The sequence below is a fragment of the Ventrimonas faecis genome (genome assembly GCF_040096075.1).
Classification (GTDB): domain Bacteria; phylum Bacillota; class Clostridia; order Lachnospirales; family Lachnospiraceae; genus Brotaphodocola; species Brotaphodocola faecis.
The window spans coordinates 1-57,671 of sequence record NZ_JBBMFJ010000012.1 but is presented as its reverse complement, the minus strand read 5'-3'; the positions used below and the strand labels follow the sequence as shown (position 1 = coordinate 57,671).

Below are 57,671 nucleotides of genomic sequence, written 5' to 3'. Positions count from 1 at the left end.
CCGTTATCTCTGCGTCCGGATATGGAACATCATCAGAAAGTCCCGCATCTTCAGACAGGGAACTATACCGGTAATTTTCTGAAATCCCTTTTCTACCGCTCTGTCCCTCCGTCAGGTAATAGGTCACTTCGGCAGCAGAACGGTCGTTCTCCGGGTTATAATAGTTTTTCAGTGGCCTCCATGTGCTTTGCGTCAACGCAAAATAGTTTCCGGCCTCTGCACGAACCCCATTTGTGATCTCATTCAAATCAAGGCCATACTTATAAACTTCAAAATCCCCATGATGATTATGAGCCTGGATTTTATGGTCTTCCTCACCAAATCGGATCTGATATTTCTGCTCCAACTGCTGCATGGAATCGGCCCGATCATAATTATAGAAAGAATTGAATGTTTCCGGAGTCTCCTGTGATGCATCATAAGATGCATACACACTCGGCAATGTTACTTCCCTTGGCTGATCAATCTGATAGTGTCGGTTTTTAAAATCATTCAGTTCATCAACATGAGGTTGCTGCTCTGCCACCACATAGGTTCCGTAGGGTAAATATTTCGATAACCCATAGGCATATCCACTGTCCTTTGAAAGATCTGCATCTCCATAAATCGTATTGGCAGACAGTGTTGTTGTATCATGATCGCTGCCTCCATTTGCCTCGCTATCCCAGTGAATTGCATAAAGCTCATCAAGATCATACGCAAAGAACGGCTTCAAATAGTTTTCTGCCTTTATAATCGCCTGACGAAGTGCCAGATCATAGGTTTCTTCACTGTATGCCGTTGCTCCGGCACTGGCCTCCTTCTCTCCAGTACCTTCTCCTACCTCATGCACAAGTTTCTTTACTTCATCATCCAGATACCAGCTGATTGCAAACTGACGCACCCGGTCAGATACCCGGGCATTATCCAACTGCTCTCCAGTACGATTAATGAGATTTCCGATTGGCTTATAACTTGTATAAGTCGGAGCATTATCATCCCATTTATCTCCATTTGCAACACTGATTGCATCAAAAAACTTCGCATAATTATAGCCTGCAACCGTTCTTGTGCTGTCTCCGTCCTCAACCAGATAGTCTGCCGTTTCCAACAGTCTTGTATAACCTGTATTTGCCTCATCATTGATCAGGCCATTATGGTAATCATAAAGAGCCATATTGGCGATCGCTGCATCATTGGAATTTTTAAACAGCGGGTCTGTCTGATGAGGAACCTTGGTATAGATCTTGTTGACCAGCATCGGAAATGCTTTATTTGCGGCAAGCTGCTCAGCCTCCGTCCGGTCAGTTCCCATACGGTCCTGCCATACAATTTCACCATTCTCATTCCGGTACAAAGCTTCCAGATTTGACTTCAAATAGGTTTTGAAACGAAAATTATCGAGCTTTTTCGCCGAATGATCCGATGCTCCATTCCCTGCATGATTACCAAATAAGCGACTCCACCAGTCCTCATGGACCTCACTGTAGGAGTTCGTATTGCGGTAACTCTTCTCATCAATCGTTTTTGTAACCTTGATCTGCTGGCTGATGATCCTCTCTTCTACGCCGATAGGCAGCTTTCTGGTATTGGTTCCAGGCTGTTCTGTACCATCCTGGAAAACATAATCCTGTCCCGGGTAATCAAGCGCCACCGATTGTACATAGGAATTTTCATGGCCTACTAAAAGGCTGCGATAATCCAGATATGCCTTAACACTTGCCCCTTTAGCCAGATAATAGGAAGCGCCGCCGACCTGGGTGCCTGCAAGTTCTCCTGATACCCCGAAATCTGCACAATCCTGCTCAGTCAGTGAAACGAACCGGGCCGGAAGTTTCAGCGTATACTCATAACGTGTTGCTGCCTCGTCATTATGTTCAGTTCCATAGCCATCCGTATAGCTACCATTTTGGTGGGCGATCCAGACATTATCTTCTTTTGTGAAAGAGATCTCCGTCCACTTGCATTCATTTACTTCTACGGAAATTTTCTCTGTCCGCTCCACATAGGTTACTTTCGGAATTTTATTGCCATTTTGATCAAGCGGAGTTTCTCCCGTCTGGTAAAATTCTGTTTCTGTTACGACACCATTCACGATATCCCCATTCTGATCTGCCTGTACGGCCGGGGAAAGGATAGCATTAACAGTACCGTCCTCATTCTCGGAGAAATTTTTCATTTCACCGCGGGGATCATAAAGTGCATCCTCGCTGTATGCAACATAAATGGCCCTTGGCCGCAGGCTGTGGTCTGCAGGCATACTTGCTACCCGGTAAAATATCACATTCCCTGAAGAACTGTCCGCCGGAACATAAAAGAGCATCGGATAATTGGTCCGGTTTGCATATAAACCTACCGTCCAGCTGTCCGCATTTTCTTTGATATAGTCCACTCCTCCGTAATTGTAATAATCATGGGTATTGTAATAATCCAGGATTGAAACAATCAGTGAAGATAATGTAACTGCCTCTCCGTCTGTTCCTTCCTTATTGATCGTCAATGTTACAATAGGAGAACCACATACCGTTTTATCAGCTGCGCTTCCGGCGCTGACGCCGGATATACCATAGGTATCTGTCTCACCTTCCCATACACCGCGGTCAAATACCAGCTCATCCATGCTTGAATAAGCCGTAACTCCTCCCCTTTTATAGTTTGGTGAGCTTTTTCCATTTGCGCGCAGCGCCTGCTCCACCTTGATTTTAAGCAGCGCCAAGTCTTCATCCACATCTGGTACAGATGCGAGTCTTAAAAGAAGATCATCATCGGACATTCCTGGCACAGATGCCAGGATCACATCCGTAACCTTCGCAGGATCCAAACCTTTTCGGGTCACACGGATTACATTTTTCGCAGTAAAATTCACGTTGGTCGTTTTGGTTTTCATGGATCCGTCCGGATTGTATTTCGGATATTGATGATCATTTTCCACTACTACATACTCTGGCTGTCCAAAGATATTTTTAACCGGCACTTCATCATAAATACCGGTACCGGCCTCTACCTCTTTCGTCGTAGAAATACTGTCCTTCCGGTAAAGTTTTGCTCCCTCCGGCAGATTTCGAAATACAAGATCAAATCCAGAATCCCCTGTTTTTTCACTTTCAGCCGTAAAGAACAGCTGATTGTAATCCGGATCGTCTACCTCTCCGGTCGGTTCATCACTGATCTGCTCCTCCGCGGTAAGGATCCCCACAATGCCAGCATAACCGGTCAAATCTCCTGGAACCCCTGCATTTACGTCCTGTCCCAGATTGGTTTGCTGCTGCATTCTGTTTCCGATCGATAATTCGTATCCCTCAGAGCGGGTCAATTCCTTTACATAATAATCCCCCAGAATAAGCGGCCTTCCAATCCAGCAGTTTCCATTTGCCAGCTTATAGTCTGGATAGGTTCTTACCACATCTGCGTCTGCCGTATACTCATCGTATGTTTCCGCATGATCATAGAGATTTTGCGGAGATGCTGCATTCCAGCCCTGGCCGCGATCCACGATCTCACCCTCTTCATAGTCATAGATCATTCCTGGGGCTTCCGTAAAGGCCATAAACGAAGCATCGCCGTTTTTATCCGTTGTCGTGACTGTCACCAGATCATTTGCCATATAAACGGTTCCCGTTTTCCCGTCCGGATGAATGATATCCGCTGCAGCAAACAGGCCGTACACCGCTCCTTCTAAAGTGGCGTCTCCCTGAGCATCTCCATAGGAATCATATGCGTCGTTTGCCCCATTTTCCAGATCCAAATCCCTCTTATTGATATGGATTTCGCCCTCCGTCCGGTGGTCATAGATACGCCACATATTTCCGCAGCCATCTTCATCATTGCAGTGACTGAAATTGTCCGCCGGGCCTGGTGTAATAAGTACGCCCACACTCGGTGAACCTTTTGCCGTGCTGTAGGCACTTTCAAACAATTCTTTACCAGATCCTGAAAGCTGCGCATAAAGGGAAATGTCCGGTTCATCACTTCCGGATACAGTCAAATCACCCTCATTCCTCTGCTTTGTAAATTCCACATACGCCACATAGGTCGCATTGGAATCTGACGCAAGATCTACCTTCCTGCCGCCAAGAGCCTCTATCTCACTGATCCGTTCTTCATCCTCGATAAATTCCTGTTCATCTTCAATATCGTCATCAAGGAATTCTTCTGAATCAATGTCTGCCAATTCTTCTTTTGATGGATTTTCCTCATTTTTTAAATCACGATTATCTTTTACAACATCCTGAATTGGCGTTTCTTCTTTAGACGGTCTGCTTTCCTCTTCATCAGAAATATCCTCAGAATCATCGTCCTTTGTTTCCCTGGCAGAAACCGACTCTTTTTCTATATCACTGCCTGCAGCATTCTCTGTTGTCTCTGCGTAAACAGTCATAATACCGAAAATTTTTTGAATGCCTTTTTCAATCCAGCCGGAAAATACCTTTCCTTCAAAGGTTTCCAATCTCGCAGACACGTCTCCCACCGCGCTGTCCGGCTCTTTAGAAGCTGCATCATCCACACTGTCTGAATTTCCCAGGTCTCCAGAGCTATTACCAGTATCGGTATCTTTCTCTGCTACGTCCTCAGAGCCTGTTTCGAAATCATTTTTCTCGGACTCATCTTTTGAGTCCGTATCTGATATGCCGCCGTCAGGGTTCTCTACTTCACCTTTATCCTCATGATCTTCCTCATCCTTATCCGAAGCTTCCGTGGAATCCAAAATTTCACCATCGGAATCCGATGAATTTTTATTATCAATGTCATCGGAATCTGTTGTTTCATCCGCTCCGTCCACTGTCTCATGCTCCTGAAACTTCTCATCATCTGATTTTTTTGTATCCGCAGCCGAGCCGTCCACACGCTCCGGTGCCTTTGTTTCTTCAAGCTCCACTTCTTTTTCGATCTTAAATATTTTTGTAAAAAATGAAATGGCCTTTGAAAGAATTCCTTCTTTCTTCTCTTCCTCCAGTACCGGAACATCCAAATCTTCTCCCATCAGCTCCGCATACTCGGACTCCGTGATACTATGAACGGCGCCCTGCTCCACTCTGCTCATGGCAGGATCTGCCTCTGGGACGGCATCTTCCGTGATCTGAATCTGATTGCTGTATTCATTTGCGAAAAATGAATTTGCACCATTTTCCGAAGAATCCGTTGTGATCACCTCGATTGGAAGGTCATCATTATGCAGATCATGGAGAATATACCCATTTCGCGCAGTATCCTCCTGATAGGTATAGCTGTATTTCAAAGCAATAAATTTATTGTATGTTGCTTCCGCATCCTGCTTACAGCCAGAATTCACATAGGAATCCTCCCCGGATGCCGAACTGGTCGGTCCTGCATTCGGAGTGCTTCCCTCCTCGCCGCCGCTTGATGCAATGGAAGAGATTTCTCCCTGGCTGACTTCCGACATCAGCCAATGAAAGTGGACTCCCTCATAGGTACCTGCAGATGCAGTTTCGTCACACGCATCAAAACATTCCAGCCAGCCACTTGCAAGTCTTCGGTTTTCTTCCTTTGCTTCATCAATTTCGTCCTGATTTGTAACTTCTCCTTCTTCATCTTCTTCCTCTTCCGGGACCTCGACAAAAGCCGGTGCCGGATGGCCATCACAGAAGGTTTTATCGTAATGATATTTGTGCTCTACAGTATTGGATGCATAACCCTCTTCATTGGTCGTAATGGTCGCAACAAACCGATAATCATCCCATACAACCGGATTATCCAGGTATTTTGACAGATACGTTTCATGATCTGTTCCACCATACAGTTCTACTGCTCCGTCACGTTCCAGATTGACCTGATCCTTATCATCAAAACGCTCATAAAGCCGGAAACTCGATCCCTCCAGAGTTTCCCCTGTTTCGTGATCATACTTAGTCAGCTGTGTATTATATGTAGAAGTCCAGTCCTCCTCATGCCGATAACAGTTAAATTCAAGGCTGCCACTGCTGGATGTTCCAGAAGGATACGATGGCGTATTTCCACCATTCCCACCAAAACCTTGCTGGCCCCAGAAAATTCCCGTACCAAAAACGCCTGATGCTCCCACAGACGCATAATACACACTGCTGGGAAGAGCCATTTCCACGTATGCCAGTCTCTGATGCTGCTGCGCCGGCACTACCCCAATTCGCGGGAATTTCTTATGCTGACCAGCACACTGCTGAAGCACCCACAGCTGCAGACACTGTTCATACAAATCTCTGGCCGAAGCAAATGTTCCCATTGCCGTTTCATACCTTGTTCCTATTGGATCAAACTGCACATATAACGGAGTCGGACTGTTTCCAGGATTGGTAAAGATGATCTCCGTATCCGTTTTTACATACGTCCAACCATTCGGAATTTCAGATACGTAGGAGCCAGCCTCCCCCGTTACAGAAAATTTCAGCGGTACCGACTGGATAAACCCAGCATCTGAGCCGTCCTGCGCAAACTTAATACTTAAGGTTCCATCTGCGGCTACCGCTGTTTCCGGAGTGGTATGGCCTGCCAGAGTTGCTGGCACCAGTCCACCCATTGTAGATCCGGAGGAACTGCTGCTTAGTAACCCAGCTGCCTCCAATAATTTGTCTGCATTATCACTCCAGATCTGTACCCACGGATATTTTGCCCTGGTGGCAGCGCTGTGCAAATATAGCTTTAAATCATCCTTTGACATAGTACGCCCCATAGGCGTCAATCCAATAGATGCTGCAGCCACATTTAGCTGATTTAACGCTTTATTTATATCCTGGCTACCGCCTTGACTCACCTCTAATGATAGCAGTGCAAAAAATATCTGCCCAGCCTCTGCTTCGCTCAGCGATGCATACGGACTTACATACACATATCGGTCTGCCACTCCCAATGCATTATTTGGTGACATTCCATCAATACAATACTGGCGAAATCCAGAGTCCTTAATATAAGCCTGCATCGTATCACCATACGTTGCAGCTTCACTGGAAAGAAAAAATGATGGGATATCATTTAATATTGGCGATGCGCTAAGAACAAACGCTAATATTCCTGCACAAATTCGTTTTTTATTCTTCCGAAATTTTTTCATCTCTTTATACTCCATTTTCTGATTGTTTTATAAAAAGAAAAAAGCAAGCTACCTTGTTTGATAGCTTGCTTTCCTATATCCATTTATAAAGCACTTTCACTACTTGTAAAGTTGCTCATATTCATCATATGTCATTCCGAGCCACGCCTGTCTTTGCTCGTCAGAAACATCTGGCCATATGGTACGATAATATTCGCGCCATGATATTTCCCCATTTTCAGCTTTTTTCTGTAAATCTAACTGTTCCTGCAATTTTTGCGCTTCTTCTGATGCAAAATACTCGTTTTTATACCGATCTCTCTCCGCCGCATAATCAACGGCCTTGCAGTTCTTCACCCCATTATTGGTTGGATCAACCACGTACCAGATTTCTCCAATCTGTACCAAACACCGCTTATGGTAGGCCGAGGACTGATATGCTTCACATCTGACGCCTACCAGCTTACAAAGCTCTGCCAGTTCATTGGAAAACTGTTCACACATCCCATGTCCGGTACGAAGAACTAACCACCGTTCTTTGCTGCGATTGTATCCCGCATCCGCATCATAGACATTTCCATGGTATGCTGCCCCGACTCTTTCAAAAGCTTTCTGGTATCTGGTATATTCATCTGCATGGATCCAGTCAAAACTATGAAGAAATTCCTGCAAAAGTGGATATGCCTCATCCATGTAATTGTTGTATGGTGTCTTATACTCTCCATGCGCATTTAAAATGCTCTGTTCCCTTTCTTCCGGAGAATTGTACCATTCTTTTAAGTAATATTCCGGATCCGTAATTTCCGGATGCTGATCGCTGAAAATAGCACCGCTGCCCATTACATCCGTTAAATCAGCTCCCGGTAAACATACAGTACCGGCACTGACTTCTGTTGCCACTTCTGAAGTCCCAGCGTATGCTGACATATTCATAAACATCGCTGCGGTCAACGCCGCACACAAAATGGTTAGTCTTTTCATAAACCCCTTTCCTCCTTCTCCTCTGTTCTATAATCACTGTATACGATCCATGCTGATATGTAAACTACCAACCTGATCCAAAAGCCCTTTTGAATAAAAATCATAACTATCGAACATCAATCATAGATACTTCTTCCTCTTCCCATGCTGCGGAATATGAATACTTCAAATCTGACTAAAAAAACAGGCCACCGAACGATAGCCTGTTTCTCCTATAGCCTAATTTACATGCACCATGTTTTTTAAATACTCAGCGAGCATATATAATGGAACATTAATAAGCCAGTCTTCTTTTTTATAATTTGCCATGCTGCTTCGAATCGCCATGTCTGGCTGATATTTGTCACAAAAAGCTTTCAGGCTCTTTGCACGAAGATTTTGTTCCGCTTTTACTTCAAGCGGGATGCAATCAAGATCTCCCTGCAGCATGAAATCAATTTCACCTGTTGAACGCTCTGTCGCGAAATAATAAAGCGGATATCCGGCTGCATGCAGTTCCTGCACAACATACTGCTCTGTGAGTGCCCCTTTGAACTCTTCAAAAATCCGGCTGTCCTCAAGCAACAGTCTGGCCGATAATCCGGCCTTCGCGGTTAATAATCCCACATCGAACATGAACATCTTGAAACTGTTCATTTCCATATATGCAATAAGTGGAATGTCCGGCTTTGAGACCCTGTAGCTCCTCAAAATCAATCCTGCATCTTCGAGCCATTGTATCGCAAGTTCAAAATCCTTTGCCCGTGCTCCTTCGCGCAGCGCACCATACATGAATTTCCGGTTTTCTTTAGCCAGTTGGGAAGGAATTGAATTCCAAACCATCATAATACGTGGCACAACTTCTTTGGGAGCATGCTTGCTGAAATCTTCCTCATAGTACCGGAGAAGATTATTCTGGATCTCACGAACTTCATACAGATCATCAGTATCAATATAGGTCTGTACCACCTCTGGCATTCCGCCCACGTAGTAATACTTCTTTAGCAGATCTACGTATTTTCCCGCATACGCATTGATCAGTTCATAGTCCCGATTCTTTAGTGTTTCATACAGCCCATTTTCACCAACCGCCAAAAGAAATTCACTGAAACTCATTGGACATAGTTTCAAAAAATCCACCTTTCCCACTGGAAAAGATGTTCCCTGGTGCAATGCAACACCAAACAATGAACCGGCTGCAATAATAGAATACTGTGGAGCATTTTCATAAAAATACTTTAAAGATGCCAGGGCCTTTGGTGCTTCCTGAATCTCATCAAAAATAATCAGGGTATTCTCTGCCTGAAAACTTTTCCCGTATTCTATTTTAATTGCCGACAGGATCCTCTTTAAATCAAAATCCAGCTCAAATACGTCCTTCATCGCTTTATTATTATCAAAATTGATATAGACGGTATTTTCATAGAATCTGGCACCAAATTCCTTCATAATCCATGTTTTACCGACCTGTCTTGCCCCTTGTATAATCAATGGCTTTCTATTCTTTTTCTTCATCCACCGTTCCAACTTAGTAAACAGTTCTCTTTCCATAAAAGCCTCATACAAAACACATATTTTCCACACCGTCATTCTATTATAACATTTTTTCGGATGTTAAGTTGGAAAACGAAACATTTTTTCGGTGATACCAGCATTTCAATTATAATCAAGAAACGTTATTCATATTCCGCAGCATGGGAATTCTCCATACTGCATATTCTTTTGCTATCATACTATTCAATTTTCAAAGTACACACCGCACCAGCGGAAAATGAACCGTATCCCTTTGACAGCATACGATTCCCTGCATTGTTATTGCTGCTCATCCTTATTCTTTTCTTTCTCTGTCAAGCCAACTTTTCTTACATAATCCCGCATTTTTTCTTCCCTGGCATCAACTCTCTTTTTAAGAATTTCATACAATTCAAAAAGTAATTTCCAATCCTTTCCGGACTCTTTATCTTGCTTGTTTCCCGGCTTTTCCAATGGCAGCTCCCCCTGTGTATGGTCACTTATTTTTTGATGGTAGTGCCCTGTAACAGGGCACTACCAAAATAATAAATACACCTGGTATATTTATTTTTTCTGGATTACTCCATTCACAACCCAAATACCATCTGCATTTAACTGATATCCGTCAATTTCACAATTTCTTTTCATTGCTCCTCGGGTTCCATCAGAGACCGGGTTAAAGTAATAGCACATTCCGTCGATCCAGTACCAGCCGGTTAGCATACGCCCCTGTGTACCATCCGATACCGGGTTCAAATAGTATCTGTTTCCATCGACATCTGTATACCAGCCTGTCACCATATAACCGGATTCGTCAAACCGGAACCAGTCATACTCCTGCTGGCCTTTGGTTTTATCCGCATATGGATTATAAATTGCTGCCCATTCCGATGCATAAGTACGAGTATCATCGCGGAACATCCATTTGTGCTGCTCGTTTTCTGTCCATGTTCCTCTTACAACATATTCCGGCAGACTGCTGACAGCAGGTTTTGTTCCAGAGGTGGCCACTGTCTTTGAGCTGTGGCTTCCGCCACCGCCACCACCTCCACCGCCGCTGGAGGATGATGAATAGGTTGTCTGGTCGGATACTGTAATTTTTAATGTCACAACGGTGCTGTCTGAACCTGTCGCATCCGTTCCGGTAATAACCGCCTGAATTGTTCCCGTATACGGACTTACGCATGCCTTTTTGATCCATTCCAGACCAACATCCTGAACTGGCCGGATCGTTCCATCGGCAGATACCTGCAACACAGACGAATTAGAAGAACTGTAAGTAATCAGTCGTTTTTCCTGATATGTTGTTGCAATCACCTGTTTCTCCGGCATATCACCAAACGTATAGGTTGGAGCGTTTCTTCTTCCAGTCATCGTGAGCACCAGATCCAGAGTTTCTGTTTCCGGCATCTCAATACATCTTGCAGCATAATTTAAAACCACCGTGGTTTCTCCCACCTTCTGACCGTCAACGGTTGTCGCAATCGCTTTGATCGTCTTGGTTCCGGTATACGGCGCTACATGCTCAGCATCCTTAATCCACTGTGCATTTGGATTCGGTGTCAGAAGACCGGTCTGGGAAATACTTGCCACATCCGTATCCGATACGGACCAAATCACCTCACGGTTATATGGCGTATGTAAAGCATCGGAATTGCAATCCGGCAATACAGTACAACTAAGCTGTACCGGCTCAAATCCAGTCCGCGTTTTCACTGCTGAATTAACATCACCCTCTTTGGTTGCCACAAGATCAAATTTCATCTGCTTCTGGCCCATCTGAACACTTTCCGGGTGAATGACGGTCTCATCCACAGTGACAAATTTCAACGTTACCTCGCAGTCTGCTGTCTGGTGTCCGTTCGTCGCATCTTCACTGGTAACGGTCACATGCTCTATCTGCGTTGCTGTTCCGGAGAGCTTCTCATAAGGATCCACATCCCGCTTCTGATTATCTGCATTGATGACGTTCTGGATCCATGCAGGGTTATCAGCACCATTCGGATCATACTTTGCTTCCACCTTCAGCTCATGCTCAAAGCTTCCCTGTGGAGTGATCTTTAAATACTGTTTCGGATTCTCATCTTCCCAACGTACATTCTGGGTAAAACTCTGGGCCGGTCTGAGACTTGCCGCCAAGATCTGCGGTTCATCTGCAAAAATGGTTTCTGTCGGATTTTTCCGGTCTCCAGTGAGTTTTCTGGTAATGGTATAGGTAATATTGTTCTTGTTTAATTCCACTCCCTCAACGCGGAGCGTTGTCTCATCCACAATCTTAAAATCAACCGTAACGGTCACATTTCCGTAAACAGATTTATGATCCGGTGAGGTGTCCGCATTGGTTGAAGCTGTCAAAATTGCATTTTTGCTGGTTACCGTGGCCGGAATTGCACTTAAGTAATTGTTATCCTGCTGCGCTTTTACCGCTTTATTTAACAGGCCATTGATCCAACTGCCGGCCATATTCGGTTTGATCTTTGCAGCCGTCTCCACATAACCTGCATCGGATGCATTTACCACAAGATCAGAATCGTCAATGCTCCAGCTGTGTGTTTTATCCGTACTTGCTCCGGTATCATTATGTACGGCATTTACCGTAACCGGATTAACATTGATCGCGGAAAGATCATTTCCGGTATACGTTGCAAGCTGATTGTTGTTGCCATCCAATACTACTGTCTGCACCGTTGGATTTTTCCGATCCCCGGTCCGTGTCTGTACCACATGGAACGTCACATTGGCCGGATCCATGGAAAGTTTTGAGGTTGTTCTGATGTACTCTACATCCAGCTCTGTGCTATGCTCTGGCATTTCAAACGTATATCCTCCACCGGTCTGATACGTCATATCCTGCGGATTTCCGTCCTCATCCGTATAGGTTGGTGGCTTTACGCCGCCAGGTTCATTTTCATCCGTTACCATCTGATAAATGCTTCCATTTGTATTCTTAGCCGCGGTCGTTACATGAACCGTTTCTCCCGGTCTGACAGCAGCAGAACTATCTTTATCGATGATCCGGTAAAAACTGTTGGCACCTCCCGGATATGCCGTAAAAGTAGCCACATCCTGATCAAACGTGCCATTGGAATTTGCTACATCTACACGGCTAACCGATAATAAATAGCCTTTCACCGGCTGCCCATACGTTCCCGGTGCATAATGATCAATGGAAAATGGCAGGCCATTCTCGTAATCAGCTACCGTAAAATCCCGGTCCAGCCTGATGACTACAATATTGCGGATTCCGTCTTCCAGTTCTTCGTAGAAATATCTGCTGGCATCATAAGTTTCATTAGCACCATTTTTCAAATAGTAGTGAACTTCATTATCATTCCAGTATCCAATATGGGCCGCATCGGTAACCGTTGTATCCGATGATTTTCCACTTCCGACAATCGCCTTGGTCTTATTGGCCGCAGTCGTGAACCAGTACGCCAGGTTCTTCCCGGAGGTTGTGCCATATTTCATATCAACGGAATCTTTGCGGGTACCAATAAAGATGCCTTCTCTTGCTGTCCCTGCATTTGTCTTTCCGATCTCTCCGAACATACGAGCAACAACAATTTCTCCGCCTTCATAATAACCAGTGATACCGCCTACCGCGTAGGCACCGTTTCCGCCAATTGTTCCGTCCACAGACACATTATAAATGGATGTACCGCTGCTCATTGCGCCGACAATACCGCCTACATAATATCTTCCCAGGATATTATTTCCGGTCGCGGATACGCTGGTATCAACAATATAGGTATTGCTCACTTCACCAGCAATACCGCCCGTTTTACTGGTGGCGCCGAGGTTCACTGTATTCACGGTTGCTGTTACATTTTCGATCGTAGCCCTGGAACCAGAATTGCTTCCGGAAATTTTTCCAACCAGACCGCCTACTGCTGCATCAGAAGCATATCCACCAGACGATGTGTTGGCAGCCGCCGTTCCTTCAACTGTCACGTCCGTGATCACAGACTCTCCTTTTATCTGGCCGGCCAGAATACCAACATGGTTATATCCATATACACGGGCATCTTCGATGGCCAGATTTTTTACAACCGCGCCATCCAGGACTCCAAAAAGGCCAACATTCTGAAGATTTTTTGAAATATTTACAATTTTCAGGCCACTGATTGTATGGCCATCTCCGTCAAAAGTACCTTTAAAACTATTGGATACATTACCTGATAACTGTGCTGTATTCTGATACCAACCAATCGGGTTCCAGTTTCCATTATTAATGGTAAAGGAAAGATCAATATCATCCATTAACCGATAATGGGCAGTATCATAATTACCTGTACCGGCTGCAATCGCCTGTGTCATGATCATCAGATCCTCCAGATCTTCAATCTGATACGGATTGCTCTCCGTTCCGTCTCCGGTAAGATCAAAATTTCCATCGATCCAGTTATTCCAAAGATCACCTACGCTGCTCGCCATAAGTGCCGGGGCATTTGTCCCCAACTGCTTTGCAATCTGTTCCTGATTTTTTTCATACCAGGAATACAGTGCGCTGTAATTTTCGTTGGTATCATCCTCCATAACACCGTAAAACCAGTCCCACAGAGTTTCTTCTTCCAAATATGTAAAAAACCACTCTGAAAATGCATCACTGCCAATATCCTTCGGCCGACTCTCTTCAACCAGCTTTGTATTGAAGTCCTGATAATCTTCCGTGAGTTCCTGCAGTGGCATCGCAAGCGCGGTAGAAACATTGCAGGCACTGAACATCGCAGCAGTCAACACCGCAAACAGTCTTCGATATCTACGTTTTTTCATGTCAGTTCCTCCACCTCTTCATCCAGTACGGCCATGTTCTCTTCTGTTTCTGCATCTACCTCGGAAGATATTTTTTCATCTGGCTGCCCGTCTTTCTCCAGGATCTTCTGATAGGATTTAAACGCTTTATAATACAGCTTATCGTGTTCTACCGCCCAGGTAAAAAATGTGTCATCCTCTACATGCTCTGCCAGCATCTCCCATAAAAAATCTTCTTTACAGTTTTTCTTAAACCATGCTGTAAATTCTTCCGTTCCGATTTCCGGCATATCCCCGGATTCCTCTTCTGGCGCTTTTGACGGTTCTTTCTGGAGTTCATCCTCCAGCTCTGTCTCATCCACTATCTTCTCCTCTTCGGTTTCTTCTGTGTCCTCGTCCTCCAACTCATCTTCTTTCGATTCCATTTCCGCTGAGTCAGCATCCTCATTTTCTGATTCACCGCTCTCATCAGATTTTTCCGCTTCCTTTACCTCTTCCTCTGACTCTTCTGGTTCCGATTCTTCTGGATTAGATTCTTCCGTTCCTGCTTCTGCCTCATCCGTGCCCTTCAAATCCGTGTCCTCCGACTTTTCATGGTCTTCATCATCAGCTTCTTCTGTCTGATCCATGTCCACCTGACTGTCTTCATCAGCAACATCTTCCGAAGCAGCCTCCCCATTCAAAGCTATCTGACCGGCAAACTGATCAGCCAGCGCGGTTGCCGGAACAGAAGCGGTAAGTGCAGCTGCCATTAAGATCACAACGCCTCGTTTCCTCATTCAAATTCCTCCTACTAATTTTCTATGATCATCCCTGCGGTACCGCAAAGGCTGGTCTTACGCCAATCGAGGTAGTTACCCTTAACTCCTCGTCCGTACTGCTGCCATCCGGTTTCACTGCCTCCGGCCGGATCATTCCATTGACCAGATCCACAATATAGGCATATCCACTGTCAGCATCTGTATTCCCCATAGGAGAACGCAGCCAATATCCATTGCAGAAATTATCCGTTACAGATTCTGAATTATCCGAATCTGTATCGCCAAATTTCCAAAGATAGTTTTTATACTTTAATGCCTCTTCCACCGACAAGCTAAAAAGTCTGGCTGTCAATCTCTGATATCCAATACTATGTACAGTCAAATCCTGGTCACTTAATTCACCAAACCGCCCCTTGCCGGTACTTCCGGTAAATGCACTGTCTACACCAATCTGGCAGTTAAAGCTCTGAAAAATGCTATTTTGATGCTCACTCAGCCAGTTATGTATCTTTGAATACTTATAATCACTTTCATCACCAAAATTTACTACTGGCCCCGGATGAAATACCTGACTCATAGTGCCCGCTTCATCTGGTAAATAGGAATACTCACTCCCATAATTTGCCGGAATCACATCATCGCAAAGGAATAATGCCAGTTTCTGATGATTTTCAGATTTATCGTAATAATTGGTATCTACACACCAAAATTCGTAGGTCTTCTGATCAATCACTACTTTCTGCACATCTCCCACTGACCAATAGATTGGGTCCGCGGTACCGGCATCCGGAGCACTGAGTACTACAGCCGGGCGAAGCAGCATATCATCCGTAGGTGTCACGAGACTTGTTGATCCATTCTCATGCACAACCACAAGTTGTCCATTTTCTACGGTTCTTGTAATGTAATCACCCTCTATCTGTCCTCGGTATGCAAGCACTTCTTCCTTTGACAGAATAGCTGCATACGCAAGTGCGCCATCCGCATCAATCGGCATCAGTGCCTGCCCTGTAATGCTGAAACAATCCGCAAATGTACCGACAAAAGCCTGGTAGGGATTAGAAAGCATATAATCAAGTGATCCATAACCTCCAAATTCACTTGCCGGTATTCCCGTGTCTGAAATGTAAAGGTAGCCATTCTGGAAGCTTTCACTCACACAGACAAACTGCATCTGATATTCACTCTGGGATGGCCTATACGTTGCCGTGATCCGGTCTCCGCTATTCTGTTCCTCTGTACGCTTACCACACCTGTCACATAATGAGTCACCATTTTCATCCACATGCCCCAGGGCCGGTAACGTTTTTACTTCTGTCTTACTGCAGATACTGCAAACATATTTCTCTGACCCTGATGACAGGCATGTTGCTTCTGTTCGCTTCTCCAGTTTCCAGTTATGGCTGCAAGTTTCCCCAAATTTTTTATTCACAAGAAACACATAAATTCTATATTCCGCTCCATCCAGCTGAATCGTGTCCAGAAGATTTGCGCTGTACTCCACAGAAGTACTATATAATTCCTTCAAAATTATCCCTGTTGCCGCACAGTCTTTTGCAATCACATAAACAGGAGTGGCAGCCGTATTTTTTATCTGTGCAGACAGGCTGCGCAGACGATAAGAACATTTGGCGTTGCTTTCACAAATAATCTGGTCATCCAGAATCTCCCCTGCTTCTTTTCCAGTGATTGCCGCATCCGCTTTTTTAGCCCTTTCAAGATACATTTCAAAGCGTTCCCGTTCCGACGCCTCTGGATCGTCTACATCCACGACAGGTCCTTCATCCGAATAAGTAATATAGATTATTTTTTCACCCGGCCCATATACATTTACCCGATATGGTGAATCTTCATTCGCCAGCCATCGGTGTCCATTAACAATCAGGCTGTTCGCATATGGTATAACCAGTTCCTCACCCTCTAAAATCGTTCCACTGCGCATTGCGGATAACTGGATTTGTCGGCTCTCTTCATCTACAAAATAAACCTTCCAGGATACCATTTCCCGCGGACTAGCTTCCTCTATTGCATTCTGGCCTGTATCCCCTAAAGCATTTCCATATGAAGAAAGCTCTAATTCCATCGGTTGTTTTATCGTATATCCATAAGACAGGACCGGTTCCGACATAATCACAATTCCCAAAAGCAAGAAGGCATAACGGCTCATTGATTTTCTTTTATTCATTGCAAATCTCCACTATTCGATCAATAAATTCGGTTTTTCTGCAGCAATTTCAAAAATGACATATGAATTCTTACCCTTTAGTCTTTTCAGCTTCTCTCACTGGCTAAGATCAGCCACTACGGTCTTTCCCAAAGCCAGCCGCTATAGTCGAAACTGCAGGCTATAGCAGGTGAATTACTCAATCTCATCTCCAATTCCCGTTCCCATCAATGCTGCCTCATCAGCTTCCAGTTCAATGCGATATTTTTTACAAAGGCTGTTTATTTTCTTCTGCAGATCAGCCTGAACAGTTGCAATCATACTAACCAGATAGTTTTCAGGAATTGGAAGGCGCTGCATTCGTCCACTGCCAACGCGATGGGTACAACTCAGTGAAGATTCTGGATTTTTAGTACTGTTATCCAATGTTTTAAGCTGCTGGAGCAGATCGGCCACTTCTAAAAGCGCCTGCTCTTGTGCTGTGTCCTTCATTATTTTTGCCATATGATTTCCTGCCTAAGTCCGCTGCCAGGCAGTCTACTTCCTCCCTTCTTATGCTTCCAGGAAATAAAAACCTGTTGCTCCAACAATCTGCCACCGCGCCTTTTCCGTGTTAAATACCGGCTCTACAAAACATCCTGGCAAAACATCTGCCTTTGAAAGCGCACTCCTTGATATCAATACTGTCCCTGTCGTAAAAACACAATGCTTCATCAAAGGCTCATCAATGCTCTGGATCATCGAAATTACTTTTTGTATGCCTTTAGCATCTTCACATATGATGGCTGCAAACGTAGATCCATTTCCTGTAGTCTCATGGATTACTGCACGCAGAGCTGTACAAAATCCCCTAACCTTTGAGTTTATATAATACGAATGATCTTTTTCGGTTACGATCCTCTCATTCGTATAAAAATTGACCGCGAAGATTACCAGGCGAGTGGGCATAACCCCTTCTTTCTTAAAATCAATAATTGCCGGTAATTCCTCTATCCCTTTCACATTCTTCAGACGATAGGAAAAAATATATTTTGACATGTACTTCTGCTTCAGAAAAACCGCCGCAAGTAACCCAGCATTGGCCCGCTCAATCTTCGTCATTTCATTAAGCCATATTGTTTTTGAATCAAATCTTAATTGCTGATCCGCCTCCAACATGGTCCGAAAAGCGTATGTTGCATGGGCAGTAAGCGAATAAATCTGCCGGGTTTGGTGTGCTTCTGATTTTGCACTCTTCAAATATGCATATACGGTTTCATTGATTTGAAACTTTTCAACAATAACCAAACCACTCATTGCCAACGTATCAAGACGTTCTTTCAAGGAACGGCGATCCAACTTCGGAATACAACGCGCCGGCCGCTTTTCTTCCCTAGCCTTTCGTTCTTCCTTTTCCCGTTCTGCCACCAGTACTGTACAGATTGATAACAGATCCGCATGCCCAAGCATTCGGATCACACGTAAAATATACATATCAGAGACGGTAAATGCTTTCTTTACCAGTAACGCCTGCATTTCCGCTAATGACTGCGGATTTGTAACGCCCGCGACCTCAAATTTCATTTTGCTGGGATCCCATATAGAATACGGAGATGGAAGGATCAATTCCGGCTTCAAATCCTCCAAAATCTGCTTTGCCAGCACCTGTGTATCATGTTCTAATGCCACGTTTCCCCCTGCTTTCTTTTCACATAATCCGATTTATGAAACCACGGAGATACAAAAAATAGCAACAATTTTAATAATTTAATCAACAATATTCAAAAATAAGCTGAATTATTAATAGTCTCACAGTCAAAAACTTGTATCTGCGTTGTTTTTAAGAAAAAATAATTGTAAAATAATGTCATAAATCGGATTATGTCATTATTTTAATGTTTCGACATCAGGTGGCATATTCAGGTTAGGCATTTTATCCAAAAAACAACCATTATAAAATCAAAAAAAAGCAAAACTTCCATTCATTTATTTTCTGAACAAGAAGTTTTGCTTTTGTGTTCTTTGACTCAAACGCACGTTCGCTATATAATCGGATTGTCCAATTTAAACGGAATGCGCATGAATGGAGTAATGTGATGAATACAGCCAGTCCCACTACTGTTGATATTAAAAAAACCTTATTGCACTATATAAAAGCTGAATTTAAAGAAAAAGATCTCGCCATGCTGAAGTCCTTACTTGGCAGCATTTACACAGAATTAACGAATTCAACGGATATTCTGCCCCACTTAGAAAATCCTGATTTTTCACCGGCCCCACTACATTGCAGTGACAGGATAGCTTCAGATGCGATTACCACCTCGCCCGCTTTCTCTCCGGATGTATTGAAACTTTATCAGGACTTTTTAATAGCAAATGAACGCTCCAAAAATACAATCAGCAAATACATTTCTGATGTTGCCGGCTTCATAACATTTCTGTCCGGCGCAGAAATTTCGAAAGAGCAATGCGTGGATTATAAAAAATATCTATTAAGACAAAACTATGCCGTTTCCACGGTAAATTCAAAATTGTGCTCCATTCATTCTTTTCTGACCTTTTTGGATCGCGCTGATTGTTTTGTTCAATTAGAAAAAGTTCAAAAGAAAGAATTAAAAGCTACCTATGCAATTCTTACCCCGGAAGATTACCACAAACTCTTGGAGGAAAGCAGTCGCCCACAAAAAAGAAAAGTTAATCTGATGATCCGCGCCTTCGGACAAACTGGTATTCGTGTTTCAGAATTGCAGTTTATTACTGTTGAATCTATACAGCAACAGGAAATTACAATTAGAAATAAGAATAAAAATAGAAAAGTTCCACTAATCCGGGAACTTCAGGAAATGCTCAATGATTATATCATAGAAAAAGATATCCTATCAGGACCTATTTTCACCGATAAAAATAAAAAACCATTGGAACGGCAAAATATTTATAACATGATTCAGACCATTGCTGCCAATGCCGGCATTGATAAAAGAAAGGCACATCCGCATGCACTTCGCCACTTTTTTGCCAAATCCTTTTATGACAAGACACATGACTTGGTCATGCTCTCGAATATCTTGGGCCATTCCGATATCACCACTACAAAAAATTATGTCACCGGTACATTTGAAGAATTATGCAATGAAATGGAAGAAATAGGTATATTATAATTTCACAATCCACCGTTTGCATTGAGGGCAGCTCTGTGATATAGCTGCCCTCCTCATAATCGATCCCCAATATTTCATATTTATATCCATTCCTTTCGCTTCGCTCAGGCACAAAACGTTATGAAAAGGGTTTCGTTACTGAGCATTTTGTGTTATAGTAAATTGATAATTAGGCATCCCGGTATCAATGGCTGATGCACCCACCCGTTAAGTATTGATATGCAGGTGGCCTCTTTCCAAAGGTGGGAATACTGTAAATCAGGTTCACTATGTGAGCCTTTTTCTTGTGTCTTATTGCCAGTTTTGGCTCATTTTTCTATTTTTCAATCTTTTCTGCACCATATAATGCACTATATAATTTTGGAAAAAATGATTCCTTACTACATAAATCAGGTATCATTTTCCCCATTAAAATCCAGTAATCCTCTTGATTTTACTACACATTTTGAATGATCCAACACCAAATTTTTCACCTGTTTTGGATAGCGGAAAAATTGGGGGTATTTTTCAGGACAGATAAGGTACCATTTTCATATTGCAAGTAAGGTATCATTTCTCCTATATCTATTGTCTTTTCACCGGCTGGAATGGAGCAGTCAATTCGTCTATTATTTCTTTTTCCTGCTTAATCCTATTCCTAATATAGAGTGTGGCTCTTGCGTCTTCCAAGGAATCATGCGCTTTATAGTTATATCCAAAACGTGCAGCGGCGGCTTCTAATGTCTGCCATCGTCGGGTTCCATACCGCTTATCATAATTCCCACAAATTTCAGCAAAATCAAGCATCACATCTTCTAATTCGGTATCCGCATTTGGTTCAATGCCTATATAGTATAAAAATCCGAGATCGAAATCACAATTATATGCGATCCATGTTTTCCCTGATGCAAAAACGCTTTTTATCTTCCCTACCAGTTCTCTGATGGTCCTACAGCTTTTTACCCGTTCTGGTGTAATCCCATTCACCTGTTCTGCTTCTGGCCATGACCTGATCAGTTCTGGTCGGACATACTCATTAAGAAGTAAATCCCCATTCCCATCAACAGCACTGACCTGCAAAATTTCATTATCGTTACTGTTCAGCCCCGTAGTCTCCAGATCAAACACAACAATTCCAGATGGATTATCACATGGTTCTGGATCTACTTTCAGTGCATACTCTCGCAATTCGCAGAAGTATGTATAAATTTTTAAATGATCGGCTTCTCTTTCCCGAATCCATTTTTCTTTGCATGCACTGCAACAAAACTGACCCAGTAAGGATTTGCTTCCCACAAATCGCATGGCCCAATATGGCGACCTGTAATTATATGTTTCTTCCAACTTTTTACAGCCACCGTTCTCTTCAAAAATCTTCTGTTCATCTTTATTAGAAAAATACCTGCACTCTGTATGCTCAGCCAAAAAAGCCTGTAATTCCTGCTGATCATTGCCCTCGTAGCTTAATGCCTCATTTAAAATCAGTATCGGAGCCCCGCACTGATCGCACATTCCATGATTCCAATAATAATAAAGCTGATATTTCGATTTTTCCTCGTTCACCCGTTCTACCTTCTCTCTGTACTTACCGGGCAGTTTTTCATAGCCATTAATACCATTTTTTCCATAGACTGAGAAAATCTTCCATCATCTGCATCGGTGCGCTTTCTCGGCCCCTTTATATGATTTTTCTGGCTGCTCCGCCGCGCTTTTTTGTTCAAGTGCCGCTCCATCAGCATCTGGTCAATATTTTCATCTGTATACCATTTGCCAGACTGATGAATCGCATAAGCCCCTTTTCCGAGAGCCATAGCTGCTACCCCATAATCCTGCGACACCACAATATCTCCCTTACGGCAAATGCTGATCAGCTTATAATCTACAGCATCCGCGCCGGCTCCAACAACCACTATCTCACTATGATCAGAATACAATACATGATTTGTATCGCATAGCAGCGTTACCGCCACCCCATATTTTCTCGCAACTGCTTCCACAATGGAAACCACCGGACAAGCATCTGCATCTACAAAAATCTGCATAGTACCACCATTTATCTTGTTTAGTATATGGATTATACCACAAGTATATCATACACACAAAAAATAGGTATAACCCGGCACTCAATAACAAATAAATGTTGCTGACTTCTCAGCCTGACCAATAACTGATTTCCTTGCGAAAAAACAAGTCGGTGACAGCTCATGAGATCAGCAACAACAACGTCCAAATCGTCTGGCCGTTGACGTGGCAGAATCCATTAAACTACACCATCCTGCTCCCATCTATCTGCGCGATGATTCCGAACAGGAGAAAAATACAATTGCCGCCATTTGATGGCGGCAATGCAGCTTTAAAATTATTTACAAATTATAGATATTTTACAATTTCATCAAGATTTATTATGAAATGGCCATATGGGGTGAAAAATATTTGTGATACTTCCTTAAGTTGCAATTGTACTCCATTTTTCTAAGAAAGATACTGTCCCAGCATCTGGTTCACACAATCCTTGATCTGGTTCATAATTCTCCTGCATTCCGCTCTCGCCATCCCAGCGGCAATGCCAACTGCCAGAATCTCCTTTTCTCCTGGATTGCGCCCATTTCCATCCACTGTGGTTGTATGTTCTCCGTAATAGGTATTGCTGTAAGTGAGATCGTATGCAGGACTCAACCGCCAGCAATCCTCTGCCTCATGGTATAGATACGTAAAATTTTTAGAATGATCATCTCGGTTATGAGCGAACACATTAAAGCACATCCTGCGGAACATATTGTTCACATCTTCTGGATGATCCCTGGTTAAAATTTTCGTCAGCTTCATCAAACTGTGGTAATCCAGACTTGGCTGTTCGAAATCTAATTCCAAAAGAGCAGCGGCGGTTAACATATGGATTCGTTTTTGACTGCCATTATCCATCATTCTGTCAAATCGTTTTGTTCCAAAATACCCTTCGCATTTGTCTGATGGAAATAATCTGGCCTTACTCATGGCAATACCACATTGTCTGGCACAGCAGGAATAATCATATTCCATCTTTCCAGCATTTCTTCCATCTACATGGGCCGGAAATTTAATGATCCACTCTTCCCCCTCAATAGTTGTCATAATTTTGGGTCTGGCTCCACCGCTGGTACCTCCCAGGCGATATAGCTCATCCAGTTTATCAGAATACTCTGTATTCAACAGCTTCTGACATTGCTCCGCAAGTTCATCCAGATTACTATGGCCCTGTTTTTCCTGCATTTCCTTTTCTGGATAATAGGTAAGCGCCCCCATTCCTGATTTTCCAACGATAGCCAGCCGCTCCAAAACTGTAAGTTTATCCGGATTTTGTCCATAGGCGCGCAGTAGTCGGTTCAACAATAATCTTCCCCAGTTGTCTGGTAAACTGTCCGCAAATACTCCAAAAAGTCCATCAAAATAGTCTTTGTTTGGAACAAAAACCTGCCTTTTCAGTGGAAGAGAAAATGGACTGATCGGGAATCCATGTTCAAGCCATTCTTCGCTATATTGAAATGCCGCTTTATGGTCTGCAGTCATCGCCAGCGTTCCAACGAGCCTTTCATCGTAGAGAACCTGCAATGCATTATTTGGTTTCATTAATAACCTCCTGAATATTCTTATATGGCACCTGTGTAAAAATACTCCTAAGCTCATCTGCAATATCCAAGGCCATAGCAATCTTGGTCAGTGAGATCAGGGAGATCTGTCCGGTAGCTTCAAATCTTTTGATAGAGCCATAGCTTACACCACTCATAGAGGATAATTTTTCCTGGGAAATGGAACGCCGTTTTCGGATGTTTCTTACCCTTTGTGCCAGCTTCTGATCCAATTCTTCCGCTGTTTCCCATATCAGTTGTTCCATTCGTTTTCACCGCCTTTATTTACAAATAATATATTATCCAAAATAGCTTAATTTATACTATTTTAGATAATATATTAACTACTTTTATTTTAGCATTTTTATTTTTAAATAACAACAGATTATACAGAATAAAATTGAACGAGCAAAAACTATTGTTCTCTATACTTTCTTTCAATACACAAACTGTAAACCACCATGATTACTATTGTTTCTATCATTACTCCCAATACTGACAGTAAAATAAATGGAGAATTCTGTCCTGAAAGCAGCGGTAATCCCAATGCAATCAATATTGCTCCATAAATAACAAACAGCTTACCAACCGCATGATTGTAGCCCATTATATCATTTACAGATATAGATTTTATGTTTGCCCAAAAGTCAGCCACTTTTCCTGAAAGATATGCTCTTATTCCAAGACTAATGATAATAACGCCAACCATCGCCCATATAACAAACCCTATCATATTCCCAGTCATAATATTTCTCCCAATAACATCCAATTTTTCGAGTTTATGAATCGATAGAGCCTTCATTTTCCCCCTCTGGAAGCACCTGCAGCGCATCCTGCACAGTACTGAACACACGCTCGTCCAGCCAGCCGCCCTGTCTTCTGTTCTGGGCTGCTGAGATGACCGGATACTGCCAGATGGTCTTCTGATGGGTATAATTTAGCCAGGAATCAATCCACCAGTCACTTTCCTTTGCCTTGATTTCATAGGCCACGTATCCGCGACAGTTTTCCCCACTCCGCGGCAAGGAAAATTCCGCGAAAATGCTGGCATTCTGTTGACTTCCGTAAAAGAAAGCATTCATGCCGGTATCGTAATTTTCGTCCTGCAAGATTTTATAATCTGCGGTGTAAGAAGTTCCATCCTTATCGTAAAGGACCTGACCGGTAAGTTTCCCCTGGAAGGTCCAGCCCCCGTTCAGTTCCTGATATGCCGGATTGATCTGTACTGCTTCTGTCCCGCGAAAGCCCGGATTTCCATTCCATAAGAAATGATGGGTCACCTTCCACTGGCCTTCCTGTTCCAATTCTACTGCCAAGCCGTCAAGCTGCAACTGCCCATCCCTGCCCCGCAGCGAATCATCGCTTTGATTCAGCAGAACCTGTCTGGCATTTTTGCACGCCAGAATATCTTCTTTCTTTAAGTCATGCAAGATATCTTCCGGAAAACCAAGGGATAACAGATGTGCTTTGGTTTCTTCACATGCCGGATCCTGGGTTTCATTTGCAGTTGTCCACTCCATATGATAAGCACCAAAACATGTATAGCTGACGAACAGACCTGCCGCAGTCAGAATTGCTGCTCCTGCTGCACATCTACTGTCTGAAATCCGCACCGAATGTTCTTCCAGTACATATCCGGCCTCTTCCAGTTTTTCTGCTATATTCTTTAACTCTACAAGGATTCCAATGTATGCAGCAACGATTACAAAACCAAGGATCCAGCCCTCATATTCCTGAATCGCAAGCACCGTCACCACCGCATACCAGATGATGATATGGAGCAGAACTTCACTTTTTATTTTTTCATCACGCTGTTCCAGCTCCTCACGCATTCCAAGGAAAAGACAAACCATCAGCACGACCGGCAGGATTCCGCCACAGAAATCAATTCCTTTCCATGCGTACAAAGCATAGATTTTCTCCCGTTCGAGCACACTTCCAAGCACAATTGTCACAATGGTAATCACAACTTCGAGCGCGGCGCCTGCATATCCGACTTTCAGCCAGCGGTTTTCTGATCTCAGTTTTCGAAATCCTGTAAACAGCAAAAGGGCGCCAATGAAGGGGAGAATCTGATTGAGAAAGAGAAATTTCAATGTAATCCCAAAGAGACCCATTCCAATCAGAATCTTCTCATACGTCTGTTTCCAGAAACTCTCTTCCATGTAATCGCCCCCTTTTCACACCGTTCCTGCTGCCAATACCATGCGAGCTGCTTTTCTTATGAATTTCCGCCATTTTTCTTCCAATAAACAATTGCTGCTACAGCCAACAATACAATTCCGATCAGAATCAGCATGATAGAGAAATCACCATTCAGTTTTCCGGCAACAAACACAGCGGTAGGACCGTCTGCGCCTCCAATGACAGTAACCGCTGTTTGTCCTTTCAGCTTCATCACAGCACCAGAAATAACCAGTACTATTCCGACCATACAGCTTCCGATTCCGAATACTTTTTTCATGAATATAATCTCCTTTGCACCATTTGCATTTACTCTGTTTGCCCCTGATAAAAAACGTCTACCGCTTCTTTCATGTCGGTAAGATTCATACCACCGCCATAATCCAGCACAACCAGACGATTTCTGTCTTTTAATATCACTTCATCAAGAGTCGGCTCATCCTGATAGAAATTTTCTTCCGAAACAGGCTCAGACCCATCTTTGCGGACCATGTACCGGCACCAGGACACTTCTGTCCCCTCGGGAAGTTCCCCCAGCTCTGCCGGAAGTTCCAGTTCCATCTGATCCCACCACTTTGTCATATCCTTTGGATAGCATTTGCTGGTTTTCGCAATGATCCAGGAAATGGGACTGGTATATACGGTAACGCCTACTGACTTTCCAGAACTGCTCATCTGAACATCATTTGCCTGATAGCTAGCGAATACCGTATGTTTTCTCCCGGTATCCGGTTCATCTGCTCCCAGAAAGTGAGTTGCTGCCGCATTACACAAGGGAATCAGAATCATGCAAAGCACACCAACGCCAACCGCATATGACATCCAGTCATCCCGGGCATTTCCGTTGCCGTTATTTCTGAGCAGGTTCCTTACAAACAGGGAAATCACTACAATGAGAATGGAAGAAAGCATGGTTCCGGCCAGGGCTCTCATGGAAGAAGAAAATGCCAGCGCCAGAACTGCCAGAATCAGGATTTCATCTAATAGAATGATACGCTTTTTAAAGCTTACCTTCCGCTGCAGATTCATTCTCGGAAACGGCCTGCCTTCTTTTATAGCCATTGTATTCCCACAGTTCCATCGAAACAGCCGCGCATAGGTTACCGTCCAGGAAATGCAGATTCCAAGCAGCAGGGGATTTAGCATAAGCGCCACGGGATCCGCAAACATTTTTCCCGGATTCTGCAGATTGCTGTATAACGACCACAAACTTAATACTACCAGTACAGGATAGGAAATTTTCGCAGACCCGTTCCAGGAAAGAGCTTTCTGAATCAGGAACTGCCTCTCTTCCGTCATATCTCCGTTCAGCTTCACGCTTTCATCGGTGCTATAAAATATCTGCCAGTAAGTTCCGCTGCATTGAAAATCCCATCCTGCTTTCTGGCACTCCTTGCGAAACTGTTCTGCCTTCCAGCTGTCCGCGCCGGTAAGGGAAGAGCTTCCCGGAACCAGAAGCGCCGCGTATCTTCTTTTTTCCGGCTGTGCCCTGTAAAATTTCATGACAGAACCGCCGACGTTTTCCAGGAACCAGCCCTGCAGCGCCATTTCTTCCAGATATTGCTGAAATGCATCTGCTTCCCATAAATTGAACGTCCACCAGATCCGTTTTTTCTGCTTCATATGGTCATCTCTTTTCCGGGACAGCAATGCCGAAATACTCCATGCAGGAATTTATCTATGTACTTCATCCGCATCAGAATGCGAACGGAAATTCCAGTTCTTTCCCAACGGTGAAAGCAGAGTTACCAGTCACTTCCGTAACATGAAAACTTGCCCCCTTCCACCCGTCAATATGAATGATTCCCCGTACATTTCCATCATCCGATGCGAAGGCCAGTTCTCCATTTCCATGATCCGTAAAGGTTCCTCTTGTTTCTCCTGTCCGGTATACCGAAATGACCGCTTCATTCTCTCCGTTCAATCCCTCCCTGGTTACCAATGCGCTATATACATTTCCTGTCCCCTGATTATCAACAAACAGGCCGTATTTGTTTGATCTGTCCGGCAGCATGAAATCTTCTCCTTTTATCCCAGCCAGCTTACTGGCAAGAACACAGGCTCTGTTTTTCGTAATTTCTTCCAGAAAAGAATTCTGAAGGAGAGGATAAATGCTGCCATTTTCTTCGCTGCTTCCGATACTCAGCAATGTTGCTTCTTCCTTCATGGCTACCCAGTTTCTCTGTTCTGCAAGAACGCTCTCCTTTGTCTTTTGGTCAGCCAAATTCATAAATCTGCTCCAGAGATTATTGAGCTCCGTATCCCAGATCACATAAAACCATCTGGAAGATGCATTCATTTCTCCCTGCGTTTCTGCTTTCTCTGCCAATGGAGTAAACTTCTGAATGATCGTATCGATCTGTTCCAGCTCTTTCTGCAGAGATTCCGACTTCGATACCACATCTTCAATATCCGCTTTGATCTCTTCCGAATAATCATGCGTGAAATCCACATCTCCTGATGCATCTGCTTTCTCTGCCAGAATTTCGGTTTCAAGTACCTGCCACACTGCCGATTCCTGCGTTCCCACATTTCTGCTGCAGCCACTCATAAGGCCAGCTGCAATTCCTGCTGCCAACAAGATGCAAATCCATTTTCTCATAAATTTCCCCACTTCTCTTTCCATGAACAATTACAGATATAGCCAGCAATACTCTTTCTGCCATTATTATAGATAGGATTATCCTGTCTGACAAGAACTATGGGCTTACCATTTTCTTACATATTTTGATTGAATAATATAAGATTGATGAAAGCAGATTGACAATGCATAAAGGATTCTATATCATTAAAGATACATTAGATATTCTCTTTTTTACCAAACAGGGAAGGACGGTGCAAACGAAAAATGGCATTTGGTTTTATATCAACTTATCTCGGTGGTATTCTCATTCAGGCTATTGTAAATATTTTTGTCTATGCTCCGGCAATCATTGTGGCGCTGTACTTGTATGATCGATTTATAAAAAAATAGCATTAATAAAAGAGCTGTTTTCTCGACAGCTCTCAGACTGTAGACAAAGTGGTGTTTGACTATTAGGTCAAGCACCACTTTGTCTACAGTCTGAGCCACCGACAATTGTCAGTGGTCATATTTATGGATATGCTTAAGACGTATAAGGTAAGTACAAACATATCCCAGGACTATAAATAAAATGCTCACAAACAGATAATCTATAAGTGACCACACTACCAGTTGCGAAAAATCAACGAATACAAATTGTGTCTTCAAAAATAGATATAATCCGATTTTGTTTTTTATAAAAGTATAAAGACCGCAGATTGCTAACAACACTATTATCATTCGCAAACTCCAAGTCCTGATTTTAGAGGTTTGCTGTGTAGTAGTGATTTTTCGGAATACTTCCATTATCCTATTGCCGTGCATACCGGCGTGGAAGCTCATTAGCACCAATCCCCAATAGGAAGCCAGTAGATGCACTGTCCTTGCTGTGGCTGCTCCACCAAGATGCAGAAAACGAAATACATAACGGGATAGAATCATGCCGCTGATTGGCAAAGCCAGCATAATAACCACCAGTGCCAAGTCTATCGCTGTTCCTAAAATACGGAGTGGTGTGTACTTTCCACGCAGCAGATGTTTCCACCATGCAACATTCAAAATATGATGGGCAACGAAAAGTAGAGACATTCCAATGCCGAGATATTCATGGGCGGTTTCTCCCACCAGAGAATATGCCATCAGCAAAGGCAAAAGCAGAACCATTCCACTGTCTACGGCAATTCTCAACTTTTTATTCAATAAATCCATCCTCTCTGAGCCAGTCCGTCACATTGTTTCTGGCTGTATCACGGTCATTCTGGGCAGTCGTGCCGGGAATTGCGAAACCGTCTTTCATTTTGCCTTCTGTAATATCGGCAATCGTAGATTCCGTATTGGAAAGCCCACTGCCGCCGTGGGTGCAAAACGGAACAATGGTCTTGCCCGACAGATTATATCTCTCCAAAAAATTGTAAATGATCATTGGCATATCGCCCCACCAGTTGGGATAGCCGATAAAAAGCGTGTCATAATTATCCATATTGTCCACCGTGTCAGCAATTTTCGGGCGGGAATTGTCTGCCATTTCCTGTCTGGATACATCCAGAAGCCCCTGATAGGTGGTCGGATATGGTGTTTCCGGTTTGATTTCAAATAAATCGGCTCCTGTTTACTCCGCAATCATGCGAGCGATAATGCTGGTGTTTCCTTCCTCTACTACACCAACACCGTACTGCTCACCGTCAAGAGAAAAATAAAGCTACTAACATATTGCTGCCTCCTTCTATTTTTTCAGATTGTGCGGTGTCATCCGCTTGTAAAGTGTTCTGCTGCGTACTGTTTGCCGGAACTGCTGGTTCCGTTTGTATATCCTTATTATTAGATGTCCTTGTTTCACCTTCTGAAACAATTTCTGCCGAAGAACTATTTCCGCAAGCTGTGAGTGCCAATACCATAATACTCGATAGAATAAATATCAAAAATCGTTTCATAGTGTCTCCTTTACCAATCGCCCAGGCGCTCATTTTTATCCAAAGAAGCAATTTGTTCCATTTCATCCGGTGTAAGTTCAAAATCAAAAATATCAAAATTTTCCTGAATATGCTTTTCGTTATGAGAGCCGGGAATTGCAATGTGTCCATCCTGCAAATGCCATCTCAAAATCACTCACGGCTCTGCGGGAATTTGTTTACAACAGCACTGAGGACGCTTCTCCTACTGTAAATATTCCGATTTCAGAAATGAAAAAAGCAATTGCAACGAAACGGATCACGATTGTTGGCGGCAACGAAAACTGGGTTAAAAAGATTCGACAGGAGTTCCCAAACTGGAAATTTGTCAGCGCATCTGTATCAAGCACCGTGGATAATATGTCCATTTTAAAGGCAGAACGGGTTATCCTCTTTACAGATACACTTGGTCACAGCAATTATTACAAATTCATGCAAACAATCCAATCCCACCATATTCCTTTCAGATTTTTGCATGGCGTTAATATTGAGCGGAATATCGTTCAAATTTATGACGATATATTTGAAAAAAGATAGGAATAATTGCAAAAACGCTTTCTCAGCACTGTGTCTAAATTTTGACCTAAAAAAGCTCCTCCTGTAAAGGAAGAGCTTTCTTAGGTTAATGAGTACACACTTATGCGTATTTTATGATGTCAGAATTGTGTACTTGTTAATTATTATACAATACTTTGCCCGATATGACCAGCGCAAAACCTACATTTTACATTATCAATTCTTATAGCCGATAACCCATTTATTAGATTATTTCTTCACGATATACCAAAGGCTCTTTCCCTTTAATATAGTACTGAGAAAGAGCCTTCTAAATGATTGCATACACATAATTTTTTGTGCCTTTCGACGGGGAGCAAAATGCCTATACAAGATTATTATAGAATACTTTCTGGCAAAGAACCACTATAAATTTTCCATGTACTCCCTTTTACTGTTCCTATCTATACACATCAATCTGGCAGCTCTTCATCGTTTCCAGCGCAGCAGCTTGCTTTTCTGGTGTAACTCCGGCGCAGCAGCTTACATCCACTGAAATTATCACCTCCGGATACTTAGCTTTCAGGATCAACGCATTGGAGACCACGCATATATCCGTGCAAACTCCAACCAGTTCAATCTCATCGTTTGATCCAAAGCCCTCCCAGTTAAGCCAGCCAAAGGTCGGTTTGTCTATATATTCGCAGTTTTCCACTTCCAGCTCCGGCACGATCTGCCAGCCTTCCGTTCCATTGATGCAGTGCTTCACTGGTAACTTTTTCCCCTCCGGCGTGTCCAGATAATTCTCCTCATGGGTATCCCTGGTAAGAATTATCCAATCCCCGCGGTCCGCATACTCTTTTACTTTTGCCTGCACATTTGGAACAATTGCCTGCGCTTCCTGATTGCCAAGAGTTCCTGTCACAAAATCGTTCTGCATGTCGATCACGATCAAAACCTTACCTATTCCTCTTTCCTCCCGTTTTCCTAAATTATGCATTACCCTGCTATAATCAGAACATTTCGACTTCTGATGAAAATCTGCAACACCCCGAATACGGTTTCCCCCATTATACTACCAATTTCCAATTAGCAAAAGAAAAAAGAGGATGCCCCTAAAGCATCCCTCTCAAGTTTCAAGCAATTTCTACTTTTCAATCCACCCTATAAAAGTATTAATCTTTTCAATATCCGATTCATTCATAGTCCGTAATTTTTCACACACTTTTCTGTATGTGGTATCTTCATCATCCAGTGGTGCGAAAAACTCTGCCGGCGTCATATCTAAATAGGCAATTATTTTAAACAGTTCTTTCAGAGACGGTAAGGCCGCTCCGCTAGTTATGCCACGTATATATGATCCACTTTTATCCAAATCCAGACTCATTTTGTGCTCAGAAATGTTTTTGCTTAGTCTCAATTCCGTAATCCGTCTACGAACAAAATCCTCTTGCTGCGCATTGGCCATTTTCCCACCTCCCGTTTCAATTATTTTAGTATGAATTTGAAGATGGCGTTGGTTATAAAATTATCAATTTACATTTAATATGTTGCAATTCTAATGATTTTATTATCAATATATTATTTTAATTCATATTATCAATAGCAATGCACAGCATTTTTCAAATGGAGCTATATCTATTGGGGATGTACGGGCAATCAGACTCTTAGAAACACTAATCGAGTAGGAGGCGGTGACTAACCGCCGTCCTCTCACAGCTCTCACAGCACCGTACGTCAGATTGTCTAACGATTGGTATTCATGATATAATTAGGTTACAAGATATAGAGATTGGGGGCTTAATTATGGCATATATTGTTGGAGCAGACAGAAATCAATCCAGAATGATTACTGCATCGTTAGATGATCTAATTGATAAAGATAATTCGGTTCGCGCAATTGATGCCTATGTTAATTCATTAAATTTAACCACTGTCAAAAGCAGTGCTGAACAGACAGAAGTCAGCAGAGGTCATAGTAGCCGAGAGGTGAAGGACTGAATCAATAGGAGTTTCGAGTATGACCTGGAAAGGAGGAATGGGCAGATGGATGCAGAAAACAGAGAAAGCTGCTTGCAGAGAGATAGCGCGGAACGTAAAGGGTATGTAAGAGCGCACCGCTCATTCAACCGGATATGGAAAGAAAGAGACAGTGCAGAGCCGGATATTTTAGGTAAGATACTGGATAAGGACAACCTTGACAGAGCTTACAAGAGAGTGAAGGCGAACAAGGGAGCGCCGGGAGTAGATGGAATGACCATTGAAGAGGCGTTTGAGTGGTTGAAGGAACACAATCATGAACTGACAGAAAGGATACGGAAGGGACACTATACCCCGTCCCCTGTCAGAAGAGTGGAGATTCCGAAGCCAGACGGCGGAATGCGTAAGCTTGGCATTCCCACCGTCATAGACCGCATCATCCAACAGGCAATGTCACAACAGCTAATACCGATCTATGAGACAAAGTTTTCGGACGGGAGTTTCGGATACCGCCCGGAACGGTGTGCGAAAGACGCAGTTCAGAAGATAAATGAGTACGCAGAGCAGGGATATACAAGAGCGGTAGTTCTTGACCTGTCGAAGTATTTCGATACACTGAACCATGAGTTACTCGTAAAGATCCTGCGCAGAAACGTAAAGGATGAGCGGGTGATTCAGATGATAAAGAGGTATCTGAGAAGTGGAGTGATGGAAAACGGTGTAGTCGTTAAGACAGAAGAAGGTTCACCACAAGGAAATCTATCCCCATTGTTAGCGAATGTCTACCTTAACGAGTTTGACCAGGAATTCAACAAAAGAGGAGTACCGTGCATCCGCTATGCAGACGATATCGTATTGTTAGCGAGAAGTGAACGGGTGAGTTCAAGGTTTCGTTTACACTCTATTTCCAGAGCTCTGCTCGATCTGATTTTATTTAAATATCCGTAAATGTGCAGTTTCAACAAATCGGAACGACGATATGAAGATTGTCCTCTATTAGTTCCATTGTATTCTGTAAAACCCAGTTCGAATAAATTTAATGGATTAACATAGGCATCAATTGCGTGAACCGAATTATCTTATCAATTAGATCATCTAACGATGCAGTAATCATTCTGGATTGATTTCTGTCTGTTCCAACAATATATGCCATAATTCACCCCCCCCCAACACAATCTCTATATCTTGTAACCTAATTATATCATGAATACCAATCGTCAGACAGTCTGACGCACGGTGGTGTGAGAGGACGGCGGTTAGTCACCGCCTCCTACTCGATTGCACCCTTCTCATCTGATGAAAAGAATTTATTTTATCTTCACAAATGCCTTTCGCTCTTTCTAAAACATATCTTACTGCAATAGAAAAGCGTCCTCTGCTTTTATACAGGGACGCTTTTCTATTACCAGCCATCTATTTTTCTAGCAAGTCCTGTTGGTATAAACCACCACATAACTAATAAAATTATAAGTATTACATCCGCTACCTTCCCTAAAAATTGCAAAGGAATCATAGCAAATCCTATAATAGGTAACGTTAATACTTGGATTATATATTGTACTAATTCCCCCAATGAGAAAGAACCAAAAAACTTCGGCGGCGGATCGTCATAAGGAAATTTTTCACGAAAATCATAAGGATAGAGTAAATGTTTAATATACAATACGACTGCAGTAATTATAACACATTCCGGGTAAAACTGTATATATTTCATATTCGTTATATCCCCGCATAGTCAGAAAAGCGCAGTGCGTACCTGCCACTATAGCCGTACTGTAACGATAACCACGCCACATAATTAAAAAAATCTGTATATGTTTCGATAGTAAAACTAATCATTGTAGATGTTAAAGTTCCCAAAACAGATCCCGCTACTCCCGCACATCCACCAAGGATATAGCTGCAAACAACCACAGCCGAATTTTGAATCAATTTTTCCTTATCAACTTCTCCATAATTTAAGAGAATAGTATCATCTTCCATATACTGTTGAACTAAAGCATTCAAGCGAACATTTGGATCTTCCGAACACTTGGATATCATCTGATTTACCATCCACTTTGAATCCTCACAAAGATCTTCTTTATTTAAGCTCGCGTCAAATCCATTGAGCAATTCAGCCAATGCTGTAGAAAAAACATTTCTTGTAAGAACAAAATGTTCATATCCTTCTGTTAACGTCTCATAATTACCTTTTAATGAAGAAATCCCAGAAGCCAGTGACCCAACTTTTTGTATCGAACTTGAAACCTTTGTTGAACTCATATAAGTATCATATGCCTGTCGATCAGAAGCCGTCAGCCACCTTGCCAAAGCTCCATCAGGACCTGAACGTTGTTCTCCATCTAAAAGTAAAGCAGCCTTTCCCTGATTCCAAAAATAATCTTTTCGATCTACATAATGAGATATAAACATATACTTTGCTTCTTTGGCTATATCTTTTGCACGGTTCTGCTCGATGCTCCATTCAGCACAATCTATCGAATACGCAATAGATGTCGCTTTTGCCTCTTGTAACTCCTCGTCCTGAGCTAACGTTTCTATTCTATATATACTTCTTGAAGCGAGGTAATCATTGAGGAAAGCTTCCGCATCCGTCTCCCAATCATCAGTGATATTAAGATTTGAAAAATCTTCAACACTAAATTTAGTTTTGGTTGTATCTTCGAATTCTGACACAGCTTCCGCAGCTGCTAAGCCACTTACAAGGAAGTCATGCACTTCCGTACTATTGGAAGCTCGTCCTTGAGTTGATTCACTTGCAAAAGTCGATGCAGCAGTTGAGCACATTATGATACTCAATGTTAAGCCAAATGCAACAAAACGCTTGAAAGTTTTCATTCAATTTCCTCCCATTAATCTCAGTTTATTTGTATTAATGATATTACATTTTTTATATTCTGTCAAGTATCTTATTGCATTATCAAAATTCTGAAACATTTTATAATAAACCTATTTTCTCTATTTTTTGTGGTGGGCCACGTCCCTTGTTTACTATATTTTGGGAGATGATCTGAATCACCATTATGGTGGAGTTGCCAGATACCAAGATAGTACCGGAAAATATGGCCATCTATCAAGCGAGGGGCACATACTTACAGAAGCAATCTATACAGAGGTAACTATCTTTGACTCTAATAAAGCACATGTAAAAACCGAAGACGGCTCTGAATATGATATCGATAGCTATGGTCGGCAAATCGACTATTAATTTTGATTCTGAAGTAAATGCGTCACTTGCTGAGGTAGTGCTGCTGTTCAGCTATACATTTCCCACTACCTGGGCATGTTCAGGACTTTCACCTGCGAGAGCGCGCCCATGGCGCGCAAACGAAACGTGCGCCGCCGGGCGCACATAAAAAACCCAGGCACGATCATCACTGATCTCTGTCTGGGTTTCTTCCTATTATAATATAATCAATTTTGCCATAGTCTGGATAAATAGATTTCTCTCGTTTCCAAAAGAAATTTTCGTTCTGTTCATTGCCTCTATCAATATCGACATTACCGTATCCAATCGCTCTTCCGGTAATTTCCGATAGGCCCGTATTCCCCGCATCTGCTTTTCCGTAAGGCCTAAAAGCTTTAAAATTTCATTTTCCTTCATATCTGACAACAATAACGCTTTTTTCGCAACCCGGTAATTCCGAAGAAGCAGCCCATAAAGCTTAAGGCTATTATTCCCATGATCGAACAACTCCACCGCAAGCTTCATACCTTCCATAGGATCCAGTAAAAGCTTTGATGCCAATTCCCAGCTTTTCCCCACTGCTGCAGGAACAACCTGGTCAATCGTCTCTTTGCTCACTCCAGTATCCATGGACGCAAATGCAATCTGTTTAATGAAAATAGCTATCTGGTAAAGATCTGTCGTCTCATCTTTCCCGTCTCTGCGTTCCTGGTATGCATAAGCGCTCCTGTCAATAAAATATTGTAGCATCGGCTCCGGTATTGGACAATCTAAGGACTGAAAAGCTTTTTGGATCCAACATTGATAAGACTTTCCATTCAGCTTATCACAACATATGCCATGCTTACTTTTCCATGCATTCCAGTCCTTGCTGTTGTCAGGCTTTTCCGTCCGAATGATCAAACAGGAACTTTCCGGACACTCTTCCATAAGATACAAGAGTTCCTTCCTCTCTTTTTTCACATCCTCCACCTTATAAATGGCACATGGTACACCAAAGAATGAAATGCTCTGCAGAAATTCTTTCACTCCATCCATGTCATCAAATACCTGCACATAATATGCCGTATTTTCTGCTAATTTCCGTACTTCATGGTCAATACGGTATGGTTCCGTTCCATATACAATTTTCACCATTTTCTCCACTCACTTTCTCAGTAATTCGTACTCAATGAAGCGAAGCCGTGCCCTCATTGGTTACACTATAATGGCTGCGCTTCCTGTTCCATGACAGAATGTTTAAAAAATTCTTCGACATTTCCATTTAACTTGCCATACAGCATCTGTAATAATGGGATAAGATTCCATGACAAGAAGCCAATCCCATATGTGATTTCCACGTATCCATCGCAAAATCCAGTTTCGGAAGGATATATCATAATGAAAAAATCTTCAAATGAAATCACAAAATAATCCAGTTCCATGAAAATATCCGTTTCAGAAAGAAGCGGTGCATTTTCTCCTTTTATGAGTACAATGACAAACTCTCGCTCTTCTCCATAAAAATCGCATCGGAATTCATCAAATGCTCTGTAAAATGCCGCCTTCTGATCCCTGGACAATATATGATCCAGATCCTCCAATTCAGCAACTTCCAATAATTCAAACCCTAATGCCTTCATAATGGCATCAATCGTTCTTTTCCTCTGTCCATCTGCCACTTTCAATCCCTCAGAGCATTCATCACTGACAATACATAGAAGATTTTCAACCGGTACATCCTCCATTCTTAGTTCTGCCGTCTCATACTCACAGGTTATAATACCTGCTTTGATCAGCCGGTTTACTAAATGGCTGACCCACATCTGATAATGTGGATAATACCTGGCAGATCTGCCCATGTTGGAATTTGCATACGCATATGCCTCTTCTTCGTTGCAACCCCCCTGTTGAAAATAGTCCATCTGATCCAGATAACTCCACGGACAGAAAGCACCTTCTATCCTTTTCATGAGCCGGATCACCTGTTTTAATACTTCCACAAGCGCTCCTCCTTTAGCCGATAACACATTTCCAATTTCGCAGCAAGCAGACATGTTTTCCAGGCCGGCACATTATCTTTGTATGTACCATAGGAAATATAAAGACCGCCTCCATTAAACACATTGCCAAATACATTTAAGCCTCTTTGATCGGTCTGCTGGTTATCTTGAAGCACCAGCATAAGGTATGGTTCATCCTGATCATAAAGTTTCAGTAAATTATGATACTGTTCATAATTCATTCTGCATTTTGCAAGAATAGGTTCCAGGATCTGTTCTGCAGATGTTGTCACTCCACAGAAAACAACCTGATATCCTATTTTTTCAATCAGATATCGATAAGCTTTTGCAAAACTGTCATAATATTCGTATAGATTTTCCGGAAACGCTTCTTCCGCAAATTCATTCTCCCATGCGTACCGGAACAATATGTATTCACAAAAGTGTTCCTTATAATTGCTCAGATTTAGCATACTCCTCCTGCCTTTCCTAACACATAAAGAACAATCCCGCATAGGTCACATACCGGGGATACTGGAAACATGTCCTCCCAGCCGGTGTTCTCTTCTGGATTATATAACCAGTAGGAATGATCAGCAATCTGAATAAAGTCTGTCCCAGCCGAATACGAAACACTTAAAGACCGGCAAAACAGATCATATGCTTCAAATGCAATTTCACAAAGTCTCCGATCCTTACTTTTTTCGTACCAGCTTATTACCTGCTCCACAACGTCCAAAGTAAGTACCATCGTTCCACATTCCCCCAGATATTCCTTCAGCTCTGCTCTTACTTCTTCTGGAAAAAGTTCCAAGGTTTCTGTATCATCCTCACTGGCAGAAACTACATCAGTGAATCCAATAATTCCAGGATATGGAGTTTCTACACAAAAGAGTACTTCTTCATTTTCACTGATGAAGTCATCTTCATCGTCTGACTCAATCCATTCGATCGATAAATCATAAACTTCCCCCACTTCAATCCCATATTCCTGAAGGATGCGTTGTACCGCTACCTGCAAAAGTTCCATCTTCATGCAGTTATCCCGAAAAGAATAATCAAAGCATTTTTCATACTGCATCAGACGCTTTGCATAGGCAATGATCTTACGCAGTTCTTCCGGATGATCGAAGAGCTTCTGATAACGCTCCTTATTCACTATCTTCAAAAAATATTCCCCTTTCTGCCCCCGCATTTACCGTAATAGCATTTCCCTTAAACACATCAAAATAAACTATTTTATATGGAAGGAACCCGTTTCTTAAAATTCCGAGAGTAGCTGATAAAGCCAGCATCGCCGCAGCCATATTGGTAATCCGATGCTGCGGTGAAGACTGGTTGATCACCCCACAGCTTAATTCACTTGCCCGTTTTTCCCGGCTACGCATGATTTCCGGGAAATAATACGGCCTGGAAGGCGACAGCATCTTTCCATTCTTTTTGACTGCAGCTACAACCTCGCCAGTGTGAAATTCATTTGCCGTATCGATCCAGATACCAGTAGGCGTCTGACGGAACCATTTTTCCATTTCCTGTCTGGCCCGGTGATTATCAACTGACCCAATCAGTATCGGGACCGTGCGTCTATAATACGCTCCTGACATCTGTTTAAAGACCACTTTTAACTGCTCTGCGGAGTCAATGTACATTGGATATGCTCTTACTTCGATCCCATAATGGTCTCTAAGAGCTTGTGCCAGTACCATTGCCTTATGCTGGCCAACATCATCTTTCAGGAAATTCTGCCGGTCAAGGTTCTTCTGCTCCACCCGGTCTCCATCGATTATGGACAATGCATAGGAGTTGCGTTCCTCCTTCGTTAAGGATGAAAGGATCGCCCCTAATTCCTTCAGATAATAAGAACCGGTCCCACCAGTGCCTACCACAACCAGTTGATAATGATAAACTTCGGTTGATTTCCGGCCCAGAGAAAGATCCAGCTTCTGGTCGTTATGAAGCTGTGGTCCTATTTGGGCCATTTTTTCATTCACACAAAATGTCCCGCATTCAACCTGTCCTTCTTCATAGACAGCCACAATCTTTGACATGGCAAGGTTCACCAAAAACATTCTTTCCAAATGCTTCCAGACAAAATCTTTGCTTTTCTCTTCCGTGTTTAAAAAAAATGGTTCCTCTCCACTTCCGTCATCCACATACAGCTTTGCATCTCCAAATTTCAGATACAGTTTTCTTTTCGCGGACAGTTTTTTCCATTCCGTTCGGTAGTCTCCAGGAATACTCCCATCGCTGCAATCAATCATAAAAACATAATCCCGTTTGGAAATCTGTAGTACCTGACTGTCTATAGAAAAATCTCCCGGAACAGCTGTCACCTCATAGTCATACTGTTCTTTCAAAAGTTCTGATAATAAAAGTGCCCTGTTCTGACCAAGATCTTCCCGGATATATACCGCGCCAAGGTCCTCTTTACTGATTGAACCAGGATCGAAAACCGTAATATCCGTCCGGATCAAATTTTCCTGTTTCATATGAAGATACGCAATCATTTCCTTTAAAAAGAAGGAGCCGGTCAAGCCAGCCCCTATCACAATTACATGCAGATTAATACGCATGTTTGTTTCTCCTTTCCCTGTTTACCATAAATTCTGGCAGTTTTAACACATCCGGCATCTCTTTTGTCCTTTCTTCAGATTCCAGAACGTATTGTAAAAGAAGCGCTTCCTGGCGCTTTTGGATCCTCCTGGCCGCTGCACGCTGCCGGGATCTCTTTTTCCTTGTGAGACAGCTATACCCCTTCGCCAAACATAGTCTGATCAGCTTCATCACACCATGCAGCAATAAGGATATAATAACCACAACGAAAAAGGCTTCCATAAGCACCAGAATACCAATTCCAATGATAAAAAGACTGCTATCCTCTAACAATGCAATTTCCGTTCCTGTAAGATAGGCTCTCTCTGACTTTGCATTCAGGGATTCCTGCATTGTTATCTCACTCTGCATCGCCCGGAATGCCCAACCGAACAGAAACCGGCCATACTCCTCCAATTTTTCAATCATAAACCTACCCCCTCCGATTATAATAATGCGACCAGCTGATCAGCATAACCACATCCACACAGCAAAGGATCTCCTTTTCTCCAGGTAAGCTCCTCTGCTGAAATCAGAAAATGATGATCCTGCGGACAGTAATCTTTCCGCAGGCCGCGGTCAATGGAATACACATGGAAAATACCTTCAAAAAATCGTGCCATTTCATACGATGGAACATAAATGGCTTTTGTCTTTTCCTGCCCCACCAGCACAATATAGTGGCTTCCATTTCCGTTGCTCTTGTTGTAGACCTGATGAAACCAGCCCAAAACCCAGGACTGCCGATCCTCGCCGGAATCATAAACAACCGCTTTCATCTGTTCTTCTGTGAGAAAAATCTGTTTATCTGCCCCTAGTACAGCTCGATAAACTTTCCTGTCATCGCCGCAGGATACCACGCCGTAAAGTCCAGGAAATGTTTCATCCTCATCATCTGTGGCAGAGAAAAAGGCCGGGATCCTGCCATGGGAATGAAATTCTCCAACTTTTACCAATCCTGAAACTTCATAACACTCTAAATAAGGCTCCCGTTCTGCTTCAACGGATGCATGATATACCTGTTGGAAGGGCACAAACCACTTAAAGTTGTTTCTTGTTGGATCATAAAAAAGATGCACAGCTACTTCGCTGTCACAGTTTTCGCAAAAAAACTGTGATATAGCTAACCAATAAGAAATATCCACTTTTTCAAGTTTCCAGATAAAGAGTTTCTGGTCACTTTCCAATGAACTTCCGCAGTAAAAGCATGGATGGTTCAGAATTTCATAGATTTCTCCCTGATACATCACCCGCTGTCTTCCGATGGAAAGCTGCATTTTATCCAGTGTTTCCTTATCATCCGCACCTTTTTTGCTGCCCTTTGTTCCCACATACAGAATGTTCTTGTCTTTTCCGAGCCAGGTAAACACCGCACCGGCCAGCCGGTATTCCAGATGTCCTTTTGCATCCAGGAAATTCAGCAGATCCTCTTCCGTGACGGACTTTTTACCGCCAAAATCCTCTGAAGATAAGTCATATGAGGTAAACATCAGAGATAACTTAACTCCGTCAATGGCATACTTGGTCACTTTAACCGTACTGGCACTGGATGCACCAGCATACTTCGGGCCAAGATAGTATTTTTCGCCACACGGGTACAGATCATATAAGGATCCATAACCATCAAGTTCCTTGAGCTGTTCTTCAAGTGTCTCTGCTTCTTCGCTGATTCCAATGGTAAGCTCTTCTCCTGCTTTCAGTACCATGATCTCTTCTGTATCTTCAAACGGTACGGTGATTGCAGAAGATTCTGCCGGAAGGAGCACAACATTGTTTTCGTTTTTAAACAAAGTAAGCTTTAATCCGCTAAGCCCCTTGCTCTTTAACACATACTCAAACAGATTTGTAAGGTCCACTTCACCTGTTAATGCCGTAACATCCACTGCTTCTGCTCCAAAGAACACCTGCATTCCGTCAACCGAGATGGTTCCTTTTTCCACTCCTTCATGATTCTTCGGGCGGCACAAATATGCATCCTCTTTCTTTGAAACATCACAGATTGCAAAGAATGGGCCCTGCTCTGCCAGAAACTGCTTCACTTCTTCCTCTGTTCCTGTTCCCTCCGTCATCATCAGATCACCAGCAACACTCTTTAACGTAAGGGGCAACTTGTAAACCGTTTTCGGCGCAGCTTTTTTCTTCTGCTTTTCTTCCTTCTTCTTTCTCGGTGCCTCTTTCTTCTTTGCCTCAGCCTTCAGCTCATTAAATTCCTCAAAATCAAAAAAACTCATCTGCATAACCTATTTTCCTCCTCTTATCGCAACACATAAGTTGCTTAATTGATTTCCGTTTTCTTGCAGCCATTTCTGTGGGAACACTTCCATTTCCTTAAGTGTTTCCAGAAGACCGGACTGTTCTTTAAATTCCGGATGCTCCACGATCCGGTTCTGGTACAGATCATTATTGGTTTCTGCATCAAAAAATGACTGGATCAGCTTCTCCGCATCTTTGATCGAAGTCATTTTCGGAAATACCGTATTTCCCCAACATATTTTTCCATTATCATATACATTTCCAAATGGGTAATAACATAACCTGCTGGCCGGCCCGATCATCCCGGATGCATCCCGCTTTAAGGCAAAACAAAAAGAGGCGGATAACATCCCCTCTCTTACCTTAAATAGAAATGCCAGATCCGGAAACACAACCTGTTTTGGTACTCCAAACAGATAAATAACCCCCAGATGTGCTGAAACCGTGATGATCACATCAAAGCTCTGTTCCTTATTCTGGATCAGTACCCCGTCATAAAATCCGTTTGGTATCTGTCCGATTTCAAGGCATCTCTCCTGCTCCGCTTCAATCGTGCTCATGGCCCTGATGAAATCGGCCATCGTAACTGTTTTTTGAACAGCACTTCCATCACCGAAGGAAAACTCCACTCGAACTTTTGCGAAAGTTTCCTCATCACTGACTGCTGCCCATTTTACAATATTGCTCACCTTGTCCCTCCTCTTACAACATTCTCCGTCGTTTCACTACAGAACATCGCTTGATCTGTTCAAAAAAGCTATGCACCAGCGCCTCCGAATTGTACCGCGTCTGATAAGCCCATACTCCGGCATCAAGAACATCAAACAATTCTTCGATTGGAATTTCTCTAGTGATCGGACTCACCGGTGAAAAAAACGCCTCTTCATTCCGTCGTTCCTTTTGCTTTTTTTCATCCCATCGCTCTTTATAGAGCAGTTCATACATCCGCTTAACCTCGGACATATTTTTTCTCTCCTTTCCTGGTTCGTCTATAAAATAAAAAAAGCCAATGCACACTTATGCATTGACTAAAAAATAGACTACCCCTTTTCAATGATCCGCAAGATCTCACCCATAGCCAGAGGCCACTATCATCGAAAGAAATAATCTTGGTTTGATTATAGCATTGATGGCTCTAATTAACAAGGAACATTTCATATTGCCGGAAGCGGCATTATTATAAATAAATAATTGCATAAAAAATTCAGATCAAGTTATAATTTCCTTGCAACTTTTTCTTCTCTTTATCCGTCTAATATATGAAAACAAAAAGAAAGGAAATTATGTAATGATCCATTCTAGCGCGCGGGATTCCATTACCGTAGAGACCGAACAGGTCTTGATTGAAAAATATGACCGGCTATACCGGTTAGCTTACAGTTATGTTCACAATGAAGATGATGCCCTGGATATCGTCCAGGAAAGTGCCTGCAAAGCCATATATCAGTGCAATTCCTTAAAAGATTCTACGAAGCTTTATGCCTGGATCTGCCGAATTGTGGTAAACACCACTATGGATCTTTTAAGAATCAGGAAAAAAGAGGATCTTCCCGGGGAACTTCCAGAACAGGCGTCTGAAGATGTTTACCAGGAAACCGATTTAAAAAATGCCCTTGAGAGCCTGGAACCTCAAAACCGCACGATTGTTATCCTACGGTATTGTGAAGACATGAAACTGGAAGATATTGCACTGGCTGTTAATGAAAATCTGAATACTGTAAAAACCAGGCTTTACCGTTCTTTAAAAAAGCTGCGTATCAACCTTGAAGCACCTGACACCAACTGACCAGAAAGGAGTTCCTACTATGAAAGAAAACAATCATACACTTTATGATTTAAAACAGGAATATGAGCAGATTCCCGTTTCTCCACATGCCAAAGAACGTATTTTAGCCGGAATTGCACAAGGCAAAGCATCTGTTAAGGAACAGGCAAATTCCGCAAATGTGAAAAACAGGAAAAATAAACCACGCCTCGTTTATATTTTACGAAACACCGGTGCAACTGCTGTGGCAGCCATGGTCGCGCTGGTAATCCTTACAAACGTGAACCCTACCATCGCAAATGCCATGGAAAATGTTCCTATCCTTGGCCTAATTTCCAAAATCGTTACCTTTCGGACTTACGAAAACCAGACCAATCACTTTGAAGCTAAAGTGGATGTCCCGGAAATAGAATCTGCACCTGCAGAAATCAACCAGAGCATTGAAGAATATGCCAATGCCTTAATCTCTCAGTATGAAAGCGACCTGCACTCATCCCAGGGAGAAGGCAATTACTCGCTCACTTCGTCTTACCAGGTTGTAACGGATACAACCAACTATCTCTGCCTACGAATTGATACCACGCTGGTAATGGCCAGTGGAACCGAATATACCAAAGTTTTCACCATTGATAAACGCACTGGCAAAATAATTTCTTTGTCTGATCTTTTCCGTAACAAGCCAGAAATACTCACTGTGATCAGTGAAAATATAAAGGAACAGATGCAGGCGCAAATGGCTGCTGATTCCTCTGTTACCTATTTTTATAACAGTGATACGCCAGAATGGGATTTTAAAGAATTAAGAGGTGATGAAAGCTTTTATTTCAATGAGAAAGGTGAACTTGTGATCACCTTTGATGAAACGGATGTTGCCCCCGCTTACATGGGCGCGGTAGAATTTGCCATTCCACAATCAGTAACTGGCACACTGGAATAAACAGCAGGTGCATTCCTACATTAATATATAGAAAGAAGAAGCTGTCGCAATCATCAAAATTAGATGATAAAGCGGCAGCTTTCGCTTTTATACAGCAAAAGGAGCTGCGCCCTACAAATAATCATTCAAGGCAGACGTCTAAAATCCTTAAACCAGTGGTTCAACAAGCGGTATGCCTGTTTGCGAAGTATCAAAGATAAGCAGCCTTTTGGAAGAAATACTACAAAGCACCATGCAGCCTTTCAGAAAAGCGAAACAACCAAACCCGTGATCATATGAGCAAAGCTGCCAAGAAGATGATCCAATACTGTATTCAAAAAGAGGTCGGAACGTTGATTATTGGCTACAACAATATGTTCCAGCAATCTTGGCCGGCAGATGAATATTTAAACGATGAATCTCCGGATTCCTTTACAAGATTCAGTAAATCTGAAAAGCAATCCTGTATCAATGCATCTTTTCCTGATGTACTCGTTCATTTTCATTTAAAAAATAGGTTGCACGCAAAATAGCTCGCTCCCCTACAGTTTCACGGATCATGGAAATATTTTTCATAAATTCGTGTTTTGATACCTGGCTAAGCACATCCTTTCCAAAACAATCTGCAACCATTTTTATTTCTTCCAGAATTGCAGTATCATCCGGTGTCAGACTCGCATGAGAACTCTTTATCTTTCGTGTATAATTCTTACAGTAGAAGAAGAATCCAGTCCCATTGCATTGGCCTCGTCCACATCCAGATGACATTCCAGAATAGATCGCTCTGCTACACAAATTATCGTATTTCTTAAAATTCCACCGCGCTCTCCGCCAACTTCAATGCATACACTTTCTCCATTTTGTACGCCCAAGCGTTCCGCATCAGCCAGTGACATATGAATATGACGTTTTGCCACCATTACGCCACTCTCTATTTGAGTGGAACCTTTTGGACCAACAAGGGTAATTCCCGGAGTTCCAGTACATTCTCCAGAAAGCCTAACCGGTGCTTCTATACCAAGTTTTAAGCAATCACTAGCCAGAATTTCAACCTGACTTGCCTTGCGAATTGGCCCAAGAATTCTCACCTTCTCAATTGTGCCATTTGGTCCACACACATCCACAGTTTCCTTACAGACGAACTGGCCCGGCTGAGAAAGCTCCTTAAATTTTGTCAGTTCATATCCAGCACCATAAAGCTTTTCCAAATCTTCTGTCATAAGATGCACATGACGATTAAAAACACCCACGGGAATCTGTTCGGAATCTATATTGTTATCGGAAGTACTTTTTACTGCTGCCAGGATAATTTTCATAATTGTTTCGCACTGATCCAACGGTATTTTCCTCCCTGTTATGCTTATAACCTACTTGTTGATAGATAAAATTATCTGTAAAATTATTTACCGCGGCGCTCCAGTTTTCATGACCAGTAATGAACTGCCCTCCCCTTGCATCACAGCACCCTATCTTCTAAGTATATTTTTTCTTTCTGAAGCATAAATTCCCCACCCTCATCTTATTATCAACATCATATAGCATACGGTGATATGCAATTTTTGTCGATAAATGAAGTGATATAGAATATGCACAAAATAACACTCTTATAATTTTCCCTGCTTACCATGCCCCCTCTACCATCTTTTGGCACTATTTCCTGATGATCTAATGCCTGCATTCATTTACAATTTTATTTATAATACTTCTAAAGAATAATATATAGTTTTATAAATAATGCGATGATCCATCCCGGCACCTGATCCGTCGAAGGAGCATTTCTTCCAGGAAATGCCTTTCTGGCTGTAGAATGACAAACTCGCACTCATACTGCTCCAATTCCAGTCGAACTTTCTCTATATTTTTTCGAATACATGAAAATTCCATACCTGTATCAAAATAGACGCAGTGCGTTAACGGCCAGTTCTTCTCCATAAGCCCTAAAACCATTGGCTTAACAGTAATAAGGAACTAATTCACTTACCAACTGTTAGCTGACGGTTTCCGGGGTGCATACGGACAAATCCCTTCTGATTTCTAACAGGAAGTCAGACTGGATTTTCTATTTTATAATCAGAATTATGGAGGATATACTGTGAAAGTCTTAATATCTTGTGCCTACAACATTGATAACTGCCATGTAGGACTGAAATTCTTAGATGGCAGCAAGATTACCATTGATACGATTGCGGCGGAAAACGAGGTTGGCGACAATATGTATCAGCGGTCAGAGCTGGACTATCTAATCTACAATGATCCGATTGGATATGCAGACCTTGTTTTGAACGGAAACCCCGAAATTTATCTAAAAACTGTAACTGAATATAAACCCTTAGATTAAAACTCAGCCCTCTGCCTTTCCATTGGCAGAGGGCCGTTTTTGCTTAACAGTTATTGAGCATCCCTTAATTGCTCTACAACGCTGCATTTCGCTGCGTTGTCATACATCATGCAAGGAATAAGCCACCCCAGCAGAAGAAATACCGGAATTGTCAGCAGGACAGGCAGAATGGTGAATCGATACTCAAAGAACCAGAACATACTGCCCAGCATTTTTCCTGCAAGAGGTCCAACCACCAGTGACAGAATAAAGGCCGCCGCTACGGAGGACATTGCGTAAAACAATCCCTCGTAGATCAGCATGGTTTTGAGCTGCCGGTTCGTCATTCCTACAGCCTGAAGCACAGCAAATTCACGGCGGCGGGAAAGAATACCGGTCATCATGGCGTTGAAGAAATTTAAGAGTCCCACCAGTCCGATGATAGCACAGAGGATACCACCTACCAGAAGGAACATCTGCCGGAACTGAGCAAACTCAGAGCGAGCCGTGGCTTTGCTTTCATACATCAAGGGCGAAAACTCACCGGCAGTGAGCTTCGATAGATATTGCTCTGCTTCGGCTTCGTCAGCGTCGTCCGCTGTGTCGAACAGGTAGAGCATCGGAATGGCCGCACCACCGCTGTCCCTCTGTGCGGTATCCACAGACAAAATTGCCTCATATCCAATACCACCATAACGATAACTCATGGAATGCGGAAGCTCTACCAAGGCGCAGACCGTGTACTCTACATCTCTGGCTCCATACAGTTTTTCCTGAAGGTACTCCTCCGGTGTATCTTCGGTGCAGAGTTTCCCAGTGTGGCTGTCGATATATTTCACATCGTCCGCATAGGTAGCTGTGATCGTGTCTCCCACCTTGGGGTAGTATTCAGGATTGGGCAGATTACCGTAGTCATCTAAGAAAACCGCAATGGCAATAGCGTTATTGTTTGGCTCCAGCATAGGAGAAATATCTCCATCGAATACTTGCAGCTTGTCAAACAGGCTGTTATCCAGAGCCTCGATTCTGGTCTTTCCCATCACCATATTGCCCCGGTGCTCCATGCGGCTCATATGGCTGTCCAACTGCTCAGCACTTTCGAACAATGCATAGTCCTGCCGCAAAGCATCCTCCGTCATCCACAGATATGCGGGTTTTCGCACAGCATATCCCGTGCCGGAAAGACTGGCCTTTGTGTTTGCTGCGATCTCTTCGATTTGTTCTGGCGTAATGAATTCATCTGCCGGGTTGTAACGGAAATAGTCGGGCGTGCTGACGATAAAATCGGCGCAGGTCATGGAGGATACATATTTCTCCATGCTGAAGCCGCCCACAAAGGCACACAGCGCATTGAACAGTGTCACCGACAGTGCCAGAGACACCACCACCAGCACCGTCTTTTTTTTGTTTCGTCCCAGATTGGCAAAGGCCATCTGATGGAGCTTCGCTCTCCGGGTACTGCGCTGTTTTTTCTTGGTCTGCATCGCATCTGTATATTTGGTAGCCTCCACCGGAGAAACCCTGGCTGCCATTTTCCCGGGATTGGAGCAGGACAAGAGCACCGTCAGCAGAGCAAACAGCACGGAGCCAACAAAGATCACAGGCGAAGTGCTGATGGTGGTGATGCCTGCATCCAACTGGGTGGAGCGCAAGACAACAGGCACCAGAACAGCGCCAATGCCATAGCCCAGCAGCAGCCCCGCCGGAATGCCGATCAGACAAAGCAGAAGTGCCTGCTGGCGAATGATGCGTTTGAGCTGCCGGGGCGTTGTGCCAATGGTTTTCAGAAGCCCGTAAAACCGGATATCCCCCGCAACAGAGATCTGGAAAATGTTATAGATGATAAGATACCCGGTGAAAATCACCAGCAGCAAAAAAGCTGCTATGGCGATCATCAGCTCTGGATCGAGCTGCGACTCCAGCTGGGATGAGGTATATCCCCAATTGACACCGATTCGGACGCTGTTGGGATCAGTAAAGCTGTCCCATGTGTAGCCAAGATCGGTATCCACCTGCTCCATCTGCCCTTGAATGTTTGTACTGGAAGCCATCATGACATTCAGGTCAGTGCGGAAGGGCTGTAGCCCTGTTTTCACTGCCTGCGCTTCAATGTCATCTGCGTAATCACGGCTGATGTTGATGTAGTGAACAGGCATTAGTTCATCATAGTCCCAATAGCCTACCAGCGTAAAGGTATCTGTTACCGTAAAGCCGGTTTGATTCTTGTCCGTAATGGAATAGGAAACCGTGACCTTTGCGCCCAGCTCCGGTGTCACGCCAAGCAGCTGCAATGCTGCTGTATCCATGGCAACTTCTTTGCCGCTTTCGGGCATCCGTCCGGTAGTGGGGGTGGCATAGCTCCATTTGGTGCAGTTGGCGTCCATGTAGCTGATCTCTGCAGGCGTTTTGGCAAAGACACCCTCCGCAGTGATGCCGATTGCCTTCCGTGCCCCCACAGCCTTCACCTTTGGGTGGGCAGCGATACGTTCCGCCTGCTCGGGGGAAACATCCTTAAAGGTGCCGTGCGCATAGCCGCCTACCTGTCGAAACTGGTAGGTTTCATAACTGGCGTTCAATGACAAGACAATGGTGAACATGGACGTAAATAGCAGAGTTGTCAGCGCAATGGCAAAAATGGCGATCAGATTGCGGCGGCGGTTCGCATAAAGAGATTTTAAGCTGAGCTTCCGAATACATTTTCTGTTTTTGACATTCATCGTAGCCACCTCCCGTTAGTTCTGGGAGACGATCCGACCATCTTCGATACGGATAATGCGGTCTGCCATCTGCGCAATTTCTTCGTTGTGGGTGATCATTACGATTGTCTGGGCGAACTTTTGACTGGTGACTTTCAAAAGGCTCAATACATCCTGACTGGTTTTGGAATCCAGATTACCTGTCGGTTCATCTGCCAGAATGATAGCGGGTGCGGCTGCCAGCGCACGGGCGATTGCTACACGCTGCTGCTGACCGCCGGAGAGCTGATTGGGCAGCGCATCCAGACGATCATCCAGCCCAAGGGTCTGTACAATCTGCTGTACGAAATCCTTATTGACCTTGCCACCGTCCAGCTCAATGGGTAGAACAATATTTTCATACACATTCAGCACCGGAACAAGATTATATGCTTGGAACACAAAGCCGATTTTCCTGCGGCGGAAGATGGTCAGCGCTTCCTCCTTTAGGGAGAAAATATCCTGTCCGTCCACCATGACCGTGCCGCTTGTAGGGCGATCCAGCCCGCCCAGCATGTGCAGCAGCGTGGATTTGCCGGAGCCGGATGTGCCGACAATTGCAACAAATTCGCCCTTCTTTACACTTAAATCAACTCCATCCAACGCATGAACTGCGTTATTGCCGGAGCCATAAATCTTTTTCAGGTTTTTTGCCTGTAAAACTTCCATAAATGAGTACCTCCATGAAAAAATCTGTATGTATGAAAGGAAATGATCCTTTGATGCATACAGATTATCGCATAGGAATCTTTCCACATTCTTTCCGGCGGAAAATGAAATCTAACAGTTTTGATAGAATTGTTGTTATTTCGGCAGAAATATGGAAAACGTACTTCCTTTTCCCGGAACGGAAGCAACCTTGATATAACCGCCCTCGCCGGATATGATCTGTCGGGCAAGGTATAAGCCGATGCCGACCCCTTCTTGTTTCTGTACACTATTTGAGCGGTAAAAGCGAGCAAATATCTTCGCTTGCTCACTTTCCGGGATGCCTGAACCGGTATCCGATATATCGATCCTTGCAAACATTTCATAGCTTACGGCAGAAATAGTAATGGTGCCATGCTCTGTATATTTGATGGCGTTGTCTACGATATTAGCCAGCGCTTCCGCTGTCCATTTGAAGTCGAATACAGCAAAAGCATCTGTATCCTGCATTTGCAAAGACAATCCTTTTTCAGAATCCTTGGCAGTATATTGTTCTACCACACTTTCAAGCAGCGGCTGCAGCGCTGCTTGCTGAGGGGAGAGTGAAATGATCCCGTTTTCCAGTCTGGAAAGCTTTACGAGAGAATCGATCAGAAATCGCAGCTTTTCCGATTGTTTGTACAGCGCCTCCACATTTGCCTTCGCCGATGCAGGCAAAGTTTCCTCCATCAAAAGCTCGCTGTATAACAGCAGATTTGCAATCGGCGTTTTCGTCTGGTGGGAAATGTCCGCAATCAAGGTTTTGATTTTGTCTTTTTCCTGCGCTATGTTTTGAGAAGATGCTTCTGCGGCGGAAAGATAGTGCGCAAACTTCGTTTCCAATGCAGATAGCTGGCTTTCATCAAAATTGGTTTCAGAAAAGGAGCCGGTCATGGCAGCGTCCAGCATCCTTTCGATTTCTTCCATCGTTTTTCTGATCTTCCTCCGCTCCCATAATACAGCAGCTATCGCCGCCAGAAAACATAGCAGTATGATCACAATGCCGGTTTTATTCATCTTTTGTCACCCAACTATAACCGATTCCGTAGATGGTTTTAATGTATTTCTGTGCGCCAAGCTTATCCCTCAGACGCTTGATCGTAACAGACAAAGCATTTTCATCCACATATTCTGCGCCATCTGTCCAGATCCGGTCGACAAGGGCTCCACGGGTCATGGTTCGGCCACGATTTTCAACAAGCAGACGCAGTAATTTTTGTTCTGTTTTACTCAATTCCACTTTTGAATCTCCCACATAAAAGGTCATAGCCTCAAAGTCAAAGTGAAATAGATCCATATGGAACGGCGCATTTTTATGGTTTGACGCTTGCTTTCGCAGTTGGGTATTCACCCTTGCCCGCAAAACCGAAAGAGAAAAGGGCTTGGTAATGTAATCATCAGCACCTCTCTCCAGTCCGTCTACGATGTCCAGATCGGTGTCATTGGCAGTCAGCAGAATAACAGGAACCCCGGGCGTGTTTTCCTTGATCTCCCGGAGCAGCTCAAGCCCACTGCCATCCGGCAGATTGATATCCAGCAGGATCATGGATACACTCCCGCAAAGCAATTGTTCTCTTGCCGCTTTTAGATCATGGCAGGATATAATCTGACGGTCATCTGCTTTCAGCGCTTTGCCTAAGCCTTGATTCAAACCGATATCATCTTCAACAATCAGTAATTGCTCCATATATCTCATGATCTCCTCCCACGGCACTCACCATCTGTCGCAAATCCTGCTTCCCACCCAGATGATGGATCCTGTAACATGCCTCCCAGGATAAAAAGGCAGAATTCACATCTACATGAAAAATAACTTTTTTCATATTTGCTCCTTTAAATCGAACTCCTGTTCTGTTTATATTTTAAGCATTTCGTTTCCAGATGTCAATATGGGATTTTCAGGCAAAAAAAGCGGCTGACCTTTTCGATCAACCGCTCATAGATATTATTTCACACATTTAGCATTCTGCTATGCCAAAACTCTGCTCCGCAAGATCCTTATACTTCCCAGAGTCCCCGCTGTCTTCCCCTTTTTACGAACCGCTCCTCTAAATCAAAAATAGTATACGGCGGCTTGTATGGCTCCTCGATATAACTCTGAAGAGCTCTAAGCTTGTCCCAATACTGCGGCAGGTTATGATAAATTGCGTTCAGCTCCCGCAAATTTTTATTCCGGCAGCACCAGCAGCTTACTCGGTCAAGAATAGAATACAGCTCTATGCCTCCCTCCTGCCAGCTATATCCCTTCGCATAACAATACTGAAGACACTGATATTCAGTCCAGCCCCATTCGACCAATGGATAGCTCTTTCCCTTTACCCGGCCAGATTCATCTGCTGCGATTCCTATGTACTCCACCGCATTTGCTCCAAGCGATTTTACATATTTTTCGCAGGCATTGATCTTAAGGCGTGTCATCCAGCGGCATGGCCCACCGCACCAATAACTTCCATAATGCGATGATCCATCCCGGCACTTGATCCGACGAAGGAGCATTTCTTCCAGGAAATGCCTTTCCGGCTGTAGAATAACAAGCTCGCACCCATACTGCTCCAATTCCAGTCGAACTTTCTCTATATTTTTTCGGATGCATGAAAACTCCATACCGGTATCAAAATAGACGCAGTTCGTAAGTGGCCAGCCCTTTTCCATAAGCCCTAAAACCATTGCCATGGAGTCCTTTCCTCCTGAGATAGAGGCAACATATTGTTTTTCTTTTTCCATAATCACCATATTCCAGAACTGGATATGGCAGCACCTGTAGCCTCCCATGCTACTAATCATTCCTGATCCTCACGCTGTTTTCAGGTGCTTTATGCGAAGTACAACACTCTTATCGCAACCTGGTCTACCAGGATCTGATTATTTTCCTTTCTCTAAGTTTTCTTTCCCATCCTTCAAAACGAGTTTTCCCGTACCAGCAAAAGAAATCTTCTTAAATCCCACAGAATCGCAAAAGAATAATTCTTTGCCATCGATCTGAATAATATCTCCTACTGACATGGAACGCATCTTTTTTCTATTGGGACGATCTGGACGATTTAATCGTTCATACAGACCTTCCATAACTACTGATATATTCAGTGCCGTTCCTTCCTGCTCCTTCACTTCCGTCTCATAAACAATTTCATAATCCGTACGAATTGGATTAAGCTTAAATTTCTGAAGCTGCTCCAGTGAAAGAAACATCATTTTTATCCCACGTTCATTATCCTCTTTCAGCATCAATATCTCGATCTTCATAATCTTCCTTTTCTCTTTGATAAGCTCTACTCCAGTCAACCGGCTCTCCAAAATAGGCCGGCGTCATATCAACACCACCATACCCTTCAGGGAAGCGCTCTGTAATATCCGGTATATACTGCTTCATTTTCATTCCCCTTTCGTAAAATAAAGAAGGCTCCTAAAAATCAGAACCTCCTCTAATATGTACATATTTAGTTAAATGGCAACCCCTCATCTTCTACACCATTCGGTATTGACATAAAGCCATCACCGATCGGCTTTCCCATTTCTGGTGCCGTTTTTCCTCCCGCTGACGTATTTTTACTATCAGCAAATTCCTGATCATCTGCGATGATGTCTGTGGTATAAACACGCTGACCTTCTTTGTTGGTGTAACTGCCTGTCTGAATACGTCCGGACACCAGTACACGCATCCCCTGACGAAAATACTTTTCTGCAAACTCACCTGCTCTGTCAAATGCCACGATGTTAATAAAATCGGCTGTCTGCTCATTTCCGTCCTGGCTCTTTCTTGCTCCTCTCCGGTCAACGGCCAGTGTATATCTGGCAACTGCCATGGAGCGCTCGCCCTGAGTGTATCTGACTTCCGGATCCCGGGTCAAACGACCCATCAATATAACTCGATTCATGCTTTATCCTCCATTTCATTATTTTTTATTCTCTTACAGAGGGTTCCTCAAAAACAATTCGTCGCTGACCGTGGAATTCATCTCTATGTCCATAAAAGGCCAGTTCTTTTCCTTCCCGGTAGGTACGCACAAATTTAGAAAACTCTATATATTTCTCAATCTTTGAGTACTGACCACTAAAAATTACAAACAGAAACTTTTCTTCTGTCGCTATGTCCACACAATCTGCTTTATAGCATTTGTTACCTGCAGAAAGAGAAGATGCAAAACGAATTTTATATAAATTCTTTTCTTCCTTGCGCTGCTTATTCCCATTCTGTCCTCTGCGCTGCTTGCCGCTTCGGATCTGACTGATGCCAATCTGGAGCAACTTACAAGCATTTTTGAAACTTTCCGATTGCGCGGCCGCGATACCTGTTTTTAAGCCAGACGGCTTTCCAGTATCTTTAAGAACAATGATATTGCTGCCTCCAAGCGCAGACTTTCGGATCAAAGCATTGCGTTCATCATCATAAATAATCAGAACCGTCTTAGCCACTGCTACAAAACGCCCCAATACTTCCTGGATACCTTCATACGTAACTAAATTATCATAATTTAAGACCCCGACTACGCTATTCAAACGTTCTTCCAGGCTTTCAACAGGAATATACGTTTCATTTTTTTCATTCTTCTTAAGTTCCTCTTCTGGAAATGGTGCCTTCAATTCACTCAGCACCTGATCCAAAGATTTTCCATTCACTGTGCCTTTCATCACACACCTTCCTCCTCTATTTTTGAAAAAAAATAGCCAATGTAACATTCACATTGACTTAATCTAAGAATCCCATTTCAATACAGATGCAGTCACAAACCCACACTCCGTAAAAATAACTTGCATGAAAAGATATGGTTTAATGGGAGTATAACATTGCCATCAATGCCTGTCAACAAATCTAAGGCCACACCAAATTCTCGGTGCTACACTTTGACTTTTGTATTCTTAGACTCTGATAGAAGCTTTCCAAAATGCAGCTGACTATTTTCAGCCAGCCGCTAAGTCCGTAAAATCCGCATTTAATCCGGAAATAACACGAAATACTTCTTCTATTTTTCTCGCAGGAGAACATATTATTTCCATAGAAAGCATACGCTACTGCTGCTATCTTTCCCTTAAGGAAAGATGCTTTTAGAGCAGATGACTGATCATCATCCAGTGCTAGATAATTTTCCGTTAAATCTGCATCTTTTTAATTAACGTATAATCATCCAGATCCTCTTCTTCATCCTCTAATGAACACTTTTCCCCATGGAGTTCCCGGTACGCACACACTCCGTCTGGGTCAAATTCTGCAAGCCGGTCAAGATCAAATGATACCTTTGAAAAAGTACAGTATCCTGATAAGGCTGTTTCAGGTAAAATTTTTCCCAGTTGATACTTTCTAATGAACTGTAATTTGGACTCGGAATAATTGTGATCAATGAACGCTTCATTTTCCTTTACAGCTTCACGAGGCAGATTTACAGTCAGGTCACCAAATGGCTCCCATGCTCCGTATTCTTCTTTGTATAATCCAATGTAAAGCCGTTTTCTGTCAATATAAGATAATACTCTTATGAGCAAATCCTCATGGCCACATTCCCAGTCATATCCCAGTGTTTTAAATTCTTTCATAGTTATCCTCTCTTTCCTGTTTTCATTTTCCTGTTTTTTTTAATTAAATCATTTTTTCACAGGTCATTGCATAGTAATTGAAACAACTGAATAGAAATCCCACCGCGGCAAAGCCGGATAAAATCTGCTCTCATAAGTTTCATTGACATCATCCTCCTTTCTGGCACGAAAAAAGGAACCTCCAACAGGAAGTTCCTCCAATGTGTATTATTCTGTTTATTTGCAGAATTCCTCCATTACCTGGTCTTAATGACGCTCACTTTGCCAGAGGCAAATATAATTGAAATGAAAGAATTTGTAATTATTTTATCATCGAATTCTTTCCAACGCAAGGATTGTTACACTAAAAAAGCAAATAATCAAACAGATATGCTATGCTGCCTAAATCCTGTGGACATAAAAAATATAAAAGACATAGAAGACATGGTTCTATGTGGCGTACATATAAGGCTTACAGGCAGATATTTCAGGCAATATTTGGGGCTGTGAAAAAACATAGCCTATAAAAAAGAAGGACCAAGGATTCATAATGAATCCAAGGTCCTCTTTTTGTGTTAAAATTAATCTGCAATGAAAAAAATAACACACACTTATTCTAACCCCAAACAGGCAGTTTTGCCAATACTAATTCAAGATTATCTGGACATTTGTGATCCGGTGCTGA

The 57,671-nt window shown here is 43.0% G+C and carries 54 protein-coding genes and 2 pseudogenes (1 of these 56 running past the window's edge); 7 read left to right on the top strand and 49 right to left on the bottom strand.

Going from position 1 to position 57,671, the window contains the following annotated elements; all coding sequences use genetic code 11:
- The 9 genes from WMO41_RS07435 to WMO41_RS07395 all read right to left on the bottom strand — a co-directional run.
- Positions 1-6,631, bottom strand: partial view of a SpaA isopeptide-forming pilin-related protein gene (locus WMO41_RS07435; RefSeq protein WP_349229207.1) — the start only. 8,270 nt of this gene lie to the left of the window's left edge; only the first 6,631 of its 14,901 coding nucleotides appear in the window; the start codon lies at positions 6,629-6,631; the stop codon falls past the left edge of the window.
- A gap of 489 nt (positions 6,632-7,120) precedes the next feature.
- Positions 7,121-7,981 (bottom strand): hypothetical protein, encoded by an 861-nt coding sequence (locus WMO41_RS07430; RefSeq protein WP_349229206.1) that lies wholly within the window; start codon positions 7,979-7,981, stop codon positions 7,121-7,123.
- A 219-nt stretch (positions 7,982-8,200) separates the two neighbouring features.
- Entirely contained in the window at positions 8,201-9,511 is a 1,311-nt protein-coding gene (locus tag WMO41_RS07425; RefSeq protein WP_349229205.1) for an ATP-binding protein, read from the bottom strand.
- A gap of 261 nt (positions 9,512-9,772) precedes the next feature.
- A complete protein-coding gene (locus tag WMO41_RS07420) occupies positions 9,773-9,946 on the bottom strand; it encodes a hypothetical protein (RefSeq protein ID WP_349229204.1) in 174 nt (57 codons plus the stop codon).
- A 90-nt stretch (positions 9,947-10,036) separates the two neighbouring features.
- The gene (locus WMO41_RS07415) at positions 10,037-14,245 is read right to left on the bottom strand and encodes a hypothetical protein (RefSeq protein ID WP_349229203.1); all 4,209 of its coding nucleotides are present in this window, start codon (positions 14,243-14,245) and stop codon (positions 10,037-10,039) included.
- Entirely contained in the window at positions 14,242-15,003 is a 762-nt protein-coding gene (locus tag WMO41_RS07410) for a hypothetical protein (protein ID WP_349229202.1), read from the bottom strand. Before WMO41_RS07410 ends, WMO41_RS07415 begins: the two co-directional genes overlap by 4 nt.
- Before the next feature lie 28 nt (positions 15,004-15,031).
- Positions 15,032-17,170 carry a DUF6273 domain-containing protein gene (locus WMO41_RS07405; RefSeq protein WP_349229201.1) on the bottom strand — a complete coding sequence of 713 codons (2,139 nt, stop codon included), beginning with the start codon at positions 17,168-17,170 and terminating at the stop codon, positions 15,032-15,034.
- A 174-nt stretch (positions 17,171-17,344) separates the two neighbouring features.
- The gene (locus WMO41_RS07400; RefSeq protein ID WP_349229200.1) at positions 17,345-17,653 is read right to left on the bottom strand and encodes a hypothetical protein; all 309 of its coding nucleotides are present in this window, start codon (positions 17,651-17,653) and stop codon (positions 17,345-17,347) included.
- A gap of 48 nt (positions 17,654-17,701) precedes the next feature.
- Positions 17,702-18,817 carry a hypothetical protein gene (locus tag WMO41_RS07395; RefSeq protein ID WP_349229199.1) on the bottom strand — a complete coding sequence of 372 codons (1,116 nt, stop codon included), beginning with the start codon at positions 18,815-18,817 and terminating at the stop codon, positions 17,702-17,704.
- A gap of 407 nt (positions 18,818-19,224) precedes the next feature.
- Here WMO41_RS07395 and WMO41_RS07390 point away from each other — a divergent pair, with 407 nt between their 5' ends.
- Positions 19,225-20,286: a tyrosine-type recombinase/integrase gene (locus tag WMO41_RS07390; RefSeq protein ID WP_349229198.1), complete on the top strand. Its 1,062-nt coding sequence runs from the start codon at positions 19,225-19,227 to the stop codon at positions 20,284-20,286.
- A gap of 564 nt (positions 20,287-20,850) precedes the next feature.
- Here the strand turns inward: WMO41_RS07390 and WMO41_RS07385 are convergent.
- The 13 genes from WMO41_RS07385 to WMO41_RS07325 form a co-directional block, all read right to left on the bottom strand.
- Complete coding sequence (locus tag WMO41_RS07385) at positions 20,851-21,828, bottom strand: 3'-5' exonuclease (RefSeq protein WP_349229197.1); 978 nt, start codon at positions 21,826-21,828, stop codon at positions 20,851-20,853.
- Positions 21,829-21,833: 5 nt separating this feature from the next.
- A complete protein-coding gene (locus tag WMO41_RS07380) occupies positions 21,834-22,307 on the bottom strand; it encodes a YaiI/YqxD family protein (protein ID WP_349229196.1) in 474 nt (157 codons plus the stop codon).
- A gap of 430 nt (positions 22,308-22,737) precedes the next feature.
- Positions 22,738-23,871: a type II toxin-antitoxin system HipA family toxin gene (locus WMO41_RS07375; RefSeq protein WP_349229195.1), complete on the bottom strand. Its 1,134-nt coding sequence runs from the start codon at positions 23,869-23,871 to the stop codon at positions 22,738-22,740.
- The gene (locus WMO41_RS07370; protein ID WP_118542867.1) at positions 23,858-24,136 is read right to left on the bottom strand and encodes a helix-turn-helix domain-containing protein; all 279 of its coding nucleotides are present in this window, start codon (positions 24,134-24,136) and stop codon (positions 23,858-23,860) included. The genes WMO41_RS07375 and WMO41_RS07370 overlap by 14 nt, the downstream gene beginning before the upstream one ends.
- Before the next feature lie 149 nt (positions 24,137-24,285).
- Positions 24,286-24,615: a hypothetical protein gene (locus tag WMO41_RS07365; protein ID WP_118542932.1), complete on the bottom strand. Its 330-nt coding sequence runs from the start codon at positions 24,613-24,615 to the stop codon at positions 24,286-24,288.
- 34 nt (positions 24,616-24,649) lie between these two features.
- Entirely contained in the window at positions 24,650-26,035 is a 1,386-nt protein-coding gene (locus WMO41_RS07360) for a hypothetical protein (RefSeq protein WP_349229194.1), read from the bottom strand.
- Positions 26,036-26,091: 56 nt separating this feature from the next.
- Positions 26,092-26,334: an LPXTG cell wall anchor domain-containing protein gene (locus WMO41_RS07355; RefSeq protein WP_349229193.1), complete on the bottom strand. Its 243-nt coding sequence runs from the start codon at positions 26,332-26,334 to the stop codon at positions 26,092-26,094.
- A gap of 29 nt (positions 26,335-26,363) precedes the next feature.
- Positions 26,364-27,677 carry a DUF2812 domain-containing protein gene (locus WMO41_RS07350; protein ID WP_349229192.1) on the bottom strand — a complete coding sequence of 438 codons (1,314 nt, stop codon included), beginning with the start codon at positions 27,675-27,677 and terminating at the stop codon, positions 26,364-26,366.
- 73 nt (positions 27,678-27,750) lie between these two features.
- Positions 27,751-28,656 (bottom strand): lysozyme inhibitor LprI family protein, encoded by a 906-nt coding sequence (locus WMO41_RS07345; RefSeq protein ID WP_349229191.1) that lies wholly within the window; start codon positions 28,654-28,656, stop codon positions 27,751-27,753.
- 480 nt (positions 28,657-29,136) lie between these two features.
- Complete coding sequence (locus tag WMO41_RS07340) at positions 29,137-29,826, bottom strand: DUF4405 domain-containing protein (RefSeq protein WP_349229190.1); 690 nt, start codon at positions 29,824-29,826, stop codon at positions 29,137-29,139.
- Positions 29,810-30,205 carry a flavodoxin gene (locus tag WMO41_RS07335; RefSeq protein WP_118562737.1) on the bottom strand — a complete coding sequence of 132 codons (396 nt, stop codon included), beginning with the start codon at positions 30,203-30,205 and terminating at the stop codon, positions 29,810-29,812. Before WMO41_RS07335 ends, WMO41_RS07340 begins: the two co-directional genes overlap by 17 nt.
- 94 nt (positions 30,206-30,299) lie before the next feature.
- Entirely contained in the window at positions 30,300-30,548 is a 249-nt protein-coding gene (locus WMO41_RS07330) for a hypothetical protein (RefSeq protein WP_349229189.1), read from the bottom strand.
- Between the two features lie 10 nt (positions 30,549-30,558).
- Complete coding sequence (locus WMO41_RS07325; RefSeq protein WP_118542861.1) at positions 30,559-30,723, bottom strand: aldo/keto reductase; 165 nt, start codon at positions 30,721-30,723, stop codon at positions 30,559-30,561.
- 74 nt (positions 30,724-30,797) lie between these two features.
- On the opposite strand from WMO41_RS07325, the gene WMO41_RS07320 reads away from it, so the two are divergent.
- Complete coding sequence (locus WMO41_RS07320) at positions 30,798-31,103, top strand: hypothetical protein (RefSeq protein WP_349229188.1); 306 nt, start codon at positions 30,798-30,800, stop codon at positions 31,101-31,103.
- A gap of 418 nt (positions 31,104-31,521) precedes the next feature.
- Here WMO41_RS07320 and WMO41_RS07315 read toward each other — a convergent pair whose 3' ends face one another.
- Positions 31,522-32,061: a cysteine hydrolase family protein gene (locus WMO41_RS07315; protein ID WP_349229187.1), complete on the bottom strand. Its 540-nt coding sequence runs from the start codon at positions 32,059-32,061 to the stop codon at positions 31,522-31,524.
- Between the two features lie 147 nt (positions 32,062-32,208).
- Complete coding sequence (locus WMO41_RS07310) at positions 32,209-32,529, bottom strand: helix-turn-helix domain-containing protein (RefSeq protein WP_118542858.1); 321 nt, start codon at positions 32,527-32,529, stop codon at positions 32,209-32,211.
- 338 nt (positions 32,530-32,867) lie between these two features.
- Between WMO41_RS07310 and WMO41_RS07305 the strand changes: the two genes are divergently transcribed.
- Both WMO41_RS07305 and WMO41_RS07300 read left to right on the top strand, forming a co-directional pair.
- Entirely contained in the window at positions 32,868-33,062 is a 195-nt protein-coding gene (locus WMO41_RS07305; protein ID WP_349229186.1) for a hypothetical protein, read from the top strand.
- Positions 33,063-33,107: 45 nt separating this feature from the next.
- Positions 33,108-33,929: pseudogene (locus tag WMO41_RS07300) on the top strand (reverse transcriptase domain-containing protein); the annotation flags it as partial.
- Here the strand turns inward: WMO41_RS07300 and WMO41_RS15905 are convergent.
- The 12 genes from WMO41_RS15905 to WMO41_RS07245 form a co-directional block, all read right to left on the bottom strand.
- Positions 33,878-34,066 (bottom strand): transposase, encoded by a 189-nt coding sequence (locus tag WMO41_RS15905; protein WP_494338432.1) that lies wholly within the window; start codon positions 34,064-34,066, stop codon positions 33,878-33,880. The pseudogene WMO41_RS07300 and the gene WMO41_RS15905 sit on opposite strands and share 52 nt — an antisense overlap.
- Before the next feature lie 377 nt (positions 34,067-34,443).
- The gene (locus WMO41_RS07295; RefSeq protein ID WP_118562741.1) at positions 34,444-34,755 is read right to left on the bottom strand and encodes a hypothetical protein; all 312 of its coding nucleotides are present in this window, start codon (positions 34,753-34,755) and stop codon (positions 34,444-34,446) included.
- A 5-nt stretch (positions 34,756-34,760) separates the two neighbouring features.
- Positions 34,761-35,882: a hypothetical protein gene (locus WMO41_RS07290; protein ID WP_118562742.1), complete on the bottom strand. Its 1,122-nt coding sequence runs from the start codon at positions 35,880-35,882 to the stop codon at positions 34,761-34,763.
- A gap of 565 nt (positions 35,883-36,447) precedes the next feature.
- Complete coding sequence (gene holA, locus WMO41_RS07285) at positions 36,448-37,368, bottom strand: DNA polymerase III subunit delta (protein ID WP_349229223.1); 921 nt, start codon at positions 37,366-37,368, stop codon at positions 36,448-36,450.
- Between the two features lie 65 nt (positions 37,369-37,433).
- A complete protein-coding gene (locus WMO41_RS07280; protein ID WP_118562745.1) occupies positions 37,434-38,213 on the bottom strand; it encodes a hypothetical protein in 780 nt (259 codons plus the stop codon).
- Positions 38,201-38,686, bottom strand: coding sequence for a hypothetical protein (locus WMO41_RS07275; protein WP_349229185.1), 486 nt, complete (start codon positions 38,684-38,686; stop codon positions 38,201-38,203). The genes WMO41_RS07280 and WMO41_RS07275 overlap by 13 nt, the downstream gene beginning before the upstream one ends.
- Positions 38,680-39,294: a hypothetical protein gene (locus tag WMO41_RS07270; protein ID WP_349229184.1), complete on the bottom strand. Its 615-nt coding sequence runs from the start codon at positions 39,292-39,294 to the stop codon at positions 38,680-38,682. Before WMO41_RS07270 ends, WMO41_RS07275 begins: the two co-directional genes overlap by 7 nt.
- A gap of 70 nt (positions 39,295-39,364) precedes the next feature.
- Positions 39,365-40,366 (bottom strand): ThiF family adenylyltransferase, encoded by a 1,002-nt coding sequence (locus WMO41_RS07265; RefSeq protein ID WP_349229183.1) that lies wholly within the window; start codon positions 40,364-40,366, stop codon positions 39,365-39,367.
- A 409-nt stretch (positions 40,367-40,775) separates the two neighbouring features.
- A complete protein-coding gene (locus WMO41_RS07260; RefSeq protein WP_118562749.1) occupies positions 40,776-41,234 on the bottom strand; it encodes a hypothetical protein in 459 nt (152 codons plus the stop codon).
- A 17-nt stretch (positions 41,235-41,251) separates the two neighbouring features.
- Positions 41,252-43,042, bottom strand: a complete 1,791-nt coding sequence (locus WMO41_RS07255) for a Mov34/MPN/PAD-1 family protein (protein WP_349229182.1) — start codon at positions 43,040-43,042, stop codon at positions 41,252-41,254.
- Between the two features lie 3 nt (positions 43,043-43,045).
- Positions 43,046-43,747 carry a hypothetical protein gene (locus WMO41_RS07250; RefSeq protein ID WP_349229181.1) on the bottom strand — a complete coding sequence of 234 codons (702 nt, stop codon included), beginning with the start codon at positions 43,745-43,747 and terminating at the stop codon, positions 43,046-43,048.
- Positions 43,748-43,760: 13 nt separating this feature from the next.
- A complete protein-coding gene (locus WMO41_RS07245; protein WP_178773187.1) occupies positions 43,761-44,021 on the bottom strand; it encodes a hypothetical protein in 261 nt (86 codons plus the stop codon).
- Between the two features lie 325 nt (positions 44,022-44,346).
- Between WMO41_RS07245 and WMO41_RS07240 the strand changes: the two genes are divergently transcribed.
- Together WMO41_RS07240 and rsiV are read left to right on the top strand one after the other, a co-directional pair.
- Positions 44,347-44,844 (top strand): sigma-70 family RNA polymerase sigma factor, encoded by a 498-nt coding sequence (locus tag WMO41_RS07240; RefSeq protein WP_178773188.1) that lies wholly within the window; start codon positions 44,347-44,349, stop codon positions 44,842-44,844.
- Between the two features lie 19 nt (positions 44,845-44,863).
- A complete protein-coding gene (gene rsiV / locus WMO41_RS07235) occupies positions 44,864-45,760 on the top strand; it encodes an anti-sigma-V factor RsiV (RefSeq protein ID WP_349229180.1) in 897 nt (298 codons plus the stop codon).
- 447 nt (positions 45,761-46,207) lie between these two features.
- Here the strand turns inward: rsiV and WMO41_RS07230 are convergent, their stop codons facing one another.
- Positions 46,208-46,372: a hypothetical protein gene (locus tag WMO41_RS07230; RefSeq protein ID WP_349229179.1), complete on the bottom strand. Its 165-nt coding sequence runs from the start codon at positions 46,370-46,372 to the stop codon at positions 46,208-46,210.
- A 56-nt stretch (positions 46,373-46,428) separates the two neighbouring features.
- Entirely contained in the window at positions 46,429-47,076 is a 648-nt protein-coding gene (locus WMO41_RS07225) for a phosphate propanoyltransferase (RefSeq protein ID WP_178773190.1), read from the bottom strand.
- Positions 47,077-47,831: 755 nt separating this feature from the next.
- Here WMO41_RS07225 and WMO41_RS07220 point away from each other — a divergent pair.
- A complete protein-coding gene (locus WMO41_RS07220) occupies positions 47,832-48,077 on the top strand; it encodes a DUF6061 family protein (RefSeq protein ID WP_349229178.1) in 246 nt (81 codons plus the stop codon).
- 50 nt (positions 48,078-48,127) lie between these two features.
- On the opposite strand, the gene WMO41_RS07215 is transcribed toward WMO41_RS07220, so the two are convergent.
- The 11 genes and pseudogenes from WMO41_RS07215 to WMO41_RS07170 all read right to left on the bottom strand — a co-directional run bounded on the left by WMO41_RS07215 (position 48,128) and on the right by WMO41_RS07170 (position 57,007).
- Positions 48,128-50,773, bottom strand: coding sequence for an ABC transporter permease (locus WMO41_RS07215; protein WP_349229177.1), 2,646 nt, complete (start codon positions 50,771-50,773; stop codon positions 48,128-48,130).
- A gap of 15 nt (positions 50,774-50,788) precedes the next feature.
- A complete protein-coding gene (locus tag WMO41_RS07210) occupies positions 50,789-51,460 on the bottom strand; it encodes an ABC transporter ATP-binding protein (protein WP_006858253.1) in 672 nt (223 codons plus the stop codon).
- A 135-nt stretch (positions 51,461-51,595) separates the two neighbouring features.
- Positions 51,596-52,495: a sensor histidine kinase gene (locus tag WMO41_RS07205; RefSeq protein WP_349229176.1), complete on the bottom strand. Its 900-nt coding sequence runs from the start codon at positions 52,493-52,495 to the stop codon at positions 51,596-51,598.
- A complete protein-coding gene (locus WMO41_RS07200; protein ID WP_349229222.1) occupies positions 52,488-53,165 on the bottom strand; it encodes a response regulator transcription factor in 678 nt (225 codons plus the stop codon). Before WMO41_RS07200 ends, WMO41_RS07205 begins: the two co-directional genes overlap by 8 nt.
- 10 nt (positions 53,166-53,175) lie before the next feature.
- A pseudogene (locus WMO41_RS16070) lies at positions 53,176-53,301 on the bottom strand (DNA polymerase IV); the annotation flags it as partial.
- Positions 53,302-53,476: 175 nt separating this feature from the next.
- Complete coding sequence (locus tag WMO41_RS07195; protein ID WP_349229175.1) at positions 53,477-54,202, bottom strand: phosphoadenosine phosphosulfate reductase domain-containing protein; 726 nt, start codon at positions 54,200-54,202, stop codon at positions 53,477-53,479.
- 138 nt (positions 54,203-54,340) lie between these two features.
- Positions 54,341-54,721, bottom strand: a complete 381-nt coding sequence (locus WMO41_RS07190; RefSeq protein ID WP_349229174.1) for a YodL domain-containing protein — start codon at positions 54,719-54,721, stop codon at positions 54,341-54,343.
- Positions 54,687-54,854: a hypothetical protein gene (locus WMO41_RS07185; protein WP_349229173.1), complete on the bottom strand. Its 168-nt coding sequence runs from the start codon at positions 54,852-54,854 to the stop codon at positions 54,687-54,689. The genes WMO41_RS07190 and WMO41_RS07185 overlap by 35 nt, the downstream gene beginning before the upstream one ends.
- 61 nt (positions 54,855-54,915) lie before the next feature.
- Complete coding sequence (locus WMO41_RS07180; RefSeq protein ID WP_349229172.1) at positions 54,916-55,353, bottom strand: single-stranded DNA-binding protein; 438 nt, start codon at positions 55,351-55,353, stop codon at positions 54,916-54,918.
- Between the two features lie 25 nt (positions 55,354-55,378).
- Positions 55,379-56,110 carry a hypothetical protein gene (locus WMO41_RS07175; protein WP_349229171.1) on the bottom strand — a complete coding sequence of 244 codons (732 nt, stop codon included), beginning with the start codon at positions 56,108-56,110 and terminating at the stop codon, positions 55,379-55,381.
- Positions 56,111-56,566: 456 nt separating this feature from the next.
- Positions 56,567-57,007: a DUF4313 domain-containing protein gene (locus WMO41_RS07170; RefSeq protein WP_349229170.1), complete on the bottom strand. Its 441-nt coding sequence runs from the start codon at positions 57,005-57,007 to the stop codon at positions 56,567-56,569.
- Between the last annotated feature and the right edge of the window lie 664 nt (positions 57,008-57,671).

Coding starts and splice junctions, on each gene's coding strand:
- WMO41_RS07430 (WP_349229206.1), bottom strand. CDS start 7,981: ATGAAAAGACTAACCATTTTGTGTGCGGCGTTGACCGCAGCGATGTTT.
- WMO41_RS07425 (WP_349229205.1), bottom strand. CDS start 9,511: ATGGAAAGAGAACTGTTTACTAAGTTGGAACGGTGGATGAAGAAAAAG.
- WMO41_RS07415 (WP_349229203.1), bottom strand. CDS start 14,245: ATGAAAAAACGTAGATATCGAAGACTGTTTGCGGTGTTGACTGCTGCG.
- WMO41_RS07410 (WP_349229202.1), bottom strand. CDS start 15,003: ATGAGGAAACGAGGCGTTGTGATCTTAATGGCAGCTGCACTTACCGCT.
- WMO41_RS07405 (WP_349229201.1), bottom strand. CDS start 17,170: ATGAATAAAAGAAAATCAATGAGCCGTTATGCCTTCTTGCTTTTGGGA.
- WMO41_RS07400 (WP_349229200.1), bottom strand. CDS start 17,653: ATGGCAAAAATAATGAAGGACACAGCACAAGAGCAGGCGCTTTTAGAA.
- WMO41_RS07390 (WP_349229198.1), top strand. CDS start 19,225: ATGAATACAGCCAGTCCCACTACTGTTGATATTAAAAAAACCTTATTG.
- WMO41_RS07380 (WP_349229196.1), bottom strand. CDS start 22,307: ATGCAGATTTTTGTAGATGCAGATGCTTGTCCGGTGGTTTCCATTGTG.
- WMO41_RS07375 (WP_349229195.1), bottom strand. CDS start 23,871: ATGAAACCAAATAATGCATTGCAGGTTCTCTACGATGAAAGGCTCGTT.
- WMO41_RS07370 (WP_118542867.1), bottom strand. CDS start 24,136: ATGGAACAACTGATATGGGAAACAGCGGAAGAATTGGATCAGAAGCTG.
- WMO41_RS07365 (WP_118542932.1), bottom strand. CDS start 24,615: ATGACTGGGAATATGATAGGGTTTGTTATATGGGCGATGGTTGGCGTT.
- WMO41_RS07360 (WP_349229194.1), bottom strand. CDS start 26,035: ATGGAAGAGAGTTTCTGGAAACAGACGTATGAGAAGATTCTGATTGGA.
- WMO41_RS07355 (WP_349229193.1), bottom strand. CDS start 26,334: ATGAAAAAAGTATTCGGAATCGGAAGCTGTATGGTCGGAATAGTACTG.
- WMO41_RS07350 (WP_349229192.1), bottom strand. CDS start 27,677: ATGAAGCAGAAAAAACGGATCTGGTGGACGTTCAATTTATGGGAAGCA.
- WMO41_RS07345 (WP_349229191.1), bottom strand. CDS start 28,656: ATGAGAAAATGGATTTGCATCTTGTTGGCAGCAGGAATTGCAGCTGGC.
- WMO41_RS07340 (WP_349229190.1), bottom strand. CDS start 29,826: ATGGATTTATTGAATAAAAAGTTGAGAATTGCCGTAGACAGTGGAATG.
- WMO41_RS07330 (WP_349229189.1), bottom strand. CDS start 30,548: ATGAAACGATTTTTGATATTTATTCTATCGAGTATTATGGTATTGGCA.
- WMO41_RS07320 (WP_349229188.1), top strand. CDS start 30,798: ATGAAAAAAGCAATTGCAACGAAACGGATCACGATTGTTGGCGGCAAC.
- WMO41_RS07315 (WP_349229187.1), bottom strand. CDS start 32,061: ATGCATAATTTAGGAAAACGGGAGGAAAGAGGAATAGGTAAGGTTTTG.
- WMO41_RS07310 (WP_118542858.1), bottom strand. CDS start 32,529: ATGGCCAATGCGCAGCAAGAGGATTTTGTTCGTAGACGGATTACGGAA.
- WMO41_RS07305 (WP_349229186.1), top strand. CDS start 32,868: ATGGCATATATTGTTGGAGCAGACAGAAATCAATCCAGAATGATTACT.
- WMO41_RS07295 (WP_118562741.1), bottom strand. CDS start 34,755: ATGAAATATATACAGTTTTACCCGGAATGTGTTATAATTACTGCAGTC.
- WMO41_RS07290 (WP_118562742.1), bottom strand. CDS start 35,882: ATGAAAACTTTCAAGCGTTTTGTTGCATTTGGCTTAACATTGAGTATC.
- holA (WP_349229223.1), bottom strand. CDS start 37,368: ATGGTGAAAATTGTATATGGAACGGAACCATACCGTATTGACCATGAA.
- WMO41_RS07275 (WP_349229185.1), bottom strand. CDS start 38,686: ATGCTAAATCTGAGCAATTATAAGGAACACTTTTGTGAATACATATTG.
- WMO41_RS07270 (WP_349229184.1), bottom strand. CDS start 39,294: ATGCAGTATGAAAAATGCTTTGATTATTCTTTTCGGGATAACTGCATG.
- WMO41_RS07260 (WP_118562749.1), bottom strand. CDS start 41,234: ATGATTGAAAAATTGGAGGAGTATGGCCGGTTTCTGTTCGGTTGGGCA.
- WMO41_RS07255 (WP_349229182.1), bottom strand. CDS start 43,042: ATGCAGATGAGTTTTTTTGATTTTGAGGAATTTAATGAGCTGAAGGCT.
- WMO41_RS07245 (WP_178773187.1), bottom strand. CDS start 44,021: ATGTCCGAGGTTAAGCGGATGTATGAACTGCTCTATAAAGAGCGATGG.
- WMO41_RS07240 (WP_178773188.1), top strand. CDS start 44,347: ATGATCCATTCTAGCGCGCGGGATTCCATTACCGTAGAGACCGAACAG.
- rsiV (WP_349229180.1), top strand. CDS start 44,864: ATGAAAGAAAACAATCATACACTTTATGATTTAAAACAGGAATATGAG.
- WMO41_RS07230 (WP_349229179.1), bottom strand. CDS start 46,372: ATGGTTGCAGATTGTTTTGGAAAGGATGTGCTTAGCCAGGTATCAAAA.
- WMO41_RS07215 (WP_349229177.1), bottom strand. CDS start 50,773: ATGAATGTCAAAAACAGAAAATGTATTCGGAAGCTCAGCTTAAAATCT.
- WMO41_RS07210 (WP_006858253.1), bottom strand. CDS start 51,460: ATGGAAGTTTTACAGGCAAAAAACCTGAAAAAGATTTATGGCTCCGGC.
- WMO41_RS07205 (WP_349229176.1), bottom strand. CDS start 52,495: ATGAATAAAACCGGCATTGTGATCATACTGCTATGTTTTCTGGCGGCG.
- WMO41_RS07200 (WP_349229222.1), bottom strand. CDS start 53,165: ATGGAGCAATTACTGATTGTTGAAGATGATATCGGTTTGAATCAAGGC.
- WMO41_RS07195 (WP_349229175.1), bottom strand. CDS start 54,202: ATGGAAAAAGAAAAACAATATGTTGCCTCTATCTCAGGAGGAAAGGAC.
- WMO41_RS07190 (WP_349229174.1), bottom strand. CDS start 54,721: ATGAAGATCGAGATATTGATGCTGAAAGAGGATAATGAACGTGGGATA.
- WMO41_RS07185 (WP_349229173.1), bottom strand. CDS start 54,854: ATGAAAATGAAGCAGTATATACCGGATATTACAGAGCGCTTCCCTGAA.
- WMO41_RS07180 (WP_349229172.1), bottom strand. CDS start 55,353: ATGAATCGAGTTATATTGATGGGTCGTTTGACCCGGGATCCGGAAGTC.
- WMO41_RS07170 (WP_349229170.1), bottom strand. CDS start 57,007: ATGAAAGAATTTAAAACACTGGGATATGACTGGGAATGTGGCCATGAG.